41 protein-coding genes, 1 pseudogene and 1 riboswitch are annotated in these 48,940 nt (G+C 40.8%); of the genes and pseudogenes, 22 read left to right on the top strand and 20 right to left on the bottom strand.

What is annotated here, in order from left to right; genetic code table 11:
• Positions 1-453 precede the first annotated feature (453 nt).
• Together infC and H6G74_RS26175 are read left to right on the top strand one after the other, a co-directional pair.
• A complete protein-coding gene (gene infC, locus H6G74_RS26180; RefSeq protein WP_015111888.1) occupies positions 454-987 on the top strand; it encodes a translation initiation factor IF-3 in 534 nt (177 codons plus the stop codon).
• Positions 988-1,219: 232 nt separating this feature from the next.
• A complete protein-coding gene (locus H6G74_RS26175; protein WP_190970431.1) occupies positions 1,220-4,261 on the top strand; it encodes an MFS transporter in 3,042 nt (1,013 codons plus the stop codon).
• A 53-nt stretch (positions 4,262-4,314) separates the two neighbouring features.
• Here the strand turns inward: H6G74_RS26175 and H6G74_RS26170 are convergent, their stop codons facing one another.
• A complete protein-coding gene (locus H6G74_RS26170; RefSeq protein ID WP_190970430.1) occupies positions 4,315-4,929 on the bottom strand; it encodes a Uma2 family endonuclease in 615 nt (204 codons plus the stop codon).
• A gap of 164 nt (positions 4,930-5,093) precedes the next feature.
• Between H6G74_RS26170 and H6G74_RS26165 the strand changes: the two genes are divergently transcribed.
• Complete coding sequence (locus H6G74_RS26165; RefSeq protein WP_190970429.1) at positions 5,094-7,694, top strand: U32 family peptidase; 2,601 nt, start codon at positions 5,094-5,096, stop codon at positions 7,692-7,694.
• Here H6G74_RS26165 and H6G74_RS26160 read toward each other — a convergent pair.
• Positions 7,662-7,841: a hypothetical protein gene (locus H6G74_RS26160; RefSeq protein WP_190970428.1), complete on the bottom strand. Its 180-nt coding sequence runs from the start codon at positions 7,839-7,841 to the stop codon at positions 7,662-7,664. The genes H6G74_RS26165 and H6G74_RS26160 overlap by 33 nt on opposite strands.
• A gap of 166 nt (positions 7,842-8,007) precedes the next feature.
• Positions 8,008-8,433: a GNAT family N-acetyltransferase gene (locus H6G74_RS26155; RefSeq protein WP_190970427.1), complete on the bottom strand. Its 426-nt coding sequence runs from the start codon at positions 8,431-8,433 to the stop codon at positions 8,008-8,010.
• Positions 8,434-8,610: 177 nt separating this feature from the next.
• Here H6G74_RS26155 and argZ point away from each other — a divergent pair, with 177 nt between their 5' ends.
• The 4 genes from argZ to H6G74_RS26135 all read left to right on the top strand — a co-directional run bounded on the left by argZ (position 8,611) and on the right by H6G74_RS26135 (position 12,083).
• Complete coding sequence (argZ, locus tag H6G74_RS26150) at positions 8,611-10,722, top strand: bifunctional arginine dihydrolase/ornithine cyclodeaminase (protein ID WP_190970426.1); 2,112 nt, start codon at positions 8,611-8,613, stop codon at positions 10,720-10,722.
• 35 nt (positions 10,723-10,757) lie between these two features.
• Entirely contained in the window at positions 10,758-11,261 is a 504-nt protein-coding gene (locus tag H6G74_RS26145; RefSeq protein WP_190970425.1) for a DUF2085 domain-containing protein, read from the top strand.
• An 82-nt stretch (positions 11,262-11,343) separates the two neighbouring features.
• Positions 11,344-11,754, top strand: a complete 411-nt coding sequence (locus tag H6G74_RS26140) for a XisH family protein (protein WP_190970424.1) — start codon at positions 11,344-11,346, stop codon at positions 11,752-11,754.
• Positions 11,745-12,083 carry a XisI protein gene (locus H6G74_RS26135; RefSeq protein ID WP_190970423.1) on the top strand — a complete coding sequence of 113 codons (339 nt, stop codon included), beginning with the start codon at positions 11,745-11,747 and terminating at the stop codon, positions 12,081-12,083. Before H6G74_RS26140 ends, H6G74_RS26135 begins: the two co-directional genes overlap by 10 nt.
• A 101-nt stretch (positions 12,084-12,184) precedes the next feature.
• On the opposite strand, the gene H6G74_RS26130 is transcribed toward H6G74_RS26135, so the two are convergent.
• The 3 genes from H6G74_RS26130 to H6G74_RS26120 form a co-directional block, all read right to left on the bottom strand.
• On the bottom strand, positions 12,185-12,994 hold the full coding sequence (locus H6G74_RS26130; protein ID WP_190970422.1) for a pentapeptide repeat-containing protein: 810 nt from the start codon (positions 12,992-12,994) through the stop codon (positions 12,185-12,187).
• Between the two features lie 114 nt (positions 12,995-13,108).
• Positions 13,109-13,798 (bottom strand): N-acetylmuramoyl-L-alanine amidase family protein, encoded by a 690-nt coding sequence (locus H6G74_RS26125; RefSeq protein WP_190970421.1) that lies wholly within the window; start codon positions 13,796-13,798, stop codon positions 13,109-13,111.
• An 89-nt stretch (positions 13,799-13,887) separates the two neighbouring features.
• Positions 13,888-15,717, bottom strand: a complete 1,830-nt coding sequence (locus H6G74_RS26120; RefSeq protein WP_190970420.1) for an N-acetylmuramoyl-L-alanine amidase — start codon at positions 15,715-15,717, stop codon at positions 13,888-13,890.
• Positions 15,718-15,806: 89 nt separating this feature from the next.
• On the opposite strand from H6G74_RS26120, the gene H6G74_RS26115 reads away from it, so the two are divergent.
• From H6G74_RS26115 to speB, 4 genes are all read left to right on the top strand, one after another.
• Complete coding sequence (locus H6G74_RS26115; protein WP_190970419.1) at positions 15,807-17,444, top strand: CTP synthase; 1,638 nt, start codon at positions 15,807-15,809, stop codon at positions 17,442-17,444.
• A gap of 107 nt (positions 17,445-17,551) precedes the next feature.
• Positions 17,552-17,974 (top strand): hypothetical protein, encoded by a 423-nt coding sequence (locus H6G74_RS26110; protein WP_190970418.1) that lies wholly within the window; start codon positions 17,552-17,554, stop codon positions 17,972-17,974.
• Between the two features lie 247 nt (positions 17,975-18,221).
• Positions 18,222-18,677: a response regulator gene (locus H6G74_RS26105; protein ID WP_190970417.1), complete on the top strand. Its 456-nt coding sequence runs from the start codon at positions 18,222-18,224 to the stop codon at positions 18,675-18,677.
• Positions 18,678-18,734: 57 nt separating this feature from the next.
• A complete protein-coding gene (speB, locus tag H6G74_RS26100; protein ID WP_190970416.1) occupies positions 18,735-19,772 on the top strand; it encodes an agmatinase SpeB in 1,038 nt (345 codons plus the stop codon).
• Between the two features lie 119 nt (positions 19,773-19,891).
• Here the strand turns inward: speB and H6G74_RS26095 are convergent, their stop codons facing one another.
• Positions 19,892-20,164: a hypothetical protein gene (locus H6G74_RS26095; RefSeq protein WP_062290848.1), complete on the bottom strand. Its 273-nt coding sequence runs from the start codon at positions 20,162-20,164 to the stop codon at positions 19,892-19,894.
• 518 nt (positions 20,165-20,682) lie between these two features.
• Here H6G74_RS26095 and H6G74_RS26090 point away from each other — a divergent pair.
• Both H6G74_RS26090 and H6G74_RS26085 read left to right on the top strand, forming a co-directional pair.
• A complete protein-coding gene (locus tag H6G74_RS26090; RefSeq protein ID WP_242051352.1) occupies positions 20,683-21,093 on the top strand; it encodes a hypothetical protein in 411 nt (136 codons plus the stop codon).
• A 150-nt stretch (positions 21,094-21,243) separates the two neighbouring features.
• A complete protein-coding gene (locus H6G74_RS26085; RefSeq protein ID WP_190970415.1) occupies positions 21,244-22,098 on the top strand; it encodes an HIT family protein in 855 nt (284 codons plus the stop codon).
• A gap of 1 nt (position 22,099) precedes the next feature.
• On the opposite strand, the gene H6G74_RS26080 is transcribed toward H6G74_RS26085, so the two are convergent.
• The gene (locus H6G74_RS26080; RefSeq protein WP_190970414.1) at positions 22,100-22,993 is read right to left on the bottom strand and encodes a 2OG-Fe(II) oxygenase; all 894 of its coding nucleotides are present in this window, start codon (positions 22,991-22,993) and stop codon (positions 22,100-22,102) included.
• 405 nt (positions 22,994-23,398) lie between these two features.
• Here H6G74_RS26080 and H6G74_RS26075 point away from each other — a divergent pair, with 405 nt between their 5' ends.
• The 3 genes from H6G74_RS26075 to H6G74_RS26065 all read left to right on the top strand — a co-directional run bounded on the left by H6G74_RS26075 (position 23,399) and on the right by H6G74_RS26065 (position 24,609).
• On the top strand, positions 23,399-23,806 hold the full coding sequence (locus H6G74_RS26075; RefSeq protein ID WP_190970413.1) for a hypothetical protein: 408 nt from the start codon (positions 23,399-23,401) through the stop codon (positions 23,804-23,806).
• A 200-nt stretch (positions 23,807-24,006) separates the two neighbouring features.
• Positions 24,007-24,237, top strand: coding sequence for a DUF433 domain-containing protein (locus H6G74_RS26070; protein WP_062290857.1), 231 nt, complete (start codon positions 24,007-24,009; stop codon positions 24,235-24,237).
• A 9-nt stretch (positions 24,238-24,246) separates the two neighbouring features.
• A complete protein-coding gene (locus H6G74_RS26065; RefSeq protein WP_190970412.1) occupies positions 24,247-24,609 on the top strand; it encodes a DUF5615 family PIN-like protein in 363 nt (120 codons plus the stop codon).
• Positions 24,610-24,850: 241 nt separating this feature from the next.
• Here the strand turns inward: H6G74_RS26065 and H6G74_RS26060 are convergent.
• From H6G74_RS26060 to H6G74_RS26040, 5 genes and pseudogenes are all read right to left on the bottom strand, one after another.
• Positions 24,851-27,016 (bottom strand): annotated as a pseudogene (locus H6G74_RS26060) (esterase-like activity of phytase family protein); the annotation flags it as partial.
• Positions 27,017-27,149: 133 nt separating this feature from the next.
• Positions 27,150-27,653 (bottom strand): MogA/MoaB family molybdenum cofactor biosynthesis protein, encoded by a 504-nt coding sequence (locus tag H6G74_RS26055; protein ID WP_190970410.1) that lies wholly within the window; start codon positions 27,651-27,653, stop codon positions 27,150-27,152.
• A 122-nt stretch (positions 27,654-27,775) separates the two neighbouring features.
• Entirely contained in the window at positions 27,776-28,111 is a 336-nt protein-coding gene (gene psb28, locus H6G74_RS26050) for a photosystem II reaction center protein Psb28 (protein ID WP_190970409.1), read from the bottom strand.
• Positions 28,112-28,261: 150 nt separating this feature from the next.
• On the bottom strand, positions 28,262-28,714 hold the full coding sequence (dtd, locus tag H6G74_RS26045) for a D-aminoacyl-tRNA deacylase (protein ID WP_190970408.1): 453 nt from the start codon (positions 28,712-28,714) through the stop codon (positions 28,262-28,264).
• Between the two features lie 66 nt (positions 28,715-28,780).
• Positions 28,781-29,923 (bottom strand): CobW family GTP-binding protein, encoded by a 1,143-nt coding sequence (locus H6G74_RS26040; protein ID WP_190970407.1) that lies wholly within the window; start codon positions 29,921-29,923, stop codon positions 28,781-28,783.
• A 277-nt stretch (positions 29,924-30,200) separates the two neighbouring features.
• On the opposite strand from H6G74_RS26040, the gene cysS reads away from it, so the two are divergent.
• From cysS to H6G74_RS26020, 4 genes are all read left to right on the top strand, one after another.
• Positions 30,201-31,667 carry a cysteine--tRNA ligase gene (gene cysS / locus H6G74_RS26035; protein ID WP_190970406.1) on the top strand — a complete coding sequence of 489 codons (1,467 nt, stop codon included), beginning with the start codon at positions 30,201-30,203 and terminating at the stop codon, positions 31,665-31,667.
• A gap of 1,002 nt (positions 31,668-32,669) precedes the next feature.
• Positions 32,670-34,109, top strand: coding sequence for a TldD/PmbA family protein (locus H6G74_RS26030; RefSeq protein ID WP_190970405.1), 1,440 nt, complete (start codon positions 32,670-32,672; stop codon positions 34,107-34,109).
• An 87-nt stretch (positions 34,110-34,196) separates the two neighbouring features.
• Entirely contained in the window at positions 34,197-35,540 is a 1,344-nt protein-coding gene (locus H6G74_RS26025; protein WP_190970404.1) for a TldD/PmbA family protein, read from the top strand.
• A 60-nt stretch (positions 35,541-35,600) separates the two neighbouring features.
• Positions 35,601-35,676: riboswitch (Fluoride riboswitch) on the top strand.
• Between the two features lie 357 nt (positions 35,677-36,033).
• Positions 36,034-37,746, top strand: a complete 1,713-nt coding sequence (locus tag H6G74_RS26020; RefSeq protein ID WP_190970403.1) for a DUF190 domain-containing protein — start codon at positions 36,034-36,036, stop codon at positions 37,744-37,746.
• A gap of 40 nt (positions 37,747-37,786) precedes the next feature.
• Here the strand turns inward: H6G74_RS26020 and H6G74_RS26015 are convergent, their stop codons facing one another.
• Complete coding sequence (locus H6G74_RS26015; RefSeq protein ID WP_190970402.1) at positions 37,787-39,457, bottom strand: DNA repair helicase XPB; 1,671 nt, start codon at positions 39,455-39,457, stop codon at positions 37,787-37,789.
• A gap of 199 nt (positions 39,458-39,656) precedes the next feature.
• On the opposite strand from H6G74_RS26015, the gene H6G74_RS26010 reads away from it, so the two are divergent.
• Complete coding sequence (locus tag H6G74_RS26010) at positions 39,657-40,250, top strand: Uma2 family endonuclease (protein WP_190970401.1); 594 nt, start codon at positions 39,657-39,659, stop codon at positions 40,248-40,250.
• Positions 40,251-40,264: 14 nt separating this feature from the next.
• On the opposite strand, the gene H6G74_RS26005 is transcribed toward H6G74_RS26010, so the two are convergent.
• The 5 genes from H6G74_RS26005 to H6G74_RS25985 form a co-directional block, all read right to left on the bottom strand.
• Positions 40,265-40,597, bottom strand: a complete 333-nt coding sequence (locus H6G74_RS26005) for a Ycf66 family protein (RefSeq protein WP_190970400.1) — start codon at positions 40,595-40,597, stop codon at positions 40,265-40,267.
• Positions 40,598-40,605: 8 nt separating this feature from the next.
• On the bottom strand, positions 40,606-42,444 hold the full coding sequence (locus tag H6G74_RS26000; RefSeq protein ID WP_190970399.1) for a helicase-associated domain-containing protein: 1,839 nt from the start codon (positions 42,442-42,444) through the stop codon (positions 40,606-40,608).
• A gap of 243 nt (positions 42,445-42,687) precedes the next feature.
• Positions 42,688-43,374: a DivIVA domain-containing protein gene (locus H6G74_RS25995; protein WP_190970398.1), complete on the bottom strand. Its 687-nt coding sequence runs from the start codon at positions 43,372-43,374 to the stop codon at positions 42,688-42,690.
• Positions 43,260-43,835 carry a pantetheine-phosphate adenylyltransferase gene (coaD, locus tag H6G74_RS25990; RefSeq protein WP_190970397.1) on the bottom strand — a complete coding sequence of 192 codons (576 nt, stop codon included), beginning with the start codon at positions 43,833-43,835 and terminating at the stop codon, positions 43,260-43,262. Before coaD ends, H6G74_RS25995 begins: the two co-directional genes overlap by 115 nt.
• A gap of 201 nt (positions 43,836-44,036) precedes the next feature.
• Complete coding sequence (locus tag H6G74_RS25985; RefSeq protein ID WP_190970396.1) at positions 44,037-44,954, bottom strand: histone deacetylase family protein; 918 nt, start codon at positions 44,952-44,954, stop codon at positions 44,037-44,039.
• A 142-nt stretch (positions 44,955-45,096) separates the two neighbouring features.
• Here H6G74_RS25985 and H6G74_RS25980 point away from each other — a divergent pair, with 142 nt between their 5' ends.
• A complete protein-coding gene (locus H6G74_RS25980; RefSeq protein ID WP_190970395.1) occupies positions 45,097-46,113 on the top strand; it encodes a mechanosensitive ion channel family protein in 1,017 nt (338 codons plus the stop codon).
• A 379-nt stretch (positions 46,114-46,492) separates the two neighbouring features.
• Here H6G74_RS25980 and H6G74_RS25975 read toward each other — a convergent pair whose 3' ends face one another.
• Positions 46,493-48,526 (bottom strand): S-layer homology domain-containing protein, encoded by a 2,034-nt coding sequence (locus H6G74_RS25975; RefSeq protein WP_190970394.1) that lies wholly within the window; start codon positions 48,524-48,526, stop codon positions 46,493-46,495.
• Positions 48,527-48,940 lie beyond the last annotated feature (414 nt).

Here is a 48,940-nt window from a genome sequence, read left to right as displayed (position 1 = left end):
GAGGTGTGGGAGGATGGTGAAGAAATCTTTCCCCCCTCTCTTCCCACACTCCCCACACTCCCCTCTCTCCCCAAACTCACCACACCCGCTACCCATACGTGAGAAATTCGGGTCTAAGGATTGATGGGACAACTGTATTTATTAAGCCCCTAGCCTCTAGCCCCTACTCCCTCACTCTAGCAAATGTATATTTATACCAATTTGTCAATAATCGAGAAAATAATTGTTAAAATGGATAACACTTCGCTTGATTGTGTAATTTAAGTTAACTATTGCAGAGAAATTCTCTTCATTATGAGTAGAATGACAAATACAGCCGTTAGTAACTAGGCTATAGGTTAGTTACTATCCAAGACCCTTTGTTAAGTCCTCAGTTATTTTAAGTATTGTGCTTCTGAGGCATACCAAGCAAAACCAAACCACATTCTAAAAAGAGAGCTTCCAAAAATCATAATGCCTGTGATTGAGAAAAAAAGAACTCGCGATCTGCCCCAAATCAACGAAAGAATCCGCTTCCCTAAAATTAGAGTCATTGATACTGATGGCTCCCAATTAGGAATTATCACTCCTCAGGAAGCACTGCAATTAGCTGAAGAAAAAGAGCTAGATTTAGTGCTGCTCAGTGATAAGGCCGACCCGCCAGTTTGCCGAATCATGGACTACGGGAAATACAAGTTTGAACAAGAGAAGAAGGCGCGGGAAGCCCGGAAGAAGCAGCACACGGCCGATGTCAAGGAAGTAAAGATGCGCTACAAAATTGAAGAACACGACTATAACGTGCGTGTGAAACAAGCAGAGCGTTTCTTGAAGGACGGTGATAAAGTTAAAGCGACTGTTATGTTTCGGGGTCGAGAAATTCAACACAGTGACTTAGCAGAAGATTTACTCAAACGTATGGCGACAGACCTAGAACCCTTTGGTGAAGTACAACAAGCACCGAAAAAAGAGGGGAGAAATATGATGATGCTGATTTCGCCGAAAAAGTAACCTTTGACTTTGCGAAACACAACGGACAATTCACTGCTGAAAATAGCATAAAGACCTAAAGGTCAAATAAGTTTATCAAAAATTGATAGTCCTGAGAGCTGAGTGGGAAACATAATACTCAGTTGCTCAGGACTCTTGCTTTTTAAGTGCTGAGTGCTGAGTGCTGAGTGCTGAGTGTTGAGTGCAATTTTTCATTGAATTGTTGCAGGGTGATATCAGAAAGCTAAACTGCATGGAACTGAAAAACTACTCGTTGGTTGTCAATAAAGGTGTTGTTTCACGACTGCTACAGTGGGTAAATCTGCGGCCGGAGGAAGGCGAACGGACTTTGATCATGTTTGCCTTTTACACAACTGTATCTATTGGGTTGCGATGGGCTGAGGATAGTACGGTTGCACTGTTTTTAGATCAATATGGTGCGGGGCCGTTACCTTGGATGTACATTGCTAGTGCGGCGATGGGTGCAGGGTTAGTTTTTGTTTATTCTTGGTTACAAAAGATTTTTCCCTTGCGCTGGGTGGTAGTGGCGATCGCACCTTGTATGGTTGTGCCACTGATGCTCTTGGTATTATTACGTGAGGGATTACATCTTTCCTATGTAGCAGTAGTTTTAGTGTTCATCCTGCGATTGTGGGTCGATGCACTTTATGTAGTCAACGACCTCAACACCTCTATTGTTGCTAATCAAATTTTCAACATCCGTGAAATTAAACGTACTTACCCGCTAGTTAGCAGTGGCTTATTAGTAGCGGATGTGATCAGTGGCTTTAGTTTGCCGTGGATTTTGCAATTCATCAAACTAGAGAAAGTCATCCTGATTGCTTGTGCATTGATTGTTTTAGGGTCAGCTATCTTAGCTTATTTAAGTAATCAATATCGCGCCGCCTTTCCTGATGCGCCCCAACGTCAAGTCCCTCATGAACAAGCTTCTCGATATCGGCGGATTCAAGCGCCCCTACGCCGCTACACATGGCAGTTATTTGCCTTTGTGGGGCTATTGCAAGTTATAGGATTGTTGGTTGACTTTCAATATCTCCGGGAACTGAAATCTAATTTAGGCGATCGCGACTTGGCGAGTTTTTTAGGTCTATTTGGCGGAATTGTCGGTTTGTGTGAGTTGGGGACTCAGTGGTTTGTTTCCAGCCGCCTGATTGAAAGAATTGGTGTATTTTTCACCGCCGCACTGTTACCGATTAGTGTTGGCTTTGTTGTTCCTGCTGCGATCGCTTTATTAAATTTATTCCCGGCTTTGCATTCCTATGGCATTTTCTGGGGATTAGTGGGGTTAAAATTCTGCGATGAATTGCTGCGCTACACCTTTGTTGTGAGTAGTGGGCCAGTGTTATACCAACCCATCCCCGAACGGCTACGCAGCCACATGCAAGCATTATCCGGTGGAACAGCCGAAGCCATTGCGACAGGTGGGGCGGGATTACTGATTTTGGCGACTTTGTTTGTATGTAATCGATTTGTTCCCCCTGGATTACAAGAATGGGTATTTGTGGGCGAAACTGTATTGGCGGCTGCTACTTGTTTAAGGGTGGTTTGGGTACTGCGATCGCGTTATGTTGATTTATTAGTTTTAAGTGCCGAACGAGGCGAACTCAGTGCTTCTAATGTTGGTTTACGTGTCTTTAAACAAGGGGTAGTCAAAGCTTTAGGTGAAAAAGGCAGTACCACAGATAAACATTCTTGTATTGAACTTTTAGCACAAATTGATCCACATGGAGCCGCCGAAGTTTTAGCGCCACTGCTGTTAAAGTTACCGCCAGAATTGCAACGCCAAAGTTTGGAAGTCATGTTTATTGGTGGGGCGAATCCTGCTTATGCTGGGGATGTGCGGTTGGTAATTGAACAACCCCCAGAAAAAATTGATCCAGAAGTGCTGGCTTTGGCGTTGCGTTATGTGTGGCTGGCGGAAGAAAATCCTAACTTGAGTCAATTAGAAGAATATTTGCAGGCGCGACACCATTCTTTAATTCGCGCCACCGCCGCCGCTTTAATTTTGCGTCAAGGAACACCAATCCAAAAGGTAGCAGCCACCAAAACGCTGCAAAGAATGTTGACCCATAAACAAGAAAGAGAACGTATTAATGGAGTCAAAGCCCTCAGAGAAACAATATACCTCCAAGCCTTGCGGATTCATATCCCGAATTTGTTGCAGGATGAATCTTTGCGGGTGCGCTGTGCTGTATTGGAAATGATTGCAGCCACTCGCTTAGAAGATTACTATTCTGCCTTAATTGCCGCACTTTACTATAAATCAACTCGCACCACGGCGATGCGTGCCTTAGCCAAACTAGAAAATGATGCTTTGGATATGCTGTTACAGTTGGCGACGGATACTTATAAGCCAGAGATAGTACGGATGTATGCGTGGCGAACCATTGCCCAAATTCCTACCCTACAAGCAACAGAAGCCCTGTGGCTACATTTAGAAAAATCTTGGGGTGCGACGAGATATCAAATTTTGCGTAGTTTACTCAAAGTCCAAAAACAACCAGAAACTAACAGCCGAGTAGACCGCTTTTATCAAACGCGAGTCGAAACTTTAATTGACCAAGAGTTGAAGTTTTTAGGAGAAATTTACGCCGCGTATTTGGACTTACAAAAACCACAAACTCTCGATAATTATGCCACATCCCAAAGAGCCGCAATTGTTTGTGATTTATTACAAAAAGCGTTGTTAGAACTAGAAATTGATGGACGAGAACGGTTACTGTTGCTGTTAAAATTGCTTTATTCAGCAGAAAAAATGCAAGCCGCCGCTTTTAATTTAAGGTCTAATTCTGGGGTGAATATTGCACGGGGTTTAGAAATTTTAGAGCATACAGTGACACTGCCCGTCAAATCTTTATTGTTGAATATTTTAGATAAGCGATCGCACCAAGAAAAACTGCATTATCTTGTAGAAGCTGAATTGGTCGAATATGAACCAATGCAAGTCAGTGAACGATTGCGGAGAATGCTGAGTTTAGATAATTTCCTGTCTGATTGGTGTTTAGCCTGCTGTTTGCATCTGGCGCAAGTTAGCCGCATCCGCTTAACTAGTCACGAAATTTTACTAGCTTTACGTCATCCTACAGGCTTTGTGCGCGAAGCAGCGATCGCATATTTAAATGCTGTTTCCCATCGCGTGCTTTTAGAACTCCTGCCAAAATTACAACAAGATACACATCCATTAGTAGCCACTCAAGTCAAAGAATTAATGAAAAAATACAGTGTTCGCCGTCCTTCGGCTAGTAACAAGGATGCGACTGTAACTAGAAATTGAGCATTTATCCCTCACTCATTGATTTTGACTCCTCAATTCTTCAATTTAGGTGCTTACAAAGCCGAATCAAAAATTTGTTGGGCTGTCAATTTGAGTTGGGGAAATAAAGGCGAGATAATCACATCATTACCCCTAAACAAAGTCATTTGATAATCTCCATCAACTAAATTACAAATGGTAATAGTTTGTTGTTTAGGATTACCAGTAAATCTTTTGCCACCGAGTGCAGCATAGTCCACAATCCAATACTCAGGAATTCCCATTTCTTCGTAATCCCTGAACTTGTCGTAGTAGTCATCTCGCCAATTGCTGCTAACGACTTCGATAACAATTGGTACAGATGCAGCTTGAATCACAGTCGATTGCTTGCTCCACAGTGGTTCATTAACAAGATTGTCGTGATTTAATACTAAAATGTCGGGAGAATAGGTTGAGTTATTGCCCTCAATTTTGATCAAGGCAGTTTTGGGAATGCGAAACGGAAGTCCCATTTGTAAAAACTGAAAAGTAATCTGTGCTGCCAAAAATCCAACAACATTTTCGTGTTCACCAGTTGGGGGCGGCATTTCAACAATAACTCCTTGATGTAGCTCATATTGCACCCCGTTTGAGGGATACCAATCAATAAATTGTTCAAAGGTTGCTAACTTGGGTAGGGTTTGAGTCATAGTCAACACTTCCACATATATTTGAATTTATCATCGCTACTGCGAGATTGTGCCACAGGATAAAAACTGGCTAACCCACCAAATACCGCCCAATCTGGGGGTCTATCGCTGCAAGTTTTTATTGATAGAATCGCTATGGTGATATTTAAATCTATCTCAGTCTGATGAAAAGCGATCGCACACAAAACCCACAAACTTCTATTCAACGTCCCGAATTACTTGCGCCAGCAGGTAACTGGGAATGTGCTAAGGCTGCTGTTGAAAATGGGGCGGATGCGATTTATTTTGGTTTGGATAGATTTAACGCCAGAATGCGGGCGCAAAATTTTACTGAGGCTGATTTACCGCAATTAATGAAGTTTCTGCACCTGCGGGGTGTAAAAGGCTATGTTACTGTCAATACTCTCATCTTTCCGCAAGAATTAACCGAAGCACAGCAATATCTCCGCACCATTGTTGCGGCTGGGGTAGATGCGGTAATTGTGCAAGATGTCGGTATTTGTCGTCTCATTCGTCACCTCTCACCTGATTTTCCTATCCACGCTTCCACACAGATGACTATCACCAGTGCGGCTGGGGTAGATTTTGCCAAATCTCTGGGTTGTCAGTTGGTAGTTTTGGCGCGGGAATGTTCTATTAAAGAAATTCAGAAAATTCAGCAAGCAACTAATTTACCATTAGAAGTCTTTGTTCATGGCGCTTTGTGTGTCGCTTATTCTGGTCAGTGTTTGACGAGTGAAGCTTTGGGTGGGCGTTCGGCTAACCGGGGTGAGTGCGCCCAAGCTTGTCGGATGCCTTATGATTTAATCGTTGATGGTGAAATTGTTGATTTGCAAGAACGCAAATATTTACTCAGTCCCCAAGATTTGGCGGGGTTAGAAGTATTACCAGATTTGGTCAAGGCTGGGGTAACTAGTCTGAAGATTGAAGGGCGGTTGAAAGCACCGGAATATGTTGCAAATGTCACCCGCGTTTATCGAGAAGCTTTGGATAAGGTGATGGCGGAGTTGGTAAGACCTAACCCCCTAACCCCCTTCCCTGGGAGGGAAGGGGGAAATAAGACTCCCCTCTCCGCTTCGGAGAGGGGTTGGGGGAGAGGTCAAGAACAATACAACTTAGAAATGGCGTTTTCCCGTGGACTATATACTGGCTGGTTTAAGGGAATTAATAATCAAGAATTAGTTCATGCGCGGTTTGGGAAAAAGCGCGGAGTTTATTTGGGGGAAGTTACCCGTGTTCGTAACGAACAAGTGACGATTAAGTTAGAAGCACCAGTCAAACCAGGAGACGGAATTGTATTTGACTGCGGTCATCCAGAGGCGAAGGAAGAAGGCGGTCGGGTTTACACAGTCACACCCAAAGGTCAGGAAGTTGTACTGACTTTTGGCAAAGATAGCCTCAACTTCCGGCGGGTGCATATCGGTGATAAGGTGTGGAAAACCAGTGACCCAGAACTGGATAAACAACTGCGTCAAAGTTTTGCTGGCGATAACCCGCAATTTCAGCGTCCGATATCGTTGGAAATTTATGGCGAAGTTGGGCAATTGTTAATTGCGATCGCCCGCGATGAACTTGGTAATATCGTACAAGTAGAATCTGCGATCGCACTAGTCGAGGCACACACTAAACCTTTAGATACAGACCGTTTGCGAGAACAATTCGGTCGTCTGGGTAACACTCCCTTTTGTTTGGGAACTTTAACCAATCATCTCCAGGGCGCTGTCATGGTTCCAGTGAGTGAGTTAAACCGGATGCGTCGAGAAATTGTCGCCCAGTTAGAAGAATTACGCAGTCAACCTAAACGGTGGGAATTGCGTTCGGATGCTTCCTTACAAAACTTACTTCCAGCTGTCTCTCCCCCATCTCCCACATCTCCCGCACTCATAGTTCTAGTCCGCAACCTCAAGCAACTCCAAGCCGCCTTGAATACTGGTGTGGAAACTCTCTACTGTGAGTTTGAAGACCCCCGCACCTACCGCCAAGCCGTAGAACTAGTACATCAACACAGAACTCCCCCACTCCCCACTCCCCACTCCCCACTCCCTCAAATATGGGTTGCACCTCCCCGCATTACCAAACCTGGGGAAAACTGGATTTTACAGCAAGTACGGGCGGCAAATGCCGATGGTTATCTGGTGCGGAATTATGATCAGTTACAATTTTTTGGTGTAGATAGATGCGTTGGTGATTTCTCACTCAACGTTGCTAACCCTTTAACCGCAGATTATTATCAACAGCACTTTGGGTTAGAAAGACTAACTGCATCCTACGATTTAAATATCAATCAATTAGAAGACTTACTGAGCAGTTGTCCACCGCAATGGTTTGAGGTGACAATTCACCAGCGTATACCAATGTTTCACATGGAACATTGTGTTTTCTGTGCCTTTCTTTCGGAAGGTACTGATTATACCAACTGTGGCAGACCTTGTGAGCAACAGGAAGTGAAATTACGCGATCGCGTTGGTAGTGAACACGTCCTTCAAGCTGATGCCGGTTGTCGAAACACCGTATTTAATGGTACAGCCCAAACAGGTGCCGAATACGTACAGCGTCTGATAGAACTGGGTTTACGTCATTTTCGCATTGAATTTGTCAATGAAACACCAGAACAAGTGACAAAAACTATACAGCGTTACCGTCAGTTACTCCAAGGCGAAATTTCTGGTTCCCAACTTTGGCGAGAGTTGCAATTACAAAATCAGTTGGGTGTCACTCGTGGCCCCTTGGGTTTATCTCCAGTCGGCGGCGGGAGGAAGTTGTAAGCGGCTATAATCGAACCATAGAGGCGCAGAGATGACAGAGTAATGAGGGCAGGACTTACGCAATCCCACAAAGCTTAATTTATCGAACCGCCAAGTCGCATTAGACGCGCAAGCTGCTTCCCGCAGGGTAGAACGCCAAGAAATCATAGAGTCTATGTAAGTCCTAGAGGGTTTAAGAGGTTTTTTGGATCAGTCCTAACTTGTAGAGTATACAAATTAATCCGCGTCCATCTGCGTCCATCGGCGGTTAATTATTTTTTCTTGTATCTCACTGAGATGAGAATAGCTATAAAACTAATGACAAATCAGCACTTCACACCAGCTTTTTCGCTAAAAAATATCGTTGATGACCGGGGGGAAAATCTTCTAGAACACCAAATACTTGATAGCCGAGACGTTGGTAAAAACCCAAGGCTTGAAAACTAAAGGTATCTAGGTATACGTTGCCACAACCGCGTTGTTTCGCTGTTTTTTCAGCCTCTAGCATCATTTTGCTACCATATCCTTGACCGCGCAGTGTTTCGGAAACCCAAAGATGCGAAATATACAGCCATTCCCAATTTGTTTTACCAACTAATCCAGCCACAATAGTACTGTCAGCATCTCGCACCCAAATAGCCAAAGGCTCGTGTACATCTGGCTCTGTTTGACTGTTGTTATATTCCACCAGATGGTTGATGACAGTACGAATATCTTTTGCATCGGGTTGATGATCGATTGTAATTTTTAGATTACTCATCTGAATCATTCGTACTAAATGGCGCTAGAATAACACGGAATCGCACTGCTGTAACTTTTGTCTTTCCGAGTCAAGCCTTTGTAAATCCTTCAACTATCTCAAGGTAGAGGTTTTGTAGCGGATCTGACACTATACCCAAATTAGGTTTGTAGCATCTATAACGCTAGTAAGATTTTTATGAATTCCCGGATTCGCTTTTTAATGTGTCCTCCTGACCACTATGATGTAGATTATGTGATTAATCCTTGGATGGAAGGGAATATTCACAAATCCTCACGCGATCGCGCTGTTGAACAGTGGCAGGGTTTATATCAAATTCTCAAAGAACATGCCATTGTAGATTTAGTTACACCGCAAAAAGGCTGGCCTGATTTAGTTTTTACTGCCAACGCCGGTTTAGTTCTGGGGGAAAACGTCGTTCTCAGCCGCTTCTTACACAAAGAACGTCAGGGAGAAGAACCATATTTCAAACAATGGTTTGAAGAAAATGGTTATACAGTATATGAACTGCCAAAAGATTTACCATTTGAAGGCGCGGGTGATGCACTTCTAGACAGAGAAGGGCGCTGGTTATGGGCGGGATATGGTTTCCGTTCAGAATTAGATTCGCACCCATATCTGGCTAAATGGCTGGATATTGAAGTGTTATCTCTGCGTTTAATTGATGAAAGGTTCTATCACTTAGATACTTGTTTTTGTCCGTTGGCGAATGGCTATTTACTCTATTATCCCGGCGCGTTTGATTCTTACTCCAACCGCTTAATTGAAATGCGTGTCGCCGCAGAAAAGCGCATAGCCCTTGCTGAAGCCGATGCTGTTAACTTCGCTTGTAATGCAGTGAATGTTGAGAGTATCGTAATTATGAATAAAGCCAGCGAAGCTTTAAAATCTCGCTTGGCAGAAGTTGGTTTTCGAGTTCTAGAAACACCACTCACCGAATTTCTCAAAGCTGGTGGTGCAGCTAAATGTCTCACTTTACGGGTAACAGAACCAGTCCGCGACGAAGTTCATGCCAATGTTTCTGTTGAAAGTCGGATTATTCGTTTAGAAGGACATTTACTAGATTCTGGTTTAATTAACCGCGCCTTAGATTTGATTGTTGATACAGGCGGAAGTTTCCAAGTATTGAATTTCAACTTGGGAGAACAGCGCCAAAGTACATCGGCGGCTGAAGTCAAGGTTTCAGCACCATCTCACGAGGTGATGGAAGAAATCATCTCTTTGTTAATTGATTTGGGTGCAGTAGACTTACCCCAAGATGAACGGGATGCGAAGCTGGAACCTGTAACTTTGGCTGGTGTCGCGCCTGATGATTTCTACGTCAGCACAATTTATCCCACAGAGGTGCGGATAAATGGGCAATGGGTGAAGGTAGAAAATCAACGGATGGACGGCGCGATCGCCATTACTCAAAGTGCAAATGGTATAGTGGCAAGATGTAAAATTCTGCGGGATTTGGAAGTTGGGGAACAAGTAGTTGTTGATGTACTTGGTATCCGCACCATCCGCAAAACCGAATCACGGGAACAACGCAACGCCCAAGAATTCAGCTTTATGTCGGCGGGTGTTTCCAGCGAACGCCGCGTTGAGTTAGTGGTGGAACAAGTCGCTTGGGAATTACGTAAAATCCGTGATGCTGGCGGTAAAGTAGTTGTCACGGCTGGCCCTGTGGTGATTCACACTGGCGGCGGTGAACATCTTTCCCGCTTGATTCGAGAAGGTTATGTACAAGCTTTACTGGGCGGAAATGCGATCGCAGTCCACGACATCGAGCAGAATATAATGGGGACATCTCTCGGTGTAGACATGAAGCGGGGTGTCGCAGTCCGGGGTGGACACCGCCATCACTTGAAGGTAATTAATAGCGTCCGTCGTCATGGCAGCATTGCCAAGGCTGTCGAGGCAGGGGCAATTAATAGCGGTGTGATGTATGAATGCGTCCGCAATAACGTGCCGTTTGTCTTGGCTGGTTCCATACGGGATGACGGGCCTTTGCCTGATACCCAAATGGATTTGATTAAAGCACAAGAAGAATATGCCAAACATCTTGAAGGCGCAGAGATGATTTTAATGTTGTCATCGATGTTGCACTCCATTGGCGTGGGGAATATGACCCCATCTGGTGTAAAAATGGTTTGTGTGGATATTAACCCGGCTGTGGTGACTAAATTGAGCGATCGGGGTTCGATTGAATCAGTTGGTGTGGTAACAGATGTGGGTTTATTCCTCAGTTTGTTAATCCAGCAGCTTGATAAGTTGACAAGTCCTTATCGTGCGGTGGTAGGTTAAAAGACGAACCACAGAGACGCAGAGGGCGCAGAGGAATGATTAGAGTAGCTTTCACAAGAGAGTTGCAAGTTAATTGGGTCAGTTTTATTGCTGATTTTCTGCTGGCGGGGATGGTTTTTGGCCCGCCAGTCGCGCCTTTCTTAGCTGCGTCTGGAGTATGGTTACTTGGGGGTATTGCGAACATCATCTATTTCATGGGAAATCATGTGTGTCCGCAACCAGAAATGGGCTTAGATTTAGCACCCCCATTTATCATGGCTGTGTGTATGCGCTGTTACGGTACGGTTACAGGTTTGTTAATTACCCGCCTACTATATGCTGTGACTGGCGGGAAAGGTTTTTATTGGTTAAGTCAATACGGCTGGAATGGTGCTGCTTTCGCTAGTGTGTTGATGATGGCTTACCCATTAGAATTAGCAGCACAAATTTTTGACTTATGGGATTTTAATAATTATTTAGTTACGCCTTTTGGGTTAATTACAGGTTTGGCTTGGGGTTTGTTTACAATGCCGATTTTACATGGTTGGCAGCGTCATTAAACTAAGTCAGGGGACTGACTACTACTAAATATGGTGTATTACCTACCTTTAACCAGCCTAATTTTGAGGATAGTGAAATACTATGGCAAAAGATAGATTTCATAATATCGTCAGAAATGCTTTAGAAAAAGAAGGCTGGAAGATTACTGCTGATCCTTATGAAATTAATGTGGATGATGTAGATTTTGAGATTGATTTAGCAGCAGAGCAACTGTTAGCCGCAGAGCAAGAAGGCAAAAAAATTGCAGTAGAGATTAAAAGTTTTATTAGTCCATCAAATGTTTCAGAATTTCACACAGCGTTGGGACAATTTTTAAACTATCGGGATGCCTTAGATCAAATTGACCCAGAACGCCAACTTTATTTAGCGGTGCGTGTCCCAGTTTATGAAAGTTTTTTTCAACGGAGATTTATTGCCTCAGCAATTGTCAAATATCAACTGAGATTGATGATTTATGATGTAGAAAGAGAGGCGATTCGTCAATGGCTGTAGAACAATATCGGCAATATATTCGACATCTTCTTTCAGAACGGCAAAAACGAGCCGCAAGGCAACGAAATGCCGAAGAATATGAAATACAGACAATTTTCGACGAACAACAAGACCACTATCAATTACTTTATGTCGGCTGGCGGGGAAATAAACGCGATTTTGGCTGTATTTTACATCTTGATATTAAAGATGGAAAAATTTGGATTCAACATGATGGTACTGAAGAAGGAATTGCTAATCGATTGGTAGAAATGGGAGTACCTAAGCAAGATATTGTTTTAGCATTTCACGAACCCTATATACGTCAGTTTACTGAGTTTGGAGCTTGAGAAATATTTTCATACAAGGCTTAGTTACCATCAGAAGTATAAGTTCAGTATGGGTGGTTTTAACCTGATTACTGAACCGTAATTAATTTTTATTCACTCCTCTATTCTTTGTAAACCATTCCTAACAATTTGGGGTTAAAATCATCAGGAAATTTAGTATTTTTATTATAGTAAGCTCCTGTCATATTAGCTCCAAACATTTGTTGTATATCAAATCCAAATAATTTTAACTTATTTAAACTTTCTGGTAGTGTCAAACTCGCTTTGCTAAGGTCAGCTCCACGTAAATCTGCTCCACTTAAATTACAATTCTCTAACTTTGCTTCACTAAAGTTAGAGTTACTCAAATTAACATTTTCAAATTGAACACCCCAAAGTTCTGCTTTAATCAATTTAGCTCTACTTAAATTAGCGTTATTGAAATTGCAATTATGTATATATGTACTACTTAAATCTGCTTCACTCAAATTAGCCATATCTAACTTCACATCACCTAAACTAGATTGACTAAGAATTACTTTTTCCAAAGTAGCATTACTTAAATCAACAGCATAAAAGCTAGACCTTTCAAGGTTAGCTTCAGTTAAATTAGCTCTTATAAAAGAACAGGATATAGCTTTAGCACAGTATAGATTAGCTTTACCAAAATTTACATTATCGAGTTTTACTTGTGTAAATTTAGATCCAACTACTGTAGCCTCGCTAAAATCAGCCGTACTCAAATCAAAATTATTTATGACTAACTCCTTAAAAATCATTTCTAAGACTTCTTTAGGTAACCTTTCTGAACTTTGTATTTCTAGTTCACTAACTTTCGCTAAGACTTCATCAATATTAGGAATTGATAAACTAACTTTTTGAAAGTTTCTTGCACCTTGTAAATAGCGTTCTTTCAATTCTTCTATATCCATGTATTTACTCATTTCTTTTTGTGTTTTTGGTAACTTTAACGTCGCTTTTTACTTGTAGCAGAAGCCACTGCAATATAACTATACTAACCAAACAATTTCAATTTGATGAACTTTCTACCTCACACTCCTAAACCACTCATTAATACCTTCTGCTAAAACTTTGACTAACTTCTTCTGTTCCTGGGTATTTGTCGCCTCCTCAAAGTCGTCAGGGTTACTCATAAAACCTAACTCCAATAATACTGATGGTGCAGAATGGGGACGTGTGAGTGCCAAATTTTGCCAATACAGACCATAAGAAGGTTTACCCAAGTCATTAACTAAGCGGTTGTGTAGTAAGACAGCTAGGCTATGGGCTTGGGGATGATACCAATAGGTACTGATACCCCTGGTATTTTCCGCATCACCATCATCGGGGAGAGAGCGATAGTGAAAAGTAAGAGCGATCGCAGGTGATTCTTGCTCTATAATTTTCTGACGTTCTACCAGGGATAAGTCTCGATCATCTTCCCTCGTCATCACTACAATTGCACCCCGCCGCACTAACTCATCTCGCAATAGCTTGGTTACTTGCAAATTCAAGTCTTTTGCTAAATAACCCGTTGGCCCAGCTGCACCTAATTCTGTACCACCATGTCCAGGGTTAAGTGCAATTTTGAGTCCAAATAAGGGCTTCTCTCGTTGTCTCTGGGAGATTACAGATGAGTAATTCCGATTCAGGTTTTTATCTTCCGCCCCAGTTACGGTGGAATTTGCCAGAGAATTTAAAACTATTAATCCTATCACTAGTAATATGAGTTTCAATGCAATTCCTCTGCTCAATCATTTCATAGCAACAGCCAAGGTTATGAGCAGATGAACAGATGACACAACTTTTAACCCTATCACCTGCTTTAAGAGGGATTTTGAAACCACTTTACAATTCCTTCTGCTAAAGCTTTGGCTAATTTTTGCTGTTCTTGAGAATTTGTCACCCATTCAAATTCATTGGGATTACTCATAAAACCTAATTCCATGAGTATTGATGGTGCGGCGGCTGGTCGAGTTAAGGCTAAGTTATTCCAAAACACACCGTAAGAAGGTCTATCGAGTTTTTTAACTAGATAGTTGTGCATGAATACTGCTAGGTTATGGGCTTGGGGATGATACCAAAACATCCCAACTCCTTTGGTATTTTCTGCATCGCCGTCATCGGGTAAAGAGTTGTAATGAATGGAAAGTGCGATCGCAGGTTTTTCTTGAGTGATAATTGCTTGGCGCTCTGGTAAAGACACATCTTTGTCAACATCTCTTGTCATCACCACTGTTGCGCCAAGTTCTAGCAAATTCTCGCGCAGCAACTTCGCCACTGCCAAATTCACATCTTTTTCCAAATATCCTGTCGGGCCAGCTGCACCAGATTCTTTACCACCATGCCCCGGATCAAGTAGAATCTTGATACCAGATAAAGGCTTGCGTCGCCGATTTTCAATGGCAGGCGGATGGCGTAAAGCTAAAACCAGGGTCGTACCTTCATATCTCAGTTGATATCCCCACTGTTGCGATTGTTTGAGGTTAAAGGTGTACTGCACCTGTCCCGGAATCAGCTGTTGCCAATCAAGGCGAGAAATCACAGGGTCATCATCTAAACGAACAATATCTGTTTGGGCAGTGGTATTGTAAAGTATCAGAGTAAAAGTCTGATCACTTTGCTGCACACTCACAGGTACAGGAAATTGTAAGGGAAAAACTATCTCTGTAGTATCAATCAGCCGACGATATCCGACACTCCGAATAATTGTGCGTGGCGGAATTGCACCCGGTAAAATGCGAGTCTCCTTGCTATTAATCCAAGCACCGTAGTCTAAGCGCAACCACTCACCTTCTTTCCCTGTGACTGTAGCTTGTGTTCCTTTCGGTAGTGGTGTCAGCCGTGAATAATCGGTACTTGGCCCAGTGCGGGCTACACCTGCATCTACTATCACCTCAGCCACAGGTAACTGTGTTGGGGAGAGAATGGCGATTTTGCCCGTTCCTGGTTGAGTAATTGTCTGACCATTCAGCGTCAGTTTAAACTGAGGTTGACCTAAATCTATCTCTTGACTAGCATCTGGAACAATAGCGGCAGAAATGATGTTGTTACCGTAAAGTAGGCTTAAAGATTCAGAGTCAGGTTTCTGCACTGTCGTGCAACCCGCATACTTGCCAGCAATAGACTGTCCTGTAGGTTGGTTTCTGCCTGTCAGGGCTGCCAAATTACTAGGTAGTTGTACTTGTTGGGGTTGTGGTGCTAGGGCAACAGTTTGATTAGCGAGGTTTACAGAGACGTTAGCATTAGATGGGGCAACTGCACTGAAACAAATTAATTCCCCTGGTAGTCTGGCAATATCCCCTGCTGGAGTCAGAGAACCTGGAGCAAATTCTAAGCCTTTTGGGACAACAGGCGCAGTTGCCTGCCTTGTCACTTTAATCTGAACAGTTTGATTTTTGTGACGGACTGTAAAAAGATTTTCTCCCAACTGTAACGGCAAACTCGGAGCAAAATGCCCGGATTGACTGCGATTGACTACTTTACCATTAATTAGTACTTGTCCATTATTTGGGGCTGTACCCAAAAAAAATATTTTTTCCGTACTGGTTTGGTGGTTAGGTGGTGGAAAAACAACAATAAGAGATGAATCTGCTAATGCAACAGAGGAGGTAGCAATTAAGCCGAATAAAACTAATGCAATGAATTTTTTCACAACAAATCACAGAAGATTTCATGACAGTGCCTATGGCACAATTACGGGATGTATTTTGAGAAGGCGCAAGAGAGAAATACAAAATTACTATGACTAAATTTATCTTCGTAACTGGAGGTGTAGTTTCCAGTATCGGCAAGGGAATTGTAGCAGCAAGTTTAGGACGTTTGCTCAAATCACGGGATTATTCGGTGTCAATTTTAAAATTAGACCCCTATATTAATATCGATCCCGGTACAATGAGTCCTTTTCAGCATGGGGAAGTTTTTGTTACCCAAGATGGGGCAGAAACAGATTTAGATTTGGGTCATTACGAACGCTTCACCGATACCTTAATGTCACGCTTTAACAGTGTGACTACAGGTTCAATTTACCAAGCTGTGATTAACAGAGAACGGCGCGGTGACTACAATGGTGGCACAGTCCAGGTAATTCCCCATATTACCAACGAAATTAAAGACAGAATTATGTTGGTGGCTAAAGACACCAATCCAGATGTATTAATTACGGAAATTGGTGGTACGGTAGGAGATATTGAATCTCTGCCGTTTATGGAAGCAATTCGCCAGTTGCGGAAGCAGGTGGGACGGCAGAATGTATTGTATATGCACGTCACTTTGTTGCCTTATATTGCTTCGGCTGGGGAAATGAAAACCAAGCCAACACAGCATTCTGTAAAGGAACTGAGATCCATTGGCATTCAACCAGATATTTTAGTTTGTCGGAGCGATCGCCCGATCCCCGCAGGGTTAAAGCAAAAATTATCTGAATTCTGTGATGTACCAGAAAAATGTGTGATTACTTCCCAAGATGCTTTGAGTATCTATGAAGTACCACTGATTTTAGAACGGGAAGGCTTGGCAGAACAAGCACTGGCATTGCTGCAAATGGAACAACGCACGCCTGATTTAACTCAGTGGCGGACAATGGTAGAACGGCTATACAGTCCGAAGCGGACTTTGGAAATTGCCATTGTAGGTAAATATGTGCGGTTAAGTGATGCTTATTTGTCTGTGGTAGAAGCCTTACGCCATGCAGCCATCGCTACCCACGCTGATTTGCGCCTGCGATGGATAAACTCAGAAATTTTAGAAACTGAACCAGCCGAAAATTATTTAGAAGGCGTGGACGGTGTACTAGTGCCTGGTGGTTTTGGAACGCGGGGAGTAGATGGTAAAATTGCTGCTATCAAGTATGCCCGCGATCGCCATATCCCATTTTTGGGTTTATGCTTAGGAATGCAATGTGCTGTCATTGAATGGGCTAGAAACATCGGCGGTTTTTCAGATGCTAACAGTGCTGAATTTGACCCTGATACGACTAATCCAGTCATTAACCTCTTGCCAGAACAGCAGGACGTAGTTGATTTAGGCGGAACAATGCGCTTGGGTTTGTATCCTTGCCAAATTCTGCCCAATACTTTAGCTGGGAAGCTTTATCAAGATGATGTGATTTATGAACGGCACCGACATAGATATGAATTCAACAATGCTTATCGTAAGCTACTGTTAGAATCTGGCTATGTAATTAGTGGTACTTCTCCCGATGGCCGCTTAGTGGAAATTGTCGAATTTCCCAATCATCCGTTCTTTATCGCTTGTCAATTTCACCCAGAGTTTCAATCGCGTCCTAGCAATCCTCATCCTTTATTTGAGGGATTTATGCAGGCTGCGATCGCTCTTAACTACCCCAATACTAATCTACAAACACCTGTAGAAGTTTCTTAACTCAAACTTGAGTTTTGAATTTACCCAAACCAACATTGACTTAGGACAGAGATATTTTGTTATACAGGGTTAGCATCATTTTTCCACATTGGACTTAAGGAGATGTTGTGCCGTACTGGATGAAAATCTTTTACGAGAGGAAAGAATATGTGATTAATTTTGACCGTGTAAATGCTTTTTGCTATGAAAAGAACGGCCGAGTTACTTTTTGGTTGCCTGATAGCGCCATTCCCATTGTCATTAATCCTCAAAACAACTTAGAAGATTATCAAAAAGTTCTCAAATATCTCGAACAAGTTACCGATGTCGAAGTAGACAGTGGTCACTGGGTAAAAATTATCGATGGTAAAAATGAATATGTAGTTAACCTGCATTGCATTAGTTCTTTCTGTCAAGAACCCAATGGCAGGATAACTTTTTGGCTGCCAGATGGCACTATCCCGATCGTGATCAACCCCTCCAATAACCCAGATTCTTATCTGAAAGTTTTGCAGTTTGTGAAAAATACCACAGGATATTCTTTGTCTTAATCCAACAATCATTCTCAGTATTCAGAATACAGAACTCATGCTAATAATCAGCCTGCGTTCAGCTTTGCTGTTGCCTATCGGCTAGGTAGGCTTTGTTTGTATAGCCAGTTTATATGCAGCTATCTTGGTTTGTGCTGTGATGTCATGGTAGCTTGATTACAGTTGCCCAGTAGTATCAGTTTGCGGCTGACTACTACCGGGAAATCCTCCGTAATTGATCAGGCCAACTAGGGAGGCACAGCTAATCATGACAAATAATTACGAAGATTCACATCTCCAAGATGAGATAAAAAATTACCAATCTTTAGATGGTTTGCAAATTCTCGTAGTTGATGATAGCGACGATAGTCTGCTTTTGACGAAGTTTATTTTAGAAACTTATGGTATGCAAATCACAACAGCAAAATCAGCTTTAGAAGCACTCAAATTAATCAAAAATCAGAAATTTGATATTTTCATTTTTGATATTATGATGCCCAAAGTAGATGGATATTCTTTAATTCGCAAAGCCAGACAAATGTTACTCTGGCAAAAACGACATACGCCTGCGATCGCTTTAACTTCTATGATTGCGGAAGAAAGTTATCATCTGGCATTATTATCGGGTTTTCAAGGCTATGTTCATAAACCAGTGGAGACGGCTGTATTAATCACTGAAATTAAAAAAGTTTTAGGAATTTCGCCAGGAGAAAATGGTGAATAATTCCGAGCGATCGCTAAAATACATACAGACAACCCAGGTAAATCTAGCAGGCGATCGATGACAAACCCACTTCCAGACTATAATCCCAGTGGTGTCGGTGAAATTAACGGCAACCTCTTTGGTTTGCCCTTTGATTACGAGTCAGCCAACTTAATTGTCTTTGCCGTACCTTGGGAAGTCACAGTTTCCTATGGTGCAGGTACAGCCAACGGCCCCCAAAGAATCCTCGATGCTTCAACACAACTAGATTTATTCGACTTTGATAACCCAGATGGCTGGAAACAGGGCATTTTCTTGGTTGAAATTCCTCAAGATATTTTAGAAAAAAACAATTACTATCGCACCTTAGCAGCCCAAATCATCGAAAGATTAGCACAAGCTAAACCCATAACAGACACACCCGACTTAACTCCCATCCTCACAGAAATTAATCAGGCTTCTCAACAAGTAAATCAGTGGTTATTTACGCAGTGTCAAGCAGCCATTAATCAAGGTAAGCAAGTTGCAGTTATTGGTGGAGATCACAGTTCTCCATTAGGTTATCTTCAAGCACTGGCAACTAAATATTCTAACTACGGCATTCTGCACATTGACGCACATGCAGACTTACGGGATGCCTATGAAGGATTTGAATTTTCTCATGCTTCCATCATGTTTAACGCTGTGAAAATACCGCAAATCTCTAAATTAGTCCAGGTAGGTTTACGTGATATCAGCCATGATGAAGTGCAAATGATTGATCAATCTCATGGTCGTATTGTTGCCTATTATGACCCAGCCATCAAGCAAAAGCTTTATGCTGGCATCACCTGGATAGAGATATGCCGCGAACTTATCACCCATTTGCCAGAATATATCTACATTAGCTTTGATATCGATGGTTTAGATCCAAAACTTTGTCCCAACACAGGTACACCTGTGGCTGGCGGGTTGGAACTAGAACAAGCATTTTGTATATTGCGTGAACTAGTCAATAGCGGTAGAAAAATTATTGGCTTTGATGTTTGTGAAGTGGGTGATGCAGAGTGGGATGGTAATGTAGGCGCGAGAGTCGTCTATAAACTGGCCAATTTCATGGAATTATCTCAGCGATAAAGCAGTCGAAGTATAGGTGAGGACAGTTAAAAAGCACAAATACTTGGATATGAAACTTGTTTCATCGAGACTGCTTCCTGCCAAAATAGATATTGCCATCAAACTTCAGCAAACATCCTCTACGATACTTTTGGTTGATACCACAGAGATAAATTCAACTGTGAACAAAAGTAATCTCCCGCAACAATTTGCTGCTTGTGGTCAACTATCCAATCATACAGTTGTGCGGCTCTTGCTAGTGCTACCTGTTCAGAACGATACAGTCGTGGACTCGGACAGAAAACTTCGCCATTGATGTGTATCCCTGCAATCAACCAATAATCACTGCATTCACCCTCTGGTAAAATTTCTAAAAACCCGCTACTGTAAGGCTCGATTATTCCCATATTCATTTGCAAGCTTGACAAGAATCGTCCTATTTAATTTACCGAGGGTTTCCCGAAATAAAAGTAGTGTAAGCTCTATTTGTTATGCTTCAGATATTTGATCTATGATGAACCATATATGAAATATATCTAGTCCGGTAAATTCCATGACAGCTTGCAGAAAGTAACTTCTAAATTCACAAAACTAGTACAACAAGGCAAAAGTAAAAAGGTGAGCCATTGCGGTGGAAGGGTTTCCCGGCATAAAGGAGACAGTGCCGTGGGCGGGTCTCCCGACTTGAGGCAACTGTCGTCAAATGGTGAACCCGAAGGGCAAAAGGAAAAAGAAAGAATAACGATAATACAAGCCTTTTAGCAATTTCTTATGGTCTGTTTATTTACGCCAACCTGTACTAGTATGATTGCTGTCTACACCTAACTATCTGACTCGTCTTAACTTTTATACCTATTTTCAAACTGTGGCTCTGATTCTAGCAGAAAGTACTTTAGCTCCTTAAAATATCGTAACAAGAGGATAGATTACATTGACAGTAAACACACTTCTCGAACGAATCAATCAACATCAATATCTGCGTGAATTGCGAAATAAATTACTCCATCTTCACCGGATGTTACTAGATACAGAACGCATCAACTATGAGCAAGTTCATGGCCGAGTATCGACTAATCAACTCTTTCGACTTGTAATTTCAGATGAGCAATTTGCTTGGCTACATCGGATTTCTGAATTAGTTGTGCAGATTGACGAAACTCTATCATCTGATCAACCCATATCTTTAGAAGATGTGCAGAATTTAATTGCCAATGCTCGCAGTTTAATTGTACCTTCTGAAGTTGGTAATGAGTTTGCGAGAAAATACTATGCGGCTCTTCAAAGTGAACCGAGCGTTGTCTTAGCACATGCAGTAGTCTCAGAACTTTTAGCTATTAAGTAAGTAAGGCAAAGAAGAGGATATGTATAGTAAAGTAATTTTACGCTACATATCCTTTTTTATAGTTTATCTAAGATGGCTGAAGATGTGAGTTAAATAACAAGTTGATGATTAGTTGTGCTAAGACAGGAATGACCTAAAAATCGTCATTTCATGCAGCAGCAAAAGAATCAATTTAGTCATCTCACAGCCATAGAAAGAACATATCTGTCATTTCCAGCAAAATTTCTCTTAAATCAAAACCTACTGCGAGGTAAAATACTAGATTTTGGTTGTGGTTTTGGTAACGATGTGAAATTATTACGCGAACAAGGTTTTGATATTACAGGATATGATCCTTATTATTTGCCTAATTATCCTCATGGAAAATTTGATACAATAATTTGTTTTTATGTCTTAAATGTCTTGTTTGCGGAAGAACAAGCTAATGTGTTAATGGAAGTATCTCATCTGTTAAAACCAGGTGGTAAAGCTTATTATGTCGTCAGAAGAGATATTAAAAAACAAGGTTTTAGAGAACATTATGTTCATAAAAAACCAACTTATCAATGTATAGTTAAGCTACCATTTCATTCTATTTATTTAGATGAAAGCCGAGAAATATATGAATATAATCACTATAATTACCAAAGAAATTCCTCGAATAATTGTATATTCTGCAATCCCTATAAAAATTTAAAGCTATTAACTGAATCAGCAACAGCTTATGCGATATTCGATGGTTATCCTGTAAGCAAAGGTCATGTTTTAGTTATTCCTAAACGCCATGTCAGTAATTATTTTGAACTACCATTTAAAGAACAATCTGCTTGTTGGTGGATGGTGAATAAGGTTCAAGAGATGCTCAAAACAGAATTTACACCTGATGGTTTTAATGTAGGTATGAATATTAATCGAGAAGCTGGACAAAATATTATGCACGCCAGTATTCATATCATACCTCGTTATCAAGGTGATAATATGGGCACTAAAAGTGGCATTAGGAATGTGATAAGTAAAAGGAAATAATTTAAGATAAGTAATCTTGCCAAAAAAGACATTCTTTTTGTCGCATCTTCAGGTTTTGCGAGAGTAGCAGTAAATCTTGATGTGGCAGAGTATTATTAATGTAAAATAGCTCTCGTTTTCGGCGAGAAGTGTAATCAAAGAATATGGTAAATCTATCGGAAATTTCTGGTGGTTTACCTCTATGAAAAATGCTGCCTGTCCCTGCAAAAATTACTGTGCCAGCACTTCCTATGCAAGATTTGTAATTATCTGGTGAAATAATTTCTTGCATTGCTTGATTTGAAATATAGCCGTAAGTATATTTCAAAGATTGAACTATATTTTCTGTAAAAGATATAGGGATATATTGAAAAGGCCCCTGATTCTCAGAAACATCATTGACATAAATGATAATTTTTAATACTTTCCGATCTTCAGTATCTAGATGCCAACGCCGAGAACCTTGCTCTAATTTATTGGCAATGTCTCTGCGAAAAAAAGTACCATGATAGGCGACTGGTAAGCCAAGATAATGCTCAGTGATATTAAGTAAACGTTGTTCTAATCCCCATAAGAAAATTTCGGGATGTTGCATTATTTGTTGTGGACTAGCATGAATAACATATTGATTATGAATATTATTAATATCTGGTTTGATTTGAGAAGCTAAATGTTTGGCTGTTTGCAGAATTGGATTATTAGATGTAATTCCTAAAGCATCTAAGGAAGTAATTGCAACACCTTCATGATGAATTTTTTCAACTAGTTCTAAATCATCTTTTAAAATTGTAGGTAAGTTGGGTTGATGTTGATTGACTGCCTCTTGATAAGCAATATCATTTTGATATTTAACCAAGGGGAATTGATAAATTTTTTTTAGAATTATTTTTTGGACTTTTGGTAATAGTAAGTTCATGTATTTTTCAGTTGATTCATGGCATGAGAATTACAGATAACTCAGATATAAGAATCAAATGTGATTGCTCAAAAATCTAGTTATCTGTAAGAGAGTATTAGTTACTATATTCGAGGTAGATACAGATTTTCCTGAAAATGCTTATCCTAAATAAGCCCGAAAAATGTACAAATCTATAAAGTTATGATGAGTTTAAATGAAGATATCTCAGAACTTAAAGCTGGATAAGACTCTTCATCAAGATATTGAATTAATGCTAAAAGGATGTATGACTTTAGTTATAAATAAGATGCAATCATGGACTAGACAAGTAAAATTGAATACATTATGGCTATTTAAGCTGGTAAATAGCTAAATTTTAGATATATGCCGCTATACTAGCCCTGGAGAGTAGAATAACTAAAGATGGTGCGATTGTTTGTTGCAATGGTTTTGCTGGTGTTGTTAACGGCTTGTGGTACTATTGGACTGCTGCCTACTAGCGAGTTGGTAGAGAAAGCGATCGCACTTGAGCTAGAGCAAACCAAACAAGACCTCAGCCAGAAATTAGATATAGATTTTCAGGGATTTGAAATTAAGCAGCTCAAAATTGCTGAAGAAAAGCCACTGACGATTAAAAATTTACCTGCTTTCCGCGTTAAAGGAAAATACGATTTAATCATCAACCTACCACAGCGACAGTTAAAGCAACTGCAACAGCCTTTTGAACTTTACTTGCAAATTCAACAAGAAGGTAAAACTTGGCGGTTACTGCTACCCGATAAAACCAGTAAAGAATCTCAACCTGTTTGGCGCAGTTATTTGATTAACTAGTACAGAAAGTCTGAAGTCTGAAGTGGATAAACCTTTATAATGGGTGCTTTATTTTCGCCGATTGTACTAGTTATGGCTTGCTGAAACAGTTCTTTGGTGGTAAGAACAGGGAAGAGATTTGTTTGGCTCTCATTTGGGACTGCTATATAGAAGTTATATTTAATTAAAGAAATGCCATTAGAAAGAATTTAAGTAATTTTATGTTAAATCTGAGCAGAATTACATTTGACCGTAACATTATGGCAGGACAAGCTTGTATTCGTGGTATGCGGATTCCGGTTTCTCTTGTTGTTAATTTAGTAGCTAATGGCAAACCTTTAGAAGAAATTCTAGAAGAATACCCAGATTTAGAACCAGAGGATATCCGTGAATCTCTACTTTACGCAGCGTGGTTAACTCAAGAGCAAGTTTATCCCTTCAAAAGTGCGTAATAAGTCATAATGAAGTTCTTGGCAGATATGGGAATTTCACTACGCACTATATCTTGGTTGCGTAGTGGTGGTTATGATGTTGTGCATTTGCGTGATGAAGGTTTGCAAAGGCTACCAGATAACGAGATTTTAATTAAAGCTCGTACAGAACGGAGAATTTTATTAACTGTAGATTTAGATTTTGCCCAGCTTTTAGCAGTTAGTGGAGATAATTTACCCAGCGTTATTTTATTTAGGTTAGGAAATGAAAATTATGATGTAATCAACGAAAGATTGACACAAGTTTTGCGTGAATGCCAAGAAGATTTAGAGGCTGGTTCAATTATTTCTGTAAGTAATGAAACTTTCCGGGTGAGACGATTACCAATATGAGTAAAAAGAGACTGGTATAAGATTTCAGTTCAGCTTCACAACACCATCATTCCACCTTAGAACAAGAATATTCTCGTTTAGAGCATGAAACTTTAATTTCAGAATATGAACATTTTTGTTTTAAACAAGAAACTTTAACTTCAGAACATGAAACTTGGAGATCAAAGCTTGATTGATCAGGTTGGGGATTTGGTTTTTAGTATTGTGAGTTGAGGCGATCGCTTCTGAGCAATCCTTTCGCCTAAGCAATACTTAAATTCACTTTAACAATCACATCATTGAAATCTTGATCGCCGCCGTTTGGTAAGTCCTCAAAACCAAAGGTGTTATCTCCCAACAAACGAATGTGATCAAACCCATCCGTGTTTGCACCCAAATAAGAGAAGTAAACCGCAGGATCATTACTTGTATTGCTATCCAGCAGAGCATCTGGTCTGCTATCGATGATAATAAAAGGTACAAAGATCGCACCGCCTGATAATGTGCCAGTATAAGTTGCAGTTCCTTGGTTATTAACTGTTAAATCAATCCCTACCACGCGATTTTGAATGGCGGCTTGAATATATCCAGCTTGTCCAGGGAGAATATCGGCAATACCATCACTATTAGTATCAATACCGCCATTGGTGTTAGCGACTCTGTAGAAACCAACAAAGTTATCAAACGCTGCTTCCCGGTTGACTGTAAAATCGGCTCTGACATTACCAGTGATATCGCGTAAATCAATGACTTCGCCTTGGGATTGCCCTTGTAAGCTTGTTCCCAAGGGTAAAGATTCATCAACGGCTTGAATCCTTACCACTAAATCTTGGAAGTTACTACTAGTATTTTGCCAAGCGAGGGTAAAGCCTTCTGCACCCAAGTTAGTAATTTGTTGGCTGGTGCTATTAGAGAAGATAATGTTGCTGGTGGAGATGCTTCCGGTGTTGAGTGCATCGGTGGAAGCGTTGCTCACGAGATAAAATCTCAGGTTACTGCTGCTGCTAAATTCTAGCAACCGCGATAAGCTGGCGGGATTAAAACCATTAGGATTGTTGGCGATCGCAGAAAAAATCACTCTTGCTCTCGCCAATGCTTTGACTGTATACTCAGCAGAGCCAGGCGCAACACCATCAATTGTTCCTGCCGCATCATCAACAGTAAATACTCCCAACTCATTAACTTGCGAAGAATTACGTCCCGAAAGAGTAACTTTTAGTTGAGATTGGTTATTTCCAGTAATTTGAAAAACATCATCACCAACTAGGCTGAGTTGCACAGTTGATTCATCATCAGGTATAGATTGAATACCTGCACTCAAAGCCAGAATTTGGGTAAATTGAGACTGATTAAAGTTGTTGTCGCTTACCAAAACAATTGACTGTCTACCATCTGCCAATTTTGGCCCAAAAGTCAATCCTTCAATATTATCTAAACCAGTGGGGTGAAAACCATCACTATTAGGTAGATTCAATTCTGTTAAATCAAGTACCAAACGCTTTTTAACAGGTTGAATTGCTCCTAGCTCTTGAGTAGTCAAACTATTCAAAGAGTCAATAGCACTGATATCTGTAGCACTCTGCACGCTGATTTCGTAGATTTTGATTGTAACTCCTAAAGTTGGATCAAAGGTGCGTTCTAAAGCTAATAGAGTACCTTGGTTATCAATGGCTAACAAATCTACTAAACCAGTGTTGTTGGTCTCTGTAGAGTATAAGTATTCTTTCTCTGGCTGACCGCTCTTTAAATTGTATTGTATGATGCGAGAACGAGTAATATTCCCAGTATTGTTAGCTGAACCATCTTGGAATAAGGCGTTTTCTGTGGCGGTAAATAAGGTCTTTTGATCTGGTGTAATGGTGAGACTTTCAAAAGCTAAGTTATTTCGTATACCAGATATCTGGGTATCACCCGTGTTGATTAAACCATCATCGTTGGTATCTAGAACTATTGGTAAGAATTTTTCCGGGATGGTGAGCGATCGTACTTCCTCTCCAGTAGTGAGAGAATATTCCCGGACAAATGGATCTATGATTATTCCCGCATTAATATTGATTCCGCCTTCTGAGGAGATGAAAACAGTGCCATTATTTGTTAAAGCAATACCTTCTAAATCAATAGTATTGACTGGAAAAAAGTTATTGTTGCTATCTCTGAGGGGCGTAACATTGGTAAAATTTACTCCTGTTGTATTAATGGTAGCAGGGTCAGTGGTAAAAGTGTAAAATCTCGCAGGGGCAACTTGGGAGCGATCATCGGAAATTGCGTAATAACGATTATTCACTGCGTCATAAGTTACGCCAGACAAGTTACCCAACGGGACTTGCTGGTTATTGACTGTTCCTGCTGCACCAGAAGGAATAAAAGCAGTGTCAAGTATAGTTTGTCCTTGAAATGTTACATTAATAATAGTGTTACTGGTCGCCATATTCTCAATATAATTACTTAGAAGTAGATGGAAAAGAGTAGAGTATTACACAAATGTAATGTATAAATTTCCATCGTCAAGTTTTATGGCAATATTGCAACACCTAATATTTAGCACTCGACACTCAGCACTTTTATTTCCGCATCTGGCTGACTAAATGAGTTAATTCAGGTAATATCAATTTTTCCATACCTAGCCGCACAGCATTACTAGAACCGGGGAGAGAGAAGATTAATTTATTTTGATAAACACCTGCGACGGCGCGAGAGGCGATCGCACGGGAACCAATTTCTTGATAACTTAAAAATCTAAATACCTCTCCGAATCCCGGTAGAGTTTTTTCTAATAATTTTTCAACAGCATCATAAGTGGTATCTCTGGGTGCAATACCTGTACCACCATTGAAAATTATTGCGTCTAAATTAGCATTTTTACTCAGTGATTCTATTTGTTCTTGAATCTGCGTTGGTTCATCTTTAATAATTGTGTAGGCGGCAATGCTATGATTTGCACCTAACAATAATTGCTTGATTAGTTGTCCACTTTTGTCTGTTTCTGGGGTGCGTGTGTCGCTGACGGTAACTATGGCGCAAGTTACCGTCATTGCGGCTGTATCTGGATGGGGTTTTTGCATCATCCGAGTTGAAATTTTGAAAAAGTTTCACTGGCAAAAAAAGATGAAGAATGAAGGTTAAAGCGTTTATTTTAGACTTCACACTTCAGACTTCACACTTTACACTTCATACTTCAGTCGGTTGCTTAAGATTTACTCAATCCCAAACCATTTTCTTCAGCATATCGCTCCATAAAGCGCATAAAGCGATCCCACTCGTCAGAAGATTTCATAATGTAAATAGCTTCTAAGGCTTCTGCTCTACCGTTGATGAATTTTACCTTAACTTCACGGGTAACTATTTCGCCTTCTTCGTCCAGCATATACATCCCGGTGACTTCATCTGTATTGCCTTGCTCTAAAATTGTGGGATTTGTAAAAACAAATGTTGCTGTACCAGTATCACCAGTACGCGATCGCGTTAAACGTACATCTGGTACTACTGCTTCGTTAACACCTCTAGAAAACTGGATTTTTGCCATGATGAAAGAATTTAAAGTTTTGTGATCATTGATTTAATATTCTCTCATCATTTAGAACTCAGTAGTCTATTTAAAAAGGCAGACGTGATGAGAGGCTAGGGGCTAGAAGCTAGAGGCTAGTAATATTTTTACCCAGTGTCTAGTACTTGTTTATACCGCTTCCCGTTCCAAGAATAAAGTTACAGGGCCATCGTTTTCGATGGAAACTTGCATCATTGCGCCGAATTTACCTGTCTCTACACGCAAACTGCTGGCGCGTAACTTATTCACAAAGCTGTTGTATAAATCTTCTGCGGTTTGAGGCGATGCAGAACGGTCAAAAGACGGACGGCGACCTTTGCGACAGTCACCATAAAGGGTGAATTGACTCACTACCAATAATTCACCGTTAATTTCTTGCACAGATTTTTGCCATCTGTCTCCACCTTCATCATCAGGAAACAGACGCAATTCTAGGCATTTACGCGCCATCCAGTCGAGTTCTGCATCCGTGTCAGTGTCAGCAATACCTACGAGTAAATTTAAGCCTCGGCCGATTTTGCCAATGATTTCACCGTTAACGGTTACTTGGGATGATTTCACTCGCTGGATGATAACGCGCATAAATAAAGTAAAAAGTAAAAGGGAAAAAGTAAAAAGAAATGTTTTTGACTTTTGACTTTTAACTTTTTACTTTTTGAAGCCTTTACCACGACTTACAGAAGGTAGACAAACGCAGTTTTCTATTTGTGCTAGTAAAGTTTCGCGGTCAAGATTTTGACCAATTAGCACAAGCTGGTTTTTGGGTTCACCTTTCCACTCGTCATCATCTAAGGTGAAGCGTTTACCGCAGAGGTGGAAAATGTGGCGTTTGGGACTTTCATCAAACCACATGACACCCTTAGCGCGGAAAATGTTTGTGGGTAGTTGGTTATCCAGGAAATATTGAAACTTCCTAATAGAAAATGGCTTGTCGCTTTGGAAGGATATGGAAGTGAAGCCATCATTTTCTAAATGGTCGGAATGATGGTGGTGATGATGGTCGTGGTCGTGATGGTCATGACCGCAGGTTGAATGGTCGTGGTCGTGATGGTCGTGACCGCAGGCTGAATGGTCGTGGTCATGGTCGTGATGGTCATGATCATGATGATCATGCTCATCAACAGTATCAAAATATTTGTCAGACTCAAACAATCCTACACTGAGAATTAAAGCGAGTGGTACTTGCGATCGCTGGGTACGTAAAATTCTCGCACCTTCTTTGACTTCGTTGATTTTTCGCTCTAACTGAGTCAAAGTTTCTTCATCAACCAAATCTGTTTTGTTCAACAAAATCACATCTCCGTAAGCAATTTGGCTGTAAGCTGCTTGGGAGTTGAATAAATCTAAGCTGTAGTTCGCTGCATCTACAACAGTAATAATCGAATCTAGGCGAGTTAAATCTCGCAATTCTGTGCCTAAAAATGTTAAGGCAACTGGTAGCGGATCTGCTAGTCCGGTGGTTTCTACGACTAGATAATCTAGTTTTTCTTCCCGTTCTAATACTTTATAAACGGCATCCACTAAATCATTATTAATTGTGCAGCAGATACAACCGTTACTTAATTCTACCATATTGTTATTATCATCGGTGGCAATAATTAACTCGTTGTCAATGCCAATTTCACCAAATTCATTTACCAACACGGCAGTTTTTAAACCTTGTTGGTTGGTGAGAATATGATTTAGTAAAGTCGTTTTGCCGCTACCAAGAAATCCAGTAATAATTGTGACTGGTAAACCTTGTTTTGGCGCATCCATTGATTGAGATTCAGAATTCACTGCTGATTGCATAACGCGGTTATCAAACAAATCAAAAAATAGAAAACTTCTCTAAGTTGCGGCTACCCGTTGGGGCCGGGTGTAAGGAAATCAGGGTGTAGGGGTGTAGGTGTTTAAAATCATTACACCCTTATACGCCTTATCCAAATTCTTTTCACTCATAATTTCTATTACATTTACAAAGGGTAGCGCAGATAGTCCAGAAAACACTAGCATAGGGATGCTGGATAAACTTACCAGTTGTTTTACCCTATTATTGCGTATCCCTCTATTGCAGCATTACTCTGTTATGACCCTAACTGTTTACAATACCCTCACCCGTCGTCAAGAACCGTTTAAAACAGTCGAACCAGGCAAGGTTAAGATGTATTACTGCGGCGTGACGGTCTATGACTACTGTCATTTGGGTCATGCTAGAGCTTGCATTGTTTGGGATGTTGTGCGCCGCTATCTTCAGTTTATCGGTTATGAAGTGCGCTATGTGCAGAATTTTACTGATGTTGATGACAAAATTCTCAACCGCGCTCGACAAGAACATTCATCAATGGAAGCTGTAGCGGAACGGTTCATCAAGGCATATTTTGAAGACATGGCACGGTTAGGAATTAAAGAAGCTGATGAATATCCCCGCGCGACACATACGATGAATGGGATTCAGCGATTAATTCATGAGTTGGAAAACAAAGGCTTTGCCTATCCTTCTGACGGTGATGTTTACTATGCTGTACGCCAGTTTGGTGAGTATGGTAAGCTTTCTGGCCGCAAGTTAGAAGATATGCAGGCGGGGAAAAGCGATCGCGTTAATATAGAAGACCCAGAGTATCAAAAGAAAAAAGACCCCTTTGATTTTGCTTTGTGGAAAGCCGCCAAACCCGGCGAACCTGCTTGGGAATCACCTTGGGGTGCTGGTCGTCCGGGATGGCATATTGAATGCTCGGCGATGGTGCGCGATCGCTTGGGTGAGACAATAGATATTCATGCTGGTGGTGCTGACTTAATTTTCCCCCACCACGAAAACGAAATTGCTCAATCGGAAGCCGTCACAGGTAAGCCTTTAGCAAATTACTGGCTACACAACGGGATGGTCAAGGTAGACGGTGAGAAAATGTCCAAGTCTTTGGGCAACTTTACCACCATCCGCGACTTACTTGATCGCAATGTAGACCCAATGGCACTACGCTTGTTTGTCCTGATGGCGCAATATCGTAAGCCTCTTGATTTTACCGACGATGCGATCGCTGCCGCCACCAACGGCTGGCACACCCTCAAAGAAGGTTTACTGTTTGGTCATCAATACGGTAAACAACTAAATTGGGGAGTAGGGAGTGGGGAGTGGGGAGTGGAAAATACCTCCCTACTCCCTGAATTTGTGGAACGCTTTCAAGAAGCTATCAACGATGACTTTAATTTTCCTGGTGGGGTATCGGTGTTGTTTGAATTAGCCAAAGAACTCCGCCGTGAAGGAAATATCATTGTTCATGAAGGCAAAACTGACACACCCGCAGAAGAACTGCAAAAACAATGGCAAACACTCGTCACTTTAGCAGAGGTTTTAGGTTTAACCGCCCAACCAGAAGCTGAAACTACTGTAAATGATGGTTTAAGTGATGCGGAAATTGAAGATTTAATTCAACAACGCCAAGCCGCTAGGAAAGCGCGGAATTTTGCCGAAGGCGATCGCATCCGCAATGAACTACAAGCCAAAGGTGTTACCTTAATTGATAGTCCTGAAGGTACGCGCTGGCATAGGAGTTAATTGGAGTGCTGAGTGCTGAGTTGGAACTAGTACAACAAGGCAAAAGTAAAAAGGTGAGCCATTGCGGTGGACGGGTTTCCCGGCATAAAGGAGACAGTGCCGTGGGCGGGTCTCCCGACTTGAGGCAACTGTCGTCAAATGGTGAACCCGAAGGGCAAAAGGAAAAAGAAAGAATAACGATAATACAAGCCTTTTAGCAATTTCTTATGGTCTGTTTATTTACGCCAACCTGTACTAGTTATCATCGATGCTTTGATTGCTATACCAAGCCAAAAAAGTAGAGACGTTGCATACAACGTCTCTACTGGAAATGGGAATAGTTTTCACGATGAAGGTTTTGATCTTAAAAAACCCGTACACCCCTACACTCAATCTCAACTAATAATTAAATTAATCAGCGCAACGAACTAATTAGATAGCAATCTATCTAGTAATTACCATACAGAATTCAATTCTGAATTCTGTATTCTGACTCCTGAATTCTGTTTGATAAATCAAATATTATTACTGTATTTCAGTTTTTGTAAACTTCACATTGCAATTTTTTGAGGAAAAAAACTCAAATACAAAAGCTATTCTTTTAGTAAACTTTCATCACCAAAAACTTAGATTTCTGTGTAATGTTATGTTTTCATGACATTACTTACCAGACAATTTTTTCTGGAATTTCCCAGTTTCTTGATTAATTGCTGGTTTCTGCATTATTGCACTAAATTTAATTTTGAGACTGTGTGGTCAGAACAGTCTTGAAAAAGCAGGTCATGTCTGATAATTTACAGCGATTAGGGTAAAAGTTAAAAAATAAAAATTAGTATCAAATACAACCAATTTTGTTAAAAAACATAAAATTCTATAGGCTTGCGATAAAAGCAGAGTATATTACATAACTTGCCTAATATCTGGTTAGTTGATAGCTAATACAGAATTAGTGAAAAAGAAAAAACACCCATAAAAAAACGAAATTGTCAATTACAAAATCAGGAAATTTACCTTTCAATTATTATGTGGTCTGAACTAACAAAAGCGATCGCTAGTTTTCATATTCCGGCTGATTGGATTGGGATCAGAGCCGTCAGAGAAACAGCCGCAAACCGTTATGTGCGCGATGGTATACCCCAAGCTAACGGTAAATCTACCACCGAGGGAGCCATGATCGAAGTTTTGGTGAATGGCTGTCTGGGTTATGCAGCTACCAACTCATTAGAACTAGAATCTTTAGAATCTGCGGCGGACATCGCCTATAAACAAGCACTCGCCGCTAGTAAATGGTGGATATATCCGTTTAAAGAAACCGAGCGTCCCAAGGTTGTTGGTGAATACAACTCGCCATTTTTGGAACCCTTAGATGCACTGAGTCCCGGAGAAATCAATGATTTGTTGGTGCGGATGTGCCACGCGCTAAAAGTACATGACAAAATTGTGCAAACCACAGCCAGTATCAATACCAGTGAGCGAGAAAGCTGGTTTGTCAGCAGCAATGGTTCAGAAGTATATCAAAAGTTTATTTCTTTAGGGACTAATTATGGTGCGATCGCTCAAGACGGCGCAATTGTCCAACAACGTACCAACAACGGTTGGCAAGCTCATTGTTATCAAGGTGGATGGGAAGTTTTAAGACAAGAACATTTATGGCAACGGGTACAGCAAGTAGGAGAACAAGCCCTAGAACTGTTAACCGCCGAAGAATGTCCCAATACCTGCACTAACTTGGTCTTAGCCCCAGACCAAATGATGCTGCAAATTCATGAAAGCGTCGGGCATCCCCTAGAACTTGACCGGATTTTAGGCGATGAGCGCAACTATGCTGGCGGTAGCTTTGTCACCACCCAAGATTTTGGTCAGCTAGTCTACGGTTCGCCATTAATGAATATTACCTTTGACCCCACAGTGCCGGGTGAATATGCCAGCTATGCTTTTGATGATACTGGCGCAGTTGCCACAAGGGAATTTTTGATTAAAGAAGGCGTATTACAACGGGGTTTAGGCAGCTTAGAAAGTCAAGCCAGAGCCGGAGTCCCTGGAGTAGCTTGCGCCCGTGCTTGTTCCTGGAATCGACCAGCAATTGACCGTATGGCGAACTTAAACCTAGAGCCAGGAAACGCCACCTTTGCAGAAATCATCAGCGACATAGAACATGGCGTTTACATGGAATCAAATCGTTCTTGGTCAATTGACGATCGCCGTTATAAATTCCAATTTGGCTGCGAATATGCCAAATTAATTGAAAATGGCAAACTCACCAAAACCCTCCGCAACCCCAACTATCGCGCCACAACCCCAGAATTTTGGCGCAGCTTAATCAAAATCGGCAATCAAGATAGCTGGCAAATGTACGGCACTCCATACTGCGGTAAAGGCGAACCAAATCAAGCAATTTGGGTAGGACATGGTTCACCTGTTTGTGTATTTGCTAATGTTGAAGTCTTTGGGGGAGGAAGTTGAAGAAGTCAAAAGTTAAAAGTTAAAAGTCAAAATTACAAAGTGTGACTTTTGTAGCTTTATTCCGAATTACGAATTAATAATCTACCAATGAAACAAGAATTAACTGCTTTAGAATCTAGCTTTAATCAGTTGTTAGAAACTCTGCTTATCAAGAAATTAGAGCATGAGGAATTTACCCTGAAACTCAGCAGTGAACAAAGTCAATTTACGCGGTTTAATCATGCGAAAGTTAGACAAACTGGCTGTGTAGCTGATGGGTCGATTGAACTAACTTTAATGGCAGAGCAACGCAGTAGTTCTAGACAGTTTCCCTTTACCGGAAATTGGGAAAAAGATTGGCGAAAAGCACATCAAGCCTTACAAGAATTACGCGATGAAATAACGATATTACCAATTGACCCTTATTTAGTTTTACCTTCCGGCAATAATACGAGTCGGGAAGTTCATCATAGTAATTTATTAGCACAAGAAGATATAGTTTCTAGCATCTTAGCCGAAGTCGCAGAACTCGATTTTACAGGCATTTATGCGGGTGGAATAGTAATTAAAGCCTATGGTGATTCTAGCGGACAAAAACATTGGTTTGCGACTGATACTTTCACACTAGATTATTCATTGTTTATCAGTTCAGGTAAAGCTGTTAAAGGTACATTTGCTGGTAGTAATTGGGATGTAGCAAGTTACGCCGCAAAAATCAACGAAGCCAAAAAACAACTCAATTTGCTGTCGCATCCAGCCAAAGAATTACCTAGAGGTCAGTATAAAACTTATTTTGCACCTGCGGCTGTAGCTGATTTATTACAGATGCTATCTTGGGGTGCTGTAAGTGAAGCAGATATCCAACAAGGAAACAGTGCTTTAGCTGCTTTATCCCGTAAAGAAAAACAGTTATCTGCTAAATTTAGCTTAAAAGAAAACTTTCAATTAGGTTTAGTACCACGCTTTAATGAATTAGGTGAAATGGCAGCACCAGAGTTAGCAATAATTGAAAATGGCGTATTAGTAAATAGCTTAGTTAATTCTCGGACTGCCAAAGAATATCAAAAAACTGCTAATGGTGCTAACAGTTCGGAAACCTTACGCACGCCAGAAATCAGTCCAGGAAATTTAAGGTTTGAGCAGATTTTATCAAACTTAGACACAGGGTTATACGTCTCGAATTTGCATTATTTAAATTGGAGCGATCGCCCCACAGGTAGAATTACAGGTATGACCCGTTACGCCTGTTTTTGGGTAGAGAACGGCGAAATCGTTGCACCCATCGAAAATCTCCGCTTTGACGACAGCCTCTATCGCTTTTGGGGAGAAAATTTAGTCGATTTCACTAATTTCCAAGAATTTATTCCCGAAGTTGACACTTATGAAAACCGTAAATTAGGTGGTAGTCTGGTGCCTGGGATGTTAGTCAATGATTTTACTTACACTTTGTAATCTCTGACAAAAAACATCAGTCTCAATAACTTGACAACTTAGGGTAGACTTTGATATTACAAGAACAGTGGTGATGAAACTCGCCTTCTGGAACAACCAGAGAACCGCCCCTATGGCTGATAGTTTCTAGTTCAATACTGCAATTAACCTGCTGTAAACAAGTAGGTGGTAAGAGCTAAAAACTATTAGTCAGCTTGGAGTAAAAAAATGGGCGAAAGTTTTTTGGAGATTTTGAAAGAAAGCTTTAGAAAAATTAAGCTGCAAAGTTTAGAAACTACCAAAACAGCTTTAATTTGAGCTGGTTGGCTAGAACTAACAATAAATAAACTTTTTGTCACATCCAACAGGTTCTATTTGATAGACATAATCCTGGCTCGTCATCGACCGTCTATATTTACATGATTATCTGCATTGACTTGCAGATTTTTTTATTAACAATCACTTCATCTAAATCTATTAACACAAGCCAGCAAGAAATCATAGCAATTTGAATATGAATAAAATACGCCAACTAGAACAGTTAATTGCCTTACCCCAACTTAGCAAGTGGTTCATTATCTCCTTGGTGGTTGGTATTCTTTCTGGCATAGGTTCTGCTGCTCTTTTGGCATCGTTGGAATGGTCAACCGATTGGCGAGAATCACATCTTTGGATAATTGCACTATTACCTTTAGGCGGTTTTTTAAGTGGTTGGATTTATCATCAATTTGGCAAACGGGTAGAGGCAGGAAACAATCTTTTACTGGAAGAAATTCATAACCCCAAAGATATTATTCCTTTGCGGATGGCTCCTTTAGTTTTGTTTGGTACAGACCTAACTCATTTATTTGGAGGTTCCGCCGGTCGGGAAGGTACAGCCCTACAAATAGCAGCTTCACTAGCAGATAGATTGACAAAGATATTCCACTTTAAACACACGGATCGACGAATTTTATTAATGGCAGGTTTAAGTGGAGGATTCGCTTCAGTTTTCGGAACTCCCTTAGCAGGAACCATCTTTGGTTTAGAAGTTTTAGCTATTGGGACAATCCGACATGATGCACTGTTTCCTTGTTTAATTGCCGCAGTCGTAGGCGATCGCGTTACCTTAATGTTAGGTTTGCATCATACAGCCTATCGTCACGCCCCCGTTATCCCCACAATCACTGTCATGGGGCTGATTTCGGCAATTGTCGCTGGTGCAATCTTTGGCATTGTAGCGATGATTTTTGCCAAACTAACTCATAAAATCAGCCACATTTTTCAAGAAAAAATCTCCTATCCGCCTTTACGCCCCGCCATCGGTGGTGTGATTGTGGCATTAGCTGTTTGGGCAGTCGGAACTACAAAATACATTGGACTGGGTATTCCCACAATTGTTAATGCTTTTAATACTCAGTTACCACCGTGGGATTTTGCTACCAAAATAGCTTTTACTGCTTTGACTTTAGGAGCAGGTTTTAAAGGAGGAGAAGTAACTCCTCTATTTTATATTGGTGCAACATTAGGTAATGCTTTGTCTTTGATATTAGCTCTACCTGCACCACTACTTGCAGGTATGGGGTTTGTTGCTGTATTTGGTGGTGCAGCCAATACCCCTATCACCTCAACTTTGATGGGCATTGAACTGTTTGGCTTAGAATCGGGAGTTTTTATTGGTATTGCTTGTGTAGCCAGCTATGTTTTTTCTGGTCACGTTGGTATTTATAAAGCACAACGCCTTGGCTCAGGCAAATACCATTTTATGCCTGTACAAGAAGGACGAAGTTTAGCTACCCAAGCCCTAGAAACTACTCAGACTGTAGAAAAAAAGATTGAACAACAAATTTATTTACTCAATGACCTGAATTTTGGGGGATTTGTACGCCAAAGAGAAGAAATTGAAATGCACAATTTGACAGTATTGCGTTTGTATTTTCACTCTGGCTCTCGTGTACCTAGAAAAACATTTTGGCAAAAATTAACAGCACCATCTTTAACTTATTATTTAGCTGCCCGTGCTAAAGAATTTGGTATTGAACAAGTTATAGTACACCGAGTTTCGATGGGATTTTTAAAAGGAGATGATTTGCACCATGATCATCACGAATTTCCTCATCACAAACTTCCTCAATGTCTGGAATTAATTGACCAAGAGGAGAAACTACGAAGTTTTCTAGATGAACATAATGATGAACTCAAACAAGTAAGAGTTGTTTTATTAAGATGCGATGAATTTTTACCATAATGAATTTAGAACAACTGACAATTTATCGATATGTATAAAATTAATCTACAATTTCAATTTGATAACTATAACCTTGCTCAGTTAAAAATAACTGACGATGACGAGCAAAATCTTCTTCACAAGTACGCAGGGAAACTAAAGTATAAAATTGTGCGGGACGACCATCAGATTTCGGGCGTAAAACTCTACCCAAACGTTGGGCTTCTTCTTGGCGAGAACCATATTTACCAGATACTTGAATGAGGACATCTGCATCTGGTAAATCAATGGCAAAGTTACCAACTCTGGATAAAACAAGTCCGCCTAATTCCCCTTCTCGAAAAGCTTGATAAAGTTTTTCTCGTTCTTTTTCGGGGGTTTTACCAGTAATTAAAGGTAGTTGGGTAACTTGGGCGATCGCTTCCAATTGCGACAGAAATTCGCCAATAATTAAAATGCGGTGTCCTGATTCTTTTGCTAACAAGTCTTTGATAACTTGCAGCTTGCGCGGATTTTCGGCGGCGACACGAAACTGATTGCGCCTGGGTGCTAAAGCATATTCCATCTGGCGTTCTTTATCTTGAGATACGCGAATTTCTGTACAACTCGCCGTGGCGATAAAACCTTCACCTTCTAATTCGCGCCACGGAACATCATACCGTTTCGGCCCAATCAGGGCGAAAACATCACCTTCTCTACCATCTTCCCGAATCAGGGTGGCGGTGAGTCCCAAGCGTCGACGGGCTTGCAGTTCAGCTGTGATGCGGAAAACTGGCGCGGGGAGGAGATGAACTTCGTCGTAAATGATTAAACCCCAAGAACGCGCACTAAATAAATCAAAGTGGGGAAAGTCACCGTCGCGCTGATGGCGATAAGTCAGAATTTGATAAGTTGATAAGGTAATCGGCCCTGTATTTTTGACTTCGCCACTGTATTCTGCGATCGCATCTTCCGGTAAGTCTGTTTTATCCAACAATTCCCGCCGCCACTGTCGCACGGATGTTAAACTAGTTGTTAGTACAAGCGTACTCTCTTGCACGGCAGCGATCGCAGTCATACCGACAATTGTCTTACCTGCACCGCAGGGTAGCACGATTACGCCACTGCCACCTTGTACTCTTCCCGACTGATAAAATGCTTCTGCTGCTTGATTTTGGTAGTCCCGCAGCAGAAATTTTTTGCCTGTGCGTGTCTCTTCGCGCAACTGTATTGCTAAAGCATCGCCAGTGACATAACCTGCAATATCTTCCGCCGGATAGCCAGCCCCTAACAAAGCCTGTTTGAGTACGCCACGCAAACTCGCCGCGACTTGAAAACAAACCTCGGAAAGTCGCTGACCTAATAATGGGGCGACTTGCTTATCCCGCGACAGCAACTCCGCTAAAGGCTGATCACTCATCCGCAGCAGTAGATTATCTCCATCCCGTTCAATTACCGTCAAGCCATAGCGACTACCCAAGGTGCTGATTTCTTGGGCGACTGCTTCCGGGATGGGATATTTTGCATAGTCCCGCAACGCTGCTACCATTGATTCCACCTGCATCCCCGCCGCCCGTGCATTCCAAATACTTAGGGGGGTAATTTGGTAAGTGTGGATATGTTCGGGACTTTTGATTAGTTCAGCGAAAGGTGAGATCGCTTCTCTGGCTTTAGCTGCTGTGGGAGAATGTACTTCTAAAAGAATAGTGCGATCGCTCTGCACAATCAGCGCATTTTCTGGGATGTAAGTCATAATTTTGTCAGCTAAATCCTACGAAATATAATTTTAGTAATACTGTCAGGCAATAGTATAGATAGCCTAAAATATTGAAGTAATAAATGATAATGGAAAGGTACAATTATCATAGTTGTTTGGTTTCGCTGGCGCTTCACTCAACCTACGAAAACTAAAAAAACAGAACATTTTCACAAAGCTAAAGTGAGGTAAACTTGTGCAAATACTAGAACCACAATATTTTACCATCCCAGAATATTTAAACTTAGAAGACAAAGCTGATTTTAAAAGTGAGTATATTGACGGAATAATTATTCCAATGGCTGGTGGAACTGCAAATCATAATCGAATTTCTGGCAATTTTTATGCTATTTTGAATTTTGCTTTTAGGCAACAAGATTATGAAGTCTTTAACAGTGATATGCGGTTATGGATACCTAAACAACGTATTTATACATATCTAGACATTTCTATTGTTGCAGGTAAAATAGAATTTCTGGAAAATCGGACAGATACAATTACCAATCCAAAATTAATTGTTGAGGTATTATCAAAATCCACTGAAAGTTATGACAGAGAAGGAAAATTTAAGGTATATCGTACCATACCATCCTTTGAAGAATATTTGTTAGTTGAGCAGGATAGAATTTTTGTAGAACATTTTTATAAGACTGCTAATAAGCGATGGTCTTTACAAGAATATGATGCTGAAGATGAGTTGATTAATTTAGTTACTGTTCCCTTGGAAATTAAATTACAAGATTTATACAACAAGGTCGAATTTGAAGTTAAATCTGATGTTGAACAATGATAGCTCACTTTAAACTACCGATTTCTATAACCACCATTAATTACAATATCTTTAATACATAAATAAATAATCAACACAGTGAGTAAAAACTGCATAAATTGTAAAATAGGGTCTAATCGCCAACCATGAAAAACCAAAATCAACCCAGAAGTTAGCAGAAAAATAGGGATAATTATAGTTTGAAAAACATAAAGAATTAAAGAGAAAGTTTCTAATCTTCTAGCGCGTTGAATCAGCAGAATTATCATAGCCAGTATGTAAGCTACAGCAAAAATAATCTGCACAAAACCAATCAAACTGGCAACATTGAACCCGAAATTTACTTGCATAAAAATTAATTCATTCATGATGAATTTTAACCACTCAACGCAATACTATAACCCAATTTTTTCACGGCGTTTCGGAATTTAGTTTCTGATTCGCTAGGCACAACTAAATGCTTTTCTCCGGCTAAGAAACACAGCTTTTTGGTGCGGGAATCGTTGGCGATTAATACAGCTAAAGCTGCATCAGTGCATTCTATCAACCGGGCTTGGCCGCGATCGCGCAAACTATTGCCTCGCGCTTCAATATCTGCTAAAAATTGATTGACGGTTTCTGGTATTTCATGACCACTCCGGGCTTGCAGAAATTCTCGTAATTGGGTGATACTTTGCCCTTCTTCTATCGCACCTAGTAACTTAGCTGTCTCCAACCGCCACACCGCATCCGAAATTTTTTGGGCGTAAACATCCAATACCAGAGTATCAGCAGGGGTGAGTGGTTCGCCAGTCGCGGCTATTTCTAAATTTGGTAACACTCGAAATACCGCCCGTACTTCTAACGGTGGCGGTGTATAGTCGTTTTGCAAACCCAAGCAGTATGCACCCAAGGGTGTTAATTGCAAACACATCAAACCATCGTAACGGCTGAGAAACGGTAAGTCATCGGTTCCCCATAAGTCTGTATAATCAGGACGAACACCACCAGGATTAACATAGGCGATATTAATCATCCCCAAAGTGGCGACGTATTCAAATAGCAGACATAAAGCATATCTGCCTTGCAAAATCTCCCAATCATCGCCACCATTACCTAAGCTACCGTAATGGGAATCACTAATATACAAGTTCCAAGGATTGCGGGTAACTTCAAAATTGTAGCCTTTGGCGAGAATACAGCGAAACAGTTCATTAACGCCCATCCATCGCCCTACAGGACACTCTGCTAAGGCTTTGGTAATGGCTTCGCGGCGTTTGTCTGGGGCGGTTAAACCTTGCTTACCTTTGCCTGTTTGCCCTTTAATAGAGTCTATGCGGCGTAGTTCGTCTAATACTTTATTTTTTAGCCATTTTTTCCAAATATTGCGGATGGTGGCTGCGGGTGGGTTGGTGAGGGCTTTTTGTCCAGTTTTGGTTAAGACTAGACGTTTACTAGAAAGTTCGGCTAAACCTGCGGCTTGGACTAACATTGCCCAGGCGAAGGGCTTAATAAAACCGATTTTTTCGTATGATGGTGTAGATGGGTCATCGTTGTAATAATCGCCGCCAGTCAATACAGAGGCGATCGCACTCATACTACTATTATTTGGATATCCAGTTTTATCGCTAACACTGAGTTTTCCGGCGTTAATTAATCGTAGTACCGCGAGTAAATCTTGTTGTGCAGCAGTTTCCATTTCACACTGCTTGACGACAATTTCTTTTTCATGGGTTTCTCTTTCGCGGGTTTTCCAGTTCCATTCTCGCCACTGCAAACGAAAAACCTCTGGACATTTATCTAAGCTAGTAATTGAAAATTCTGCTGGTGGCGAAACAAAGGCTTTTAAGCGTGTTTGTAAATCTTGAGGAATAATATTGCTGTAGATAAATAAACACAATAACGATGGTTGACGCTTGTAACCGAATGCGTCGGATGTTCCCCAATTGGGTTCTTCCAGATATTTAGCATAGAAACTTGTAGCGTTAAACAAACCATCTGTGTTGTAAATTGTTTCCGCTACTGCCTTTTGTTGCAGATGATCTAGTTCTCGCCACAATTGTTGCAGATTTTCCCCCACAAGATGACGGTGAATCACTGCAATGATTTCCGCTTTGCGCGTGGGTTTACTATTAGTATTTAGTAACGCTGCCAGCTTTTTTAGTTGATCAACAGATAATTGTTGTAAAGCCTCATCAACTGTGGAAATGCTTAACTGATCCTGATAGTAAGGCATGATTATGCACTGGAAATAACCTGCGATTTTCAACCTATAAGCAAAATAGGTTTAGGAAAATCTTACAATATTAAGTGCTGAGTCAAGAAAATATACTAACCTCTAGTCTCTAACCTCTAGCCTCTAGTACAGATCGGCGTAAAGAAGCAGACCATTAGAAATAGCTAAAAAGCTGACTTGATAAGTATTATTTCTTTTTACTTTTGCCTTTTTACTTTTGCCTTGTTGTACTAGCCTCTAACCTCATTTCTTTTTTGAAGAATAATTCTGAGATTGATTTTCTTGGCGTAATTGTTGTCTGCCATTGGTGATAATTCTTAACATATCTTTGAGGTCTTGCTCGATATTTTCGAGGACAGTATCGGCATATTGATCAGCACCATCTTCAATTTCTTGAGCTTGTGCGATCGCAGTTTGACGCATTTGTTCTAATTCTTCCATACAAGCTTGCCGCCTGCGTTCAACTTCCGCAAGGGTTTCTTGCATCATCGCCTCGCATTCTTGCTGGGTTTTGCGCCGTAGCTGTTCTGCTTCGTGTTCTGCCTGCCTGAGAATATCACTTTCTGCCAAAATTTGCGCTCTTTTGGCTTGGGCAGCTTCGACAATTTGCTGTCCATATTCTTCGGCTTCTAACATGACATCTTGCTTGTGTTGCAAAATTTCCGTTGCTTCTTGGAACACCGAAGGTAAAGAAACGCGAATAAAATCAAGCTGTTCAAAAAGTTTGTCTTCGTCTATTAATGTGCGCCCCGTTAGGGGAACTCGCCAACTCGACAAAATCAAATCTTCTAAACGGTTGAGTTCTTGCTGAATATCTACACTTCCGCTTCGGGAGTTGTCCCCGTTGCCGACTCCATTGGGATACTCTGGAGGGGAGGGATAACTGCCGTTGTGGTTGGGTTCGCTATTGGATAGTTGTGGTTGTAGCATTTGTGTATATCTAAGGCAATGTGCGGGGGAACAAGATGATCGACAGAACCACCAAATCTTGCGATCTCTTTTATCACACTACTACTTAAAAAACTATACTCATTTGATGTTGCGAGAAAAACTGTTTCAATTTGAGTAGACAGAGTTTTATTCGTGTGCGCCATCTGTAATTCTACTTCAAAGTCAGAAATCGCTCGTAAACCGCGTAACAACACTTGTGCTTGGCGTTGTTGGGCATAATTTACAGTCAAACCATCAAAACTATCTGCTTCGACATTGGGTAGATGTTGCGTAGCTATCCGAATTTGTTCTAATCGTTGCTGCACAGTAAACAACGGCACTTTATTAGGATTCCGCAGTACAGCGACAATTACCTTGTCAAACAGCCGACTACCACGTTGAATAATATCAAGGTGTCCTAAAGTAATGGGATCAAAACTGCCGGGATAGATAGCAATCACAATATTCGATGTATCACAGTTATTGAGGTGATTATATCGGATTCCACTGTGCGGAGTGGGGAGTTGGGAGTTGGGAGTTGGGAGTTGGGAATGGGGAGTTGGGAGTTGGGAGTGGGGTAGACAAGGTAGAAATATTGCTTCCTTGTCTCCCTTGTCCCCTTACCCCCTTACCTGTAACCTGTCACCTGTAACCTGTCACCTCTAAAGCCCATACTGACGATAAACCTCACTAGCCGCGCGATGGATGAGAGAATGTCGCCACACTAGAGATTTCATGTCATCGGCGTATCCACCGCCAATTACACAGGCGACGGGATAACCTGCGCTGACACAGGTATGTAAAACTTGCATTTCTCGACGGAATAGCCCAGTGTCAGTTAAAGCTAATTTGCCCAAGCGATCGCCTATATGAGTATCCACCCCCGCATCGTAAAATACTAAATCAGGACGAATCTCTGATAACAAATCTGGCAAATATTCAGCCAAGGTTTGCAAATAAGCATCATCTTCCATTCCCACGGGGAGGGGAACATCTAAATCACTTTTTTGTTTTGTACCGGGAAAATTAATTTCACAGTGCATTGAAAAAGTAAATACACTGGCATCATCCTCAAATATAAAAGCCGTACCGTCGCCTTCATGTACATCCAAATCGACAATCAGAATTTTCTGTACCAGTCCGAGTTTTTGTAAAACGCGAGATGCGATCGCTAAATCGTTGAAAATACAAAAACCAGATCCATAACTGGGGAAGGCGTGATGAGTTCCCCCAGCCGTATTGCAAGCTAAACCCTGACTTAACGCCATCTGAGCCGTGAGTATCGTACCACCAACCGCCACACAGGTACGATTGACTAAAGCCGGACTCCAAGGCAACCCGATGCGGCGTTGGGCTTTATAGTCTAGAGTTCCATCACAATATGCTTGTACATAATTTGGTGTATGCACTAACTCAATCAACTCTGGTGATGGACGCTGTGGAGTATGAAACTGGTTTGAGTGTGCTACTTGATCAGTCAATAACAATTCATACAATTTGCAAAACTTAGCCATTGGGAAACGATGTCCTGCTGGCAAAGGTGCAACATAGTCTGAATGATAAATTATTGGCAAGTCCATATTATGTATTTTTAACCATATTCCGATACTAAATATACCTAAAGATTACAATAATACTGTTTTTGTAAGATGAGCTTTAGCAATAATTGTTTTATAATGTTCCTTTAATTTTTGTCGTTCAATTTAAGAAATCACACTAATTATGACCCAATGGATTGTACCGGCTGCCCTGATTTTATTTAGCTTGTTAATTGGTGTAGTTTGCGAGAAGTTCTTATTTCATAAATTCAAAACAATTATTATCCAAAAACATATCCCTGGCAGTCGAATAATTTTTCATGCTTTACATCGAGTCACTTTTATTTGGTTTCTATTAGCAGGTTTTTCATCAGCTTTAGTCGCTGCCTCTCCCAATCTCAGCCCAGAATTGAAAATTGTCTGCCAAAGAATCATCACAATTATTTTTCTCTGTTCCATCACTTTAGTTGTAGCAAGGCTGACTGCTGGTTTTGTCAATTCCTGGACACGAAAAGCTGAAGGAGTTTCAGCCTCACTAATTTCTAATTTGGCAAAAACGGCAGTTTTTATTTTAGGGGCATTAATTCTCTTACAAACATTAGGGGTAGCAGTTACACCACTAGTCACGACTTTAGGAATTGGTGGTATAGCAGTTGGTTTAGCACTGCAAGATACATTAGCAAATTTATTTTCTGGTTTTTACTTAATTATTTCTAAACAGGTCAGAACTGGTGATTACGTCAAGCTAGATGAAGGACATGAAGGTTACGTTACAGATATTACTTGGCGCAATACTACTATTAAAGAGCTTTCAAATAATGTGGTGATTGTACCTAATTCTAAATTAGCTTCGGCAATTTTTACTAATTACCATCTTCCAGCTAAGGAAATTACTTTAACAATGAATGTGGGAGTTAGTTATGACAGTGATTTAGAACAAGTCGAAAAAATTACTGTCGAAGTTGCTAAAGATGTGATGCGAGAAATTGCTCCAGAATTAATTGCCAATGAACCTTATATTAGATTTCATACATTCAATGATTTTAGTATCGATTTTACTTTGTATATGCGAGTCAGTGAATATTTTGATCAGCGAATGGGCAAGCATCTGTTTGTCAAAAAATTACACAAACGTTATCAAGAATCTGGTATTTCTATTCCCTTTCCCATTCGGGATATTTATGTTCACAATAACAATTGAATGCTAGAGATTAGAGGCTAGGAACTAGGGTTTGGCAAGCCGTAACACACCAAAATATTGGCGGTAGATGTGTTACGCTGTCGCTAACACCATTTCACGAAAAATTTGATACAGATGTAAACCCTAAAAGCTTTGCTGTATCTAAGTTTTTTAATTGCGTTAGCGCAGCGTTAGCGACAAAGGAGCGTCATTGCGAATTGCGAATTGTGAATTGGTATAACACATCCTACGTATATTTCAAAAATGAAATATGAGTCATAGAGATAAAAAAGAAGGTAAAAGATAACTAATCAAAAATGATTTTCATCTTTTACCTTTGAGTTGTATCCTACTGTGCATTGGTAGAAACGATGAATGGCATTTCTACAAAACTTGAATATTATCTTCTACCAGGAGTTCTACCACCTTCATCGTTACTACCACCGTGGGGGCGAGAATTTCCTGGGTCGCAGCCTTCAGAACCGTTACCAATTCCTTGGTTACAATGACGGCGGAGTTTTTTATCATCATCATCGTCATCATCGTCATCGTCATCATCGTCATCATTATCAACAGATGATTTAATTTCTGTTTGGTCTACCGCATACTGTGAGTTAATTTCTACAGCTTCACCAGTGCTGACTAACGCTTTATATATCAAGGCTGCAACTTCGGCTCTTGTGGCTACCTTGTCAGCATTGAGAGTCTGAACATTGGGATAATTAACCACAATACCGCGTTCTGTCAGTGCCGCGATCGCATTTCGCACGTCACTGCGAATAGTTGTAGCATCTGAGTAAGCTGCCAAAATTGACTCTGTAGAACCACTAAAGGTATAGTTTAAGCCTCTGGCTAACGATAGCAAGACTTCTAAACGAGATAAAGCTTGGGTAGGGTTGAATTTATTCCCCGAAATGCTGAGAAAGCCTGTAGAGTAAGCTTTACGGATGGCACTGTAAGCCCAATAATTTGCCGATACATCTCTAAAGCTAACCGCCTGACGAATGTTGGCTTTTTCAAAAGCTTGGCTAATCATCGCGGCAAATTGGGCGCGAGTTACCTGTTCATCAGGGTGGAAAGTCCCATCAGGAAAACCTTGAATAACTTGCAAAGCTGCTAACTCGGCAATAAAATCACTAGCCCAATAGTTACTCGAAACATCGCTAAACTTAAACTGGATACCTTGAGCTACACCAATTTCACGGTAACTCATCATCATTTGACCGATGTCATAAGTAGAACTATCATCATCACTAACTTCGTTAAGTTCTACTAAACGTCCGGGTTCAGCTTTTAACGCTTCTGCCAAGCTGTAACTAAAGGTACTCATTGTTTGGCGTATTAAGGCAAATTTACCACTACTAAAGGATGTGGGGTAAATACTATTTGTCGAAACTGAGGATAAACCTTCTGCCTCAAATTGGTTAACTTTCACAGTTTGAGAACTGCTAAGAAATGTTACCCGTTGGTCGCTAACTTGGGTGAAGTAGTCGTAAGTGGCGCTACCAGAATCAATTGTGCCGTCTTCATCTGCATCAACTCCGTAAACAGTGCGAACAACTTGATATTCGCTGGGATTAGCTGACAAAATTAAGTTCACAGTGCTGAAAGCTGGCAAACATTCAAATTCGCTGTAGCCAATAAAGCGGTTTTGAGTATCGTATAGTCTAACAACTATGCGATCGCCTGCTTTAATACCTTTAACAAATTTTGCCTTGCGCTTGGCTTTATATTTATAGTCACCAAGAAATCTTTCTTTTAAGAAATTGCTGTGGCGTTTAGATTTGAAGGAAACACGGGCAATTACTTCCGAAAATTCCCCAGATGGTTGCAAAATAGCCAGATTAAAACCCGTCTTTTTGGCTTTAACTACTGTACTCGTCGCACTCACTTGGGTATTGCGTTGGGCTACAACATTTCGTTGAATCCTTGTCCGACTAATTTGACGAGTGGTAGTTTCTCGACGAGAAATTAAAGCTGTCAAACTCTGGGTAGACTCTTCATCAAGTTTAGCCACACTTCCTGATTCATCAGTGCGGTACACCCAAACTTCCTTGGCGTTGCTAACTACTATATGCCAACCAGGGACTACTGCTTGAGAACAGTTATCTTCTGCTTTTAAACCCAAACAGCCATTAGACCAAGTTTGCTGTTGGGCTTTAATTACACGTAAAGTTGAAGCTTGTGAACCTGTGCGACTGGAAATATCTTCTAAAACAGCAACTTTTACTGATTCTGGTAAATCTGACTCATTGCTGCCTAACTCATCTGCTAACAGTTGTTGCGTTGTAGAGTTAACAGGTGTTTGCGCGATGGTGGTAGAGAACCGAGGAGTTGCAGAAGCTGAAAAGATGGGCGAAAACATTGCCACTGAAGTAGCAGCAATGATAAATTGGCTCAAATGAGCGAAAGAACGAGTTTTTTTGTGTTTCATCTCACACCATACCAATCGGTGAGTAAGTGAAGAGAATGTAAATTCCCTTGACTTATTAATCCCGTTGTGTAAGTGAAACTAACATTTCTAAAACTTATTTGGATTACTTAACAATAGTGCGATCGCTTGCTCTTTGAAGATGTGTTCACAAAATAGAGCAATCCTAAATAATTTACCAACCCCTCTCTCCCTACCTGACAGGTGTAGGTTTTTTACAAGGGTGTGAGTAGTCATTCACTCTCGACAGAATGTGGTTTCTGCGCCTGGAACATCTTGGTCAGGTCGAATTATTTGCTTTGTAACCAATCCAGTTGAATGTACATTACTTGCCCGTTGGGATCTTGGCTACAAAGATCCTTGGTTGATTCTGACTGACCTTGAGCCAACGAGCGCGTCCGCACTCTGGTACGGTTT

It is taken from the genome of Nostoc spongiaeforme FACHB-130 (assembly GCF_014698475.1).
GTDB classification, from domain to species: domain Bacteria; phylum Cyanobacteriota; class Cyanobacteriia; order Cyanobacteriales; family Nostocaceae; genus Nostoc_B; species Nostoc_B spongiaeforme.
This window is presented reverse-complemented; position numbering and strand designations above follow the sequence as displayed.

Bases quoted from the DNA above. Each gene is read 5' to 3' on its own strand.
- infC (WP_015111888.1), top strand. From the start codon at position 454: ATGCCTGTGATTGAGAAAAAAAGAACTCGCGATCTGCCCCAAATCAAC.
- H6G74_RS26170 (WP_190970430.1), bottom strand. From the start codon at position 4,929: ATGACTCAAACCCTACCCAAGTTAGCAACCTTTGAACAATTTATTGAT.
- H6G74_RS26055 (WP_190970410.1), bottom strand. From the start codon at position 27,653: ATGATGCAAAAACCCCATCCAGATACAGCCGCAATGACGGTAACTTGC.
- H6G74_RS26020 (WP_190970403.1), top strand. From the start codon at position 36,034: ATGAATAAAATACGCCAACTAGAACAGTTAATTGCCTTACCCCAACTT.
- H6G74_RS26095 (WP_062290848.1), bottom strand. From the start codon at position 20,164: ATGAATATGGGAATAATCGAGCCTTACAGTAGCGGGTTTTTAGAAATT.
- H6G74_RS26105 (WP_190970417.1), top strand. From the start codon at position 18,222: ATGACAAATAATTACGAAGATTCACATCTCCAAGATGAGATAAAAAAT.
- H6G74_RS26040 (WP_190970407.1), bottom strand. From the start codon at position 29,923: ATGCAATCAGCAGTGAATTCTGAATCTCAATCAATGGATGCGCCAAAA.
- H6G74_RS26155 (WP_190970427.1), bottom strand. From the start codon at position 8,433: ATGAGTAATCTAAAAATTACAATCGATCATCAACCCGATGCAAAAGAT.
- H6G74_RS26115 (WP_190970419.1), top strand. From the start codon at position 15,807: ATGACTAAATTTATCTTCGTAACTGGAGGTGTAGTTTCCAGTATCGGC.
- argZ (WP_190970426.1), top strand. From the start codon at position 8,611: ATGAATTCCCGGATTCGCTTTTTAATGTGTCCTCCTGACCACTATGAT.
- cysS (WP_190970406.1), top strand. From the start codon at position 30,201: ATGACCCTAACTGTTTACAATACCCTCACCCGTCGTCAAGAACCGTTT.
- H6G74_RS26005 (WP_190970400.1), bottom strand. From the start codon at position 40,597: ATGAATGAATTAATTTTTATGCAAGTAAATTTCGGGTTCAATGTTGCC.
- H6G74_RS26130 (WP_190970422.1), bottom strand. From the start codon at position 12,994: ATGGATATAGAAGAATTGAAAGAACGCTATTTACAAGGTGCAAGAAAC.
- H6G74_RS26140 (WP_190970424.1), top strand. From the start codon at position 11,344: ATGGCAAAAGATAGATTTCATAATATCGTCAGAAATGCTTTAGAAAAA.
- H6G74_RS25975 (WP_190970394.1), bottom strand. From the start codon at position 48,526: ATGAAACACAAAAAAACTCGTTCTTTCGCTCATTTGAGCCAATTTATC.
- H6G74_RS25980 (WP_190970395.1), top strand. From the start codon at position 45,097: ATGACCCAATGGATTGTACCGGCTGCCCTGATTTTATTTAGCTTGTTA.
- dtd (WP_190970408.1), bottom strand. From the start codon at position 28,714: ATGCGCGTTATCATCCAGCGAGTGAAATCATCCCAAGTAACCGTTAAC.
- H6G74_RS26075 (WP_190970413.1), top strand. From the start codon at position 23,399: ATGGTGCGATTGTTTGTTGCAATGGTTTTGCTGGTGTTGTTAACGGCT.
- H6G74_RS26025 (WP_190970404.1), top strand. From the start codon at position 34,197: ATGAAACAAGAATTAACTGCTTTAGAATCTAGCTTTAATCAGTTGTTA.
- H6G74_RS26085 (WP_190970415.1), top strand. From the start codon at position 21,244: ATGCAGCAGCAAAAGAATCAATTTAGTCATCTCACAGCCATAGAAAGA.
- H6G74_RS26165 (WP_190970429.1), top strand. From the start codon at position 5,094: ATGAAAAGCGATCGCACACAAAACCCACAAACTTCTATTCAACGTCCC.
- H6G74_RS26030 (WP_190970405.1), top strand. From the start codon at position 32,670: ATGTGGTCTGAACTAACAAAAGCGATCGCTAGTTTTCATATTCCGGCT.
- H6G74_RS26145 (WP_190970425.1), top strand. From the start codon at position 10,758: ATGATTAGAGTAGCTTTCACAAGAGAGTTGCAAGTTAATTGGGTCAGT.
- H6G74_RS26065 (WP_190970412.1), top strand. From the start codon at position 24,247: ATGAAGTTCTTGGCAGATATGGGAATTTCACTACGCACTATATCTTGG.
- H6G74_RS25985 (WP_190970396.1), bottom strand. From the start codon at position 44,954: ATGGACTTGCCAATAATTTATCATTCAGACTATGTTGCACCTTTGCCA.
- H6G74_RS26000 (WP_190970399.1), bottom strand. From the start codon at position 42,444: ATGCCTTACTATCAGGATCAGTTAAGCATTTCCACAGTTGATGAGGCT.
- speB (WP_190970416.1), top strand. From the start codon at position 18,735: ATGACAAACCCACTTCCAGACTATAATCCCAGTGGTGTCGGTGAAATT.
- H6G74_RS26015 (WP_190970402.1), bottom strand. From the start codon at position 39,457: ATGACTTACATCCCAGAAAATGCGCTGATTGTGCAGAGCGATCGCACT.
- H6G74_RS25995 (WP_190970398.1), bottom strand. From the start codon at position 43,374: ATGCTACAACCACAACTATCCAATAGCGAACCCAACCACAACGGCAGT.
- H6G74_RS26175 (WP_190970431.1), top strand. From the start codon at position 1,220: ATGGAACTGAAAAACTACTCGTTGGTTGTCAATAAAGGTGTTGTTTCA.
- H6G74_RS26070 (WP_062290857.1), top strand. From the start codon at position 24,007: ATGTTAAATCTGAGCAGAATTACATTTGACCGTAACATTATGGCAGGA.
- psb28 (WP_190970409.1), bottom strand. From the start codon at position 28,111: ATGGCAAAAATCCAGTTTTCTAGAGGTGTTAACGAAGCAGTAGTACCA.
- H6G74_RS26080 (WP_190970414.1), bottom strand. From the start codon at position 22,993: ATGAACTTACTATTACCAAAAGTCCAAAAAATAATTCTAAAAAAAATT.
- H6G74_RS26135 (WP_190970423.1), top strand. From the start codon at position 11,745: ATGGCTGTAGAACAATATCGGCAATATATTCGACATCTTCTTTCAGAA.
- H6G74_RS26160 (WP_190970428.1), bottom strand. From the start codon at position 7,841: ATGATTTCTTGGCGTTCTACCCTGCGGGAAGCAGCTTGCGCGTCTAAT.